The 57,671-nt window shown below is 60.1% G+C and carries 45 protein-coding genes and 2 pseudogenes (1 of these 47 running past the window's edge); 15 read left to right on the forward strand and 32 right to left on the reverse strand.

Annotated features, from left to right (window positions below):
- Window positions 1-355: integrase core domain-containing protein (locus ISS99_RS23735; RefSeq protein ID WP_204630095.1), on the forward strand; the 355-nt coding region annotated here is incomplete at its 5' end.
- Between the two features lie 114 nt (window positions 356-469).
- Here ISS99_RS23735 and ISS99_RS02965 read toward each other — a convergent pair.
- The 5 genes from ISS99_RS02965 to ISS99_RS02985 form a co-directional block, all read right to left on the reverse strand.
- On the reverse strand, window positions 470-946 hold the full coding sequence (locus tag ISS99_RS02965) for a DUF6491 family protein (RefSeq protein ID WP_204630096.1): 477 nt from the start codon (window positions 944-946) through the stop codon (window positions 470-472).
- A gap of 74 nt (window positions 947-1,020) precedes the next feature.
- The gene (locus ISS99_RS02970) at window positions 1,021-1,215 is read right to left on the reverse strand and encodes a hypothetical protein (protein WP_204630097.1); all 195 of its coding nucleotides are present in this window, start codon (window positions 1,213-1,215) and stop codon (window positions 1,021-1,023) included.
- Between the two features lie 350 nt (window positions 1,216-1,565).
- The gene (locus ISS99_RS02975) at window positions 1,566-2,051 is read right to left on the reverse strand and encodes a DUF6491 family protein (protein WP_204630098.1); all 486 of its coding nucleotides are present in this window, start codon (window positions 2,049-2,051) and stop codon (window positions 1,566-1,568) included.
- 65 nt (window positions 2,052-2,116) lie between these two features.
- The gene (locus ISS99_RS02980; protein ID WP_204630099.1) at window positions 2,117-2,851 is read right to left on the reverse strand and encodes a hypothetical protein; all 735 of its coding nucleotides are present in this window, start codon (window positions 2,849-2,851) and stop codon (window positions 2,117-2,119) included.
- An 86-nt stretch (window positions 2,852-2,937) separates the two neighbouring features.
- Entirely contained in the window at window positions 2,938-3,810 is an 873-nt protein-coding gene (locus tag ISS99_RS02985; protein ID WP_204630100.1) for a LytTR family DNA-binding domain-containing protein, read from the reverse strand.
- Between the two features lie 96 nt (window positions 3,811-3,906).
- Between ISS99_RS02985 and ISS99_RS02990 the strand changes: the two genes are divergently transcribed.
- From ISS99_RS02990 to ISS99_RS03000, 3 genes are all read left to right on the forward strand, one after another.
- Window positions 3,907-5,178, forward strand: coding sequence for an MFS transporter (locus tag ISS99_RS02990; protein ID WP_204630101.1), 1,272 nt, complete (start codon window positions 3,907-3,909; stop codon window positions 5,176-5,178).
- Between the two features lie 18 nt (window positions 5,179-5,196).
- Window positions 5,197-5,871 carry a glutathione S-transferase family protein gene (locus ISS99_RS02995; protein ID WP_204630102.1) on the forward strand — a complete coding sequence of 225 codons (675 nt, stop codon included), beginning with the start codon at window positions 5,197-5,199 and terminating at the stop codon, window positions 5,869-5,871.
- Between the two features lie 86 nt (window positions 5,872-5,957).
- Complete coding sequence (locus ISS99_RS03000; protein WP_204630103.1) at window positions 5,958-6,275, forward strand: hypothetical protein; 318 nt, start codon at window positions 5,958-5,960, stop codon at window positions 6,273-6,275.
- A 59-nt stretch (window positions 6,276-6,334) separates the two neighbouring features.
- Here the strand turns inward: ISS99_RS03000 and ISS99_RS03005 are convergent, their stop codons facing one another.
- Together ISS99_RS03005 and ISS99_RS03010 are read right to left on the reverse strand one after the other, a co-directional pair.
- Window positions 6,335-9,184, reverse strand: coding sequence for a dermonecrotic toxin domain-containing protein (locus ISS99_RS03005; RefSeq protein WP_204630104.1), 2,850 nt, complete (start codon window positions 9,182-9,184; stop codon window positions 6,335-6,337).
- A gap of 138 nt (window positions 9,185-9,322) precedes the next feature.
- A pseudogene (locus ISS99_RS03010) lies at window positions 9,323-9,520 on the reverse strand (hypothetical protein); the annotation flags it as partial.
- A gap of 284 nt (window positions 9,521-9,804) precedes the next feature.
- On the opposite strand from ISS99_RS03010, the gene ISS99_RS03015 reads away from it, so the two are divergent.
- Entirely contained in the window at window positions 9,805-11,106 is a 1,302-nt protein-coding gene (locus ISS99_RS03015) for a hypothetical protein (RefSeq protein ID WP_204630106.1), read from the forward strand.
- Between the two features lie 200 nt (window positions 11,107-11,306).
- Here ISS99_RS03015 and aceE read toward each other — a convergent pair whose 3' ends face one another.
- From aceE to ISS99_RS03105, 17 genes and pseudogenes are all read right to left on the reverse strand, one after another.
- A complete protein-coding gene (aceE, locus tag ISS99_RS03020) occupies window positions 11,307-14,000 on the reverse strand; it encodes a pyruvate dehydrogenase (acetyl-transferring), homodimeric type (protein WP_204630107.1) in 2,694 nt (897 codons plus the stop codon).
- 364 nt (window positions 14,001-14,364) lie between these two features.
- Window positions 14,365-14,802: a hypothetical protein gene (locus ISS99_RS03025; protein ID WP_204630108.1), complete on the reverse strand. Its 438-nt coding sequence runs from the start codon at window positions 14,800-14,802 to the stop codon at window positions 14,365-14,367.
- A 4-nt stretch (window positions 14,803-14,806) separates the two neighbouring features.
- Window positions 14,807-16,117, reverse strand: coding sequence for a FliI/YscN family ATPase (locus tag ISS99_RS03030; protein ID WP_204630109.1), 1,311 nt, complete (start codon window positions 16,115-16,117; stop codon window positions 14,807-14,809).
- Window positions 16,114-18,246 (reverse strand): annotated as a pseudogene (locus ISS99_RS03035) (FHIPEP family type III secretion protein). Before ISS99_RS03035 ends, ISS99_RS03030 begins: the two are co-directional and overlap by 4 nt.
- Window positions 18,243-18,977 (reverse strand): EscU/YscU/HrcU family type III secretion system export apparatus switch protein, encoded by a 735-nt coding sequence (locus ISS99_RS03045; RefSeq protein ID WP_204630112.1) that lies wholly within the window; start codon window positions 18,975-18,977, stop codon window positions 18,243-18,245. The pseudogene ISS99_RS03035 and the gene ISS99_RS03045 overlap by 4 nt, the downstream one beginning before the upstream one ends.
- The gene (locus ISS99_RS03050; protein ID WP_204630113.1) at window positions 18,974-19,735 is read right to left on the reverse strand and encodes an EscT/YscT/HrcT family type III secretion system export apparatus protein; all 762 of its coding nucleotides are present in this window, start codon (window positions 19,733-19,735) and stop codon (window positions 18,974-18,976) included. Before ISS99_RS03050 ends, ISS99_RS03045 begins: the two co-directional genes overlap by 4 nt.
- Window positions 19,732-20,013: a flagellar biosynthetic protein FliQ gene (locus ISS99_RS03055; protein ID WP_204630114.1), complete on the reverse strand. Its 282-nt coding sequence runs from the start codon at window positions 20,011-20,013 to the stop codon at window positions 19,732-19,734. Before ISS99_RS03055 ends, ISS99_RS03050 begins: the two co-directional genes overlap by 4 nt.
- A gap of 6 nt (window positions 20,014-20,019) precedes the next feature.
- The gene (locus tag ISS99_RS03060) at window positions 20,020-20,670 is read right to left on the reverse strand and encodes an EscR/YscR/HrcR family type III secretion system export apparatus protein (protein WP_204630115.1); all 651 of its coding nucleotides are present in this window, start codon (window positions 20,668-20,670) and stop codon (window positions 20,020-20,022) included.
- The gene (locus ISS99_RS03065) at window positions 20,667-21,518 is read right to left on the reverse strand and encodes a FliM/FliN family flagellar motor switch protein (RefSeq protein ID WP_338081568.1); all 852 of its coding nucleotides are present in this window, start codon (window positions 21,516-21,518) and stop codon (window positions 20,667-20,669) included. Before ISS99_RS03065 ends, ISS99_RS03060 begins: the two co-directional genes overlap by 4 nt.
- Window positions 21,519-21,655: 137 nt before the next feature.
- Window positions 21,656-22,273: a FliH/SctL family protein gene (locus ISS99_RS03070; RefSeq protein WP_204630117.1), complete on the reverse strand. Its 618-nt coding sequence runs from the start codon at window positions 22,271-22,273 to the stop codon at window positions 21,656-21,658.
- A complete protein-coding gene (locus ISS99_RS03075; protein WP_204630118.1) occupies window positions 22,270-22,860 on the reverse strand; it encodes a hypothetical protein in 591 nt (196 codons plus the stop codon). Before ISS99_RS03075 ends, ISS99_RS03070 begins: the two co-directional genes overlap by 4 nt.
- Window positions 22,860-23,714 (reverse strand): type III secretion system inner membrane ring lipoprotein SctJ, encoded by an 855-nt coding sequence (gene sctJ / locus ISS99_RS03080; protein ID WP_204630119.1) that lies wholly within the window; start codon window positions 23,712-23,714, stop codon window positions 22,860-22,862. Before sctJ ends, ISS99_RS03075 begins: the two co-directional genes overlap by 1 nt.
- Complete coding sequence (locus ISS99_RS03085) at window positions 23,711-24,031, reverse strand: hypothetical protein (protein ID WP_204630120.1); 321 nt, start codon at window positions 24,029-24,031, stop codon at window positions 23,711-23,713. The genes sctJ and ISS99_RS03085 overlap by 4 nt, the downstream gene beginning before the upstream one ends.
- 166 nt (window positions 24,032-24,197) lie before the next feature.
- Window positions 24,198-24,590, reverse strand: coding sequence for a hypothetical protein (locus ISS99_RS03090; protein WP_204630121.1), 393 nt, complete (start codon window positions 24,588-24,590; stop codon window positions 24,198-24,200).
- 138 nt (window positions 24,591-24,728) lie between these two features.
- Entirely contained in the window at window positions 24,729-25,925 is a 1,197-nt protein-coding gene (locus ISS99_RS03095) for an FHA domain-containing protein (RefSeq protein WP_204630122.1), read from the reverse strand.
- A 90-nt stretch (window positions 25,926-26,015) separates the two neighbouring features.
- Window positions 26,016-27,920 (reverse strand): type III secretion system outer membrane ring subunit SctC, encoded by a 1,905-nt coding sequence (gene sctC, locus ISS99_RS03100; protein WP_204630123.1) that lies wholly within the window; start codon window positions 27,918-27,920, stop codon window positions 26,016-26,018.
- Between the two features lie 12 nt (window positions 27,921-27,932).
- Window positions 27,933-28,301: a ribbon-helix-helix domain-containing protein gene (locus ISS99_RS03105; protein WP_204630124.1), complete on the reverse strand. Its 369-nt coding sequence runs from the start codon at window positions 28,299-28,301 to the stop codon at window positions 27,933-27,935.
- A 493-nt stretch (window positions 28,302-28,794) separates the two neighbouring features.
- Here ISS99_RS03105 and ISS99_RS03110 point away from each other — a divergent pair, with 493 nt between their 5' ends.
- Both ISS99_RS03110 and ISS99_RS03115 read left to right on the forward strand, forming a co-directional pair.
- Window positions 28,795-29,124, forward strand: a complete 330-nt coding sequence (locus ISS99_RS03110; RefSeq protein ID WP_204630125.1) for a hypothetical protein — start codon at window positions 28,795-28,797, stop codon at window positions 29,122-29,124.
- Window positions 29,125-29,235: 111 nt separating this feature from the next.
- Window positions 29,236-29,655, forward strand: coding sequence for a hypothetical protein (locus ISS99_RS03115; protein ID WP_204630126.1), 420 nt, complete (start codon window positions 29,236-29,238; stop codon window positions 29,653-29,655).
- A 316-nt stretch (window positions 29,656-29,971) separates the two neighbouring features.
- Here the strand turns inward: ISS99_RS03115 and ISS99_RS03120 are convergent, their stop codons facing one another.
- Window positions 29,972-30,229 (reverse strand): XAC0095 family protein, encoded by a 258-nt coding sequence (locus tag ISS99_RS03120; protein ID WP_204630127.1) that lies wholly within the window; start codon window positions 30,227-30,229, stop codon window positions 29,972-29,974.
- A 112-nt stretch (window positions 30,230-30,341) separates the two neighbouring features.
- Window positions 30,342-30,674: a hypothetical protein gene (locus ISS99_RS03125; protein ID WP_204630128.1), complete on the reverse strand. Its 333-nt coding sequence runs from the start codon at window positions 30,672-30,674 to the stop codon at window positions 30,342-30,344.
- Window positions 30,675-31,341: 667 nt separating this feature from the next.
- On the opposite strand from ISS99_RS03125, the gene ISS99_RS03130 reads away from it, so the two are divergent.
- On the forward strand, window positions 31,342-32,934 hold the full coding sequence (locus tag ISS99_RS03130; protein ID WP_204630129.1) for a hypothetical protein: 1,593 nt from the start codon (window positions 31,342-31,344) through the stop codon (window positions 32,932-32,934).
- A gap of 492 nt (window positions 32,935-33,426) precedes the next feature.
- On the opposite strand, the gene ISS99_RS03135 is transcribed toward ISS99_RS03130, so the two are convergent.
- From ISS99_RS03135 to rsgA, 3 genes are all read right to left on the reverse strand, one after another.
- Entirely contained in the window at window positions 33,427-35,712 is a 2,286-nt protein-coding gene (locus ISS99_RS03135; RefSeq protein WP_204630130.1) for an NADP-dependent malic enzyme, read from the reverse strand.
- Between the two features lie 443 nt (window positions 35,713-36,155).
- Complete coding sequence (locus ISS99_RS03140) at window positions 36,156-37,433, reverse strand: peptidase MATCAP family protein (RefSeq protein WP_204630131.1); 1,278 nt, start codon at window positions 37,431-37,433, stop codon at window positions 36,156-36,158.
- Between the two features lie 10 nt (window positions 37,434-37,443).
- On the reverse strand, window positions 37,444-38,499 hold the full coding sequence (gene rsgA, locus ISS99_RS03145; protein WP_204630132.1) for a ribosome small subunit-dependent GTPase A: 1,056 nt from the start codon (window positions 38,497-38,499) through the stop codon (window positions 37,444-37,446).
- Window positions 38,500-39,247: 748 nt separating this feature from the next.
- Between rsgA and ISS99_RS03150 the strand changes: the two genes are divergently transcribed.
- From ISS99_RS03150 to ISS99_RS03175, 6 genes are all read left to right on the forward strand, one after another.
- A complete protein-coding gene (locus ISS99_RS03150) occupies window positions 39,248-40,492 on the forward strand; it encodes an aminotransferase class I/II-fold pyridoxal phosphate-dependent enzyme (RefSeq protein ID WP_204630133.1) in 1,245 nt (414 codons plus the stop codon).
- Complete coding sequence (locus ISS99_RS03155) at window positions 40,492-41,094, forward strand: SGNH/GDSL hydrolase family protein (RefSeq protein ID WP_204630134.1); 603 nt, start codon at window positions 40,492-40,494, stop codon at window positions 41,092-41,094. Before ISS99_RS03150 ends, ISS99_RS03155 begins: the two co-directional genes overlap by 1 nt.
- Before the next feature lie 104 nt (window positions 41,095-41,198).
- On the forward strand, window positions 41,199-42,056 hold the full coding sequence (locus ISS99_RS03160) for a UDP-2,3-diacylglucosamine diphosphatase (RefSeq protein WP_204630135.1): 858 nt from the start codon (window positions 41,199-41,201) through the stop codon (window positions 42,054-42,056).
- Window positions 42,057-42,306: 250 nt separating this feature from the next.
- Entirely contained in the window at window positions 42,307-43,230 is a 924-nt protein-coding gene (gene grxD, locus ISS99_RS03165) for a Grx4 family monothiol glutaredoxin (protein WP_204630136.1), read from the forward strand.
- Window positions 43,231-43,817: 587 nt separating this feature from the next.
- Entirely contained in the window at window positions 43,818-46,865 is a 3,048-nt protein-coding gene (locus ISS99_RS03170; protein ID WP_204630137.1) for a TonB-dependent receptor, read from the forward strand.
- A 606-nt stretch (window positions 46,866-47,471) separates the two neighbouring features.
- Window positions 47,472-50,657 carry a TonB-dependent receptor gene (locus ISS99_RS03175; protein ID WP_204630138.1) on the forward strand — a complete coding sequence of 1,062 codons (3,186 nt, stop codon included), beginning with the start codon at window positions 47,472-47,474 and terminating at the stop codon, window positions 50,655-50,657.
- A gap of 175 nt (window positions 50,658-50,832) precedes the next feature.
- Here the strand turns inward: ISS99_RS03175 and ISS99_RS03180 are convergent, their stop codons facing one another.
- The gene (locus ISS99_RS03180; protein WP_204630139.1) at window positions 50,833-51,504 is read right to left on the reverse strand and encodes a Fe2+-dependent dioxygenase; all 672 of its coding nucleotides are present in this window, start codon (window positions 51,502-51,504) and stop codon (window positions 50,833-50,835) included.
- A 148-nt stretch (window positions 51,505-51,652) separates the two neighbouring features.
- Here ISS99_RS03180 and ISS99_RS03185 point away from each other — a divergent pair, with 148 nt between their 5' ends.
- Complete coding sequence (locus ISS99_RS03185) at window positions 51,653-53,215, forward strand: tetratricopeptide repeat-containing sulfotransferase family protein (RefSeq protein ID WP_204630140.1); 1,563 nt, start codon at window positions 51,653-51,655, stop codon at window positions 53,213-53,215.
- 98 nt (window positions 53,216-53,313) lie between these two features.
- Here the strand turns inward: ISS99_RS03185 and ISS99_RS03190 are convergent, their stop codons facing one another.
- Complete coding sequence (locus ISS99_RS03190; protein WP_204630141.1) at window positions 53,314-56,580, reverse strand: TonB-dependent receptor; 3,267 nt, start codon at window positions 56,578-56,580, stop codon at window positions 53,314-53,316.
- 378 nt (window positions 56,581-56,958) lie between these two features.
- Window positions 56,959-57,671 carry the 3' portion of an AMP nucleosidase gene (locus tag ISS99_RS03195; protein ID WP_204630142.1) on the reverse strand. 76 nt of this gene lie beyond the right edge of the window, so only the last 713 of its 789 coding nucleotides appear in the window; its start codon lies off the right edge, out of view; the stop codon is at window positions 56,959-56,961.

The following is a 57,671-nucleotide window of genomic DNA, read 5'->3' on the forward strand; positions in this document are numbered from 1 at the left end:
AGCTCGCCACTACGCCAGCCTGGCTGCCTGCCAGCGCGCCATGGACAGCTGGCGCCATCTCTATAACTGCCGGCGACCACACGAGGCGCTGGGATTGCGTCCCCCTATCTCGCGTTATCGACCCAGTCCGCGCGCTTATCCTGCCCGTCTGTCACCGATCCTCTACGACCAAGGCGTGCACGTGTTGAAGGTTCGGCGCAACGGCCAGATCGTGTATCGCGGCCGCACGATCTTTGTGAGCGAAGGGTTGGTGGGGCTGCCGGTGGCGATCAGGCCATCGCCTACCGATGGCCTGATGGATGTGCTGTTCATGCATCGCACCGTTCAACACATCGACTTGCGTTTACCGCGCTAAACTCGCCTTTACATGTGTTACCCATGTCTCCGAACAGGCGTTACCCATGTCCCCACTCCGTACACTGCGCTAACCCAACCTACGACGGGCTTCGGGCAAGCACCCAACTAATAGTTACGGGTGGCTGCTGTTGCCTGCCGGCGGTGCGGCGCCATTGGCGTTGTCGCGCGGCTGCATATCCACTTCACGCTGGGCGGCCTGGGCAATCTTCAACTTCGACAGGTCGACCGGACGGATCTGGGTGATGACACAGGGCGCGTAGGGACGGCCGGTCAGCACCTTGTCGAAATTCACCGATACCTCGCGGAAGGTGGAGGTCAGCCCGATCGCCTGGGCCCACATCAAGTTCGGGCAGCTCCAGGTATTGAGCAAATACGCCTTGTTGGGCGTGGTGTAGATCGCCAGCTGCGTATCGGACAGCGGCTCCCACGACCAGATGCGACTCAAGAACTGAAAACTGCGTACGGGCGTGCCGGCAGCACCGTTATAGGCATCCAGCCGCTGCTGCGTGCGTTGCGCATAGGGCACGCTGGAACAGGCGGCAAGCAAGACCGCCGCACAGGCGGCCAATGCGATTTGGGTCCTCGACATGACACTCTCTCCGGTTTCTCTGTCGGCCTAAACGCGCCAGCGCCGTGGAAGTGCACAGCGCGCACCCTGCCCCTTCAGCCGGAAGATGGGTACTCCACTTCACGCTCGCGCTCACGATCCTGCGTGCTGGATTCGGGCCAGTGGTACCAGTGCTCATGCAGCGAAAACTGCTTGCACGAAAGACAGGCGGTGATTTCCCAGCGATAACCGCAGCCGGGACAAACACCGCCCGTCCAGAACGTATTCCACAGCGTGCCGCAACCGCCCATTTTCTGCGAACAAATCCAGCGGCTGGTGCATAGGGCCTGTTAGCACTATTTTCGTAGCCCGCGTTGTCGTTGAGTGGTCGTCAGGTGGTAGTGCGTGGCACTGACTTGGCTGGCTGCCAAGCCTGGGCCGCGCGCTGCCGCATGGCGGCCACTCAACGGCAACCCTTCGGGCCGGGTCTGTTTGCCCGCCATCCGGCGTCATCGCTCAGTCGTGTACGGACGTACACTCGTTCACTCTTCCTTGGCTGGCGAGCAAACAGCTCCCGGCGCGGGCCACGAAAATAGTGCTAACAGGCCCTATCGGACGCCAGGCACACTGCGGGCAGAAAATCTCCGGCTCGGCCATGGGCTCAGTGGGTCTCGGTAGCACCTGCCGACGAAGACGCGGATGCGGGTTGGCTACTGTCGCGCGGCAAGCTGTCCACGTGACGTTGCGCTTCCTTTTCCACCTTCAACTGCGCCAGGTCCACGGGTCGAATCTGCTTGATGCGGCAGGGCACATAACCGCGACCGGTGAATATCTGGTCAAACCCCACCTGCACCTGGTTGGCGAACGACGTCAGGCCGATACCGCTGGCAAAAGTGAGATTAGTGCACGGCCAGACGTCCAACAGATAGGCACGCGTGGGCTGCGTGTAGATCACCAACTGCGTGTCGCTGAGCGGCTCCCAGGAATAGAAACCGCTCAAGATCAGGCGGAAACTCTGCACCGGCGCACCGGCAGAGGCGTTATAGGCTTGCTGGCGCTGCTGCTGGCGTTGCGCATAGGGCACGCTGGCACAGGCCACCAGCGAGGCGGCGATGAGTGCGGTCAACAAAACTCGAATTTTCGACATGAGCGACTTCCTCCATGATGGGATGTGTCGTCAACGGCACCAAGACAACCTGTCACGCGCCCCGCTTATTTCTTGCCGAGATCGGTCCACTTCGAAGGGTCGTAACCGCCCGTTTCGAATACCAGCGTCTGCTTGCCGCCGTCCTGCATTTCCACGTCCATGGTGATGCGCTTGGTTTTCTCCATCGCTTCGATAAAGGGCTTGTCGTCGCGGATGAAGATCGCCGGCTCGCCGGTCGTGGGCAGGAAGGCGCGCAAGGGATGCGGCTTGCCGTCAAACTGTGCCTGGATGACGCAGTTACCTTTGCACACGAAGCCGTGCCCCGGACCAAACATAAATACACTCTGACCCCACTTGGTGTGGCGCCGCAGTATCAGGCGCACCGCGTGATCCCCTGATGGCCGTTCGCTGAAAAGGCTGGCCGTGGACTGCGTACCGCCCTCCATCGGGCCGACCTGGTAAGTCCACAGCGCAGCCAGGCGGCGCTTCTCCGTTGCGGCCTTCGCGCGCTGCTCCACCTCCGGCAAGGTTTGCTGCACTTCCTTGGCCGCATCGGTATTGGGGAAATGCTGCACGATATCCTGGCCCAGCTCCGCGGCCATTTCGTCGTTCTTCGCCTGCAACAGCTGGCGGTAATTCTGCAGCTGGGTGTTGGCCTCGTTGGCCTCCACCTGGGCCTGGGCTTTGGCCGCATCGGCCTGCGACGGCGCATTCTGCCCTTGCTGCGAACAGGCGGCCACGGCCAGCAAGCCGCAAGAGGCAGCCACAATGAGGGAGCGATGAAGAAGCGAACGGGTCATGGACGAAGCACCGGCGTTGGACAGGCCGTTAGCTTGGAACGAGCCACCGCCGGGCGCAACCGGCACGGCCCGATGTCCACCTGCCATCAGGCGACGGCGGACTGGCCGAAGCGATCGCGCAAAGCGGTGCGATAACGCCGACTGCAAGGAATTTTCACGCCATCGCGCATCAGCAGGCGCGCGTCGCCGGTATCCAGCGGCTCGATCTCGACCAGAAACTCCAGATTGACGGCATAGCTGCGTTGCACCCGCACGAACTGTTGCGCATCCAGCCGGGCTTCGATCGCGGCCATGGTGGTGCGCAAGGGATAATCGCGTCCGCGCACGTGCAGGTTCACGTAATTGCCGGACGCCTGCAGCCATTCGATCTCACGCGCCGCCAGCAGAAATTCCTTGCCGAGCTTGCGCACCAGAAAGCGCTCGGGCTGTTCGATGGATTCCACCGGCGGCCCTACGTCCGGCTCGTCCAGCAGGCGCGCCTCGCCCTGGAAACGCACCACCCACAGCCGATACAAGCCAATGCCGACCAGGAGCCAGAAATAGCTGCGGATGTCTTTCAGGTATTCGTAACCGAAGTCCTTCCACCCCTCGCCGAAAACGTAATGAGATCCGGCCAACGCATAGGCAAGCTTGCGCAAGGCCACCATGCCGACGACGTGGATCAAGCTAAACGCAAGACTGAAAGCCAGATGCAGCGGCAAGTTGCGTTGCCAGGTCTCCAAGCGCAACGGCCAGCGCCGCGATACATAGACCAGGGCGGGTATCAAGGCCAGCATTGTCACCGCACTGCTGGACTCCCATACCCAGGGTTCCCAGGTCGACGAGTCTGGATGGTCCATCACCGAAACCATACCGTTCAATACCGTGTTGACGCCGAAGTACACCGGCCAGAACGCCAGCTCGAACCCGCGGCGCCAGCGCTGGAAGCTTTCGAAAGTGAAGCCGCTGTGCTTTGTCATAAAGGCCATTCTATCGAGCCTGGATGACCGCCTCGCGTGCCGCTTTGTATACGGCCTTCCGCACCCGATAATGCACGCTCCAGGCAAGGACCCTTCATGTCGCAGTCCCCCACGTCAGGCTCCGCCGACTCGCTGTTTCAACACCGTGCTTATGTCGCCTTCTGGTGCGCACGCACCGCATCCAGCTTTGGTTTCCAGATGCTGTCGGTGGCGGTGGGGTGGCAAATCTATTCCATCACCGGACGGGCGTTCGACCTGGGCCTGATCGGCCTGGTGCAGTTTTTTCCCTCCGTGTTGCTGGCCTTGCCCGCTGGTCACCTGGCCGATCAATTCGACCGGCGGCGGATCGTGCTGATCGGCCAGATCGTGGAGTGGATCGCGATCGTGCTGCTGGCCACGCTTACCTTGCTGCATGCCATCGATGAAGCGGGCATCCTGGCTTTGATCTTTATCATCGCCGTGGCCAAGGCGTTCGAATCGCCGTCGATGCAATCGATGGTGCCCGCCCTGGTGCCGCCCACCCTGCTGCCGCGCGCCATGGCCGTCAACGGCTCGGCCATGCAGGCGGCGTCGATTGTCGGACCGGCGCTGGGCGGCTTGCTGTATGTGGCCGGGCCCGGCGTGGTGTACAGCGCGTCCGCCGTGCTGTACCTGATTGCCGCCACCATGGTGTCGCAATTGCGCTATGAGCAGGCACCGCCGAAACGCGAACCCGCCACGCTGAAAACATTGTTCGCCGGCGTGCATTTCATTCGCGAGCGCAAGGACGTGCTTGGCGTGATTTCGCTGGATCTGTTTGCCGTGCTGCTGGGCGGCGCCACCGCACTGCTGCCGATTTTCGCCAAGGATATTTTGCATACCGGCCCGTGGGGGCTGGGCCTGCTGCGTGCGGCGCCCGCCGTGGGTGCACTGCTGATGTCGTTCTGGTTGGCACGCCACAACATGGAACGGCGCGTGGGCAAGATCATGTTCGCCTCCGTCGCCGGCTTCGGCGTCGCCACACTGGTTTTTGCACTGTCGAACGTGTTGTGGCTGTCGCTCATCGCACTGTTCGCCTTGGGCGCCTTCGACATGGTCAGCATGGTGATCCGCGGTTCGCTGGTGCAGCTCGATACCCCAGATGCAATGCGCGGTCGGGTGAGCGCGGTCAATGCGATCTTCATCAATACCTCCAACCAACTGGGCGAATTCGAATCGGGCATGGCCGCAGCATGGCTGGGCGCGGTGGGCTCGGCCGTGGTCGGCGGCATCGGCACGCTGGTGGTCGTGGGCCTGTGGATGTGGATGTTCCCCAGCCTGCGCCGTCGCCAACGCCTGCATCTGGAACAACCGATACAAGATCAACAAACCTCCACACCAACGATCTGACGCCAACGGAAACCCGCCATGATCACCGTTCACCATCTCAACGATTCGCGCTCGCAACGCATCCTATGGTTGCTGGAAGAACTGGGCGTGCCGTACGAGATAAAGCATTACCAGCGCGATCCAAAAACCCTGCTCGCACCACCGGAACTGCGCGCCGTGCACCCGCTGGGCAAGGCCCCGGTAGTAACCGACGACGAACTCACCCTGGCCGAATCGGGCGCCATCATCGAATACCTGGGCGACCGCTACGGCGCCGGCAAGCTCATTCCCACGCACGGCACACCGGAGCGCCTGCGCTGCAATTACTGGCTGCATTACGCCGAAGGCTCGGCCATGCCGCCACTGCTGCTGAAGCTGGTGTTCCGGCGCGTCGAAACCGCACCGGTGCCATTTTTCGTGCGCCCGGTGGCGAAAGGGATCGCCGGCAAGGTGCAGGCCGCCTTCGTGGATCCGCAGATCGCCCTGCACCTTGCCTATCTGGAAGGCGAGCTGGCCAAGGCCGACTGGTTCGGCGGCGCGGATTTCAGCGTTGCCGACATCGTGATGAGCTTTCCGCTGGAAGCGGCGGCCGCGCGCGCCGGGCTCGACGGTCGCTATCCGCGCCTGCAAGCCTTCCTGCAACGCATCCATGCGCGCCCGGCCTACAGAAAAGCGCTGGACCGCGGCGGCCAATACAATCTGTTAAGCGGCTGAATGGCTGAACGCGCGTATGATCGATTAACGCCGCGCTCACGCCAGCGCTGGCAACTTCAACCTTCCGGGCAGTGTGGAGCATCCCCATGAGCAAGCAAGCCGATATCGAACGTCGCCTCGACGACCTCAGCACCCGCGTTCGTCATTACACCGATGGCGTCTCCGACACGGCCGACAACCTGATGACGCGCGGTCGCCGCGCAGTCAGCCGCCTGCAAGGTGCCGACACCGGCAAACGCATCGCCCGCGCCGCCGAGGATTTCGCCGACGAGGCCAACTACCAGTACCGCCGCCTGCGCCGGCACGTGAATCGCCATCCGGTGGCTACAGCGGCTATTGTCGCCGGCACGATTGGCGCGTTTCTGTTGTTGCGTCGGGCGTTCAGTGGTGACGATGAGGATTAAGTCGTTTCTTTCTGACCAGCAAAGCCCGCCAATAGGCGGGCTTTTTTTAACCCAGATAGCTAGCGGGTATGTCGCCAACTATGGTCGCTACCGATGACGACCGGGAAAATATTCTCATCCGAGGAGAGCTGCACGTAATATCTGATCCCGGAGTGAATTCGCTGAACGTCACGCTCTAAATCAACCGCATTCTCGTAAATCCCCAAATCCCTCAGCTTGAATAGATCCAAGTTTTCGATACCAGGTCTGTATTTTTTTAGCACCCGGTTTAAAAGACCCGGCCCAGTGATATTGAACACGTCGTCCATGTAGCGATTGAATTTCTCATCCCCATCCGAACCTGCTCGAGGGCGATTCTTAAATTTCGACTTATTTTCCTCGAACGCCTTGATCATTTCGCGGGTAGTCTCTTTCAGCAATGGATTGTTCGGATGCGTGGCGAAGGCACTGGAGTTGAATCCCTGATGCAAGTCGCCATGCGGCATGCTGACTTGATCCGACAACAGCATATCGCCAGGCTTCACCATCAGCGGGCCGAATATCCCTCCTTCCTTCAGATAGTCGTCCGAGTCCAGATAGACGCCACCATACTCGTCCATCAGAGAGTAGCGGAGGACGTCCGAGGCTGCCGAATAATTGACATCAGCCCCTGGGGTACTGAATAACTTGTAGGCGGGATAGGCTTCGGATGCCTGAAATTTTTTAAAGAAAGGTTCATCCCTGAGATTTTTTACCTCTATGGCTGGATAACCTTCGAAACTTTTCTTTATCTTTGCAAAGGAAGCATCATCCACATCCACGTGCACCACGTGACGATAGCCGCTCGCCTTCGCCGCGTTATTCTTGATATTGGCGATGCGATCTTCGGGCAGGTCGCCTCCTATCCAAACGTAGTGCACATCCCTCGGAATTTCCTTCAGTTCCGATTGCGCAGGAATCTCTGGAATTGCCGGAACATTAATCACGCTGGAGTAGTTGGATTGAAGCTTGTCTTTGGCAGCTTTGAATTCCTGCTCAGTTCCACCAACCCACTCGCGATCCGACGACTGCCTCCACCAGAAGCGGCCATCGTTGCTCTTCCATGCACCCACTTGAGGGTCGTAGCGTACGTCGTGATAGACCAACTGATTGCTGCTCGCATCCTTCGACGCAATTCTAGGTCTAGCAGGAAAATTCTCGACGCCGTCGGTGGGCACCACAATCCGCCTCGGCTCGCTTGCAGGGATCGGGTTTGCAGGCGCGGGCCCACCTGCGCCCCCCAGCAGCTTGGGCGTCTTATCCGGCGCCCATTGATTATTGACATCGCGTTTGAAGATTTCTCCGGTTTCTTCCTGTGTCGCCGGATCGATGACGGTGGCCCGATCAGGCTGCAAGGCATTCACGCGAACCTGATACACCCTGCCGTCGTAGGGAACGTATTGCTTACCATCCAGGTGATAGACCCCGTACCCTTCTTTCTTGGCTCTCGTAGCAAGCTCTGATGGAGTCATAGACGTCGCGTAGCGTTCGACATCTGACAACGGGGTCGACGCACCGGAAATCCCAGCCGGTCCCGAATGAGGTACTACTTCCTTTTTTTCGGTGGGGGTCGAGGAGCCCCATTGGTTCAGGTCAGCAATCTCTTCCCGACTTAGCGCTTCTCCCTTGTTGGCCTTGGCAATGACCCTGGCCAGAAACTCTTCTGCTCCATAGGGGGTCAAAGCCCCAATAGCCAGGCCGGCCTGATCGAGCAACTCATCTGCATGTTGCTGGTCCATGCCAAGAGCGCGCCCGAAGGCATTGCCGGTGAGATCGTTGACTTGGTGCAATAGCGCACCCACCGGGTTGCCAGCGAACTGCTCCATAAAACGGCTGGTACCTTCGTTGAGCCCCAGTTGCGTCAGCGCATCGCCCAGACCATAGGCGGGATTTTGTAGATGATTCAGCAACTCATCCATGAACCCGTGCAGATCATTGGCGCCGACGTTATCAGAAGCCATGCTGGCCACTCGCTTATCGAAGGCACTCTGATTGTCGAACACTTCCATGCTGGCAGAAGGCACTCTCAAGCCATTTTCCTGGACAAAGAAATGCCCTCGATCACCGGCACCAAGCAGATTGCCGTAGGCATCGTATTGATAGTTAACCGTCTCACCTTCAGCCGTTTTGCCGCGAAAGGTATCGATGCCTTTGGTGTTGCCGGCGAACTGGATGTCGCTCAGTTTGCCATTGCCCGGCGGGTAGGATCCCGCGTGACCGACACGCTTAGACACATCGCCACGTATTTCCGCATAAGCGCCTACGACGACATCGTTTTGGTAGGACACTTCCGGACTATTGGACGCGCCATTGAGCATATCTAACGAGTTCCCCACCGACGGTTGCGCGACCTCGGAAAAGTGGCTCAAGAACCTCGCGCGCCCAGTGGGGTCTTGTCCCATACGTGCGACCCAGGCGCGCAGTTCGTCCATGGAGCCAAACTCATGATAGGCATGCCCTTCACCATGGTCCGGCATATACAGCACGATGCGATTTTTTTGCGGATCGCCATTGCCGAAGCCCTGGATAATGAAGGAATCATTCGATTCCACACCATTGACGGCGAAACTGAAGGCGCGCGCATACGGCGGGGACGATAAATTGGTGTTGGGAGAGAGGAAGCGATGGGCCAACAGCTCCCCATCTGAAGTCAGGTAACCCCCTGCTTGCACGTCCTTTTGCAGGTTCTGCAGCATGGATTGCGGTTGGAGTGGTGATGCTGGCAACCCGGATAGTTGCTCATCAGGCCTTTTCATACGCGACTTAGCAAACGGGGCGCCAGGCACCGGCTTGATTTCAGGCAGGACTGAAATCCCCGAACCGCCATTGGGCAAATCATCGTTATAGGTGTAGCTTCTGTTGGTGATGAATATGCTCGGAGTAGTAGACAAGTGACACCCATCGTCGGCTCGAATGCTTTGCCACAGTATCTTCGCTGCGACAGGCACCATGACGATGGATATTTACGAAAATTGCGTGGTCCGCATTGAAATAAAAAGCCCGCCTTTCGGAGGGTTCTTTTTCCTGCATCACACCGTCTGCAGATTCGGCTTGCCCGGATCGAGCTTGCATTCGCGAATGGCACGCGCAACACCCTTCGCGCTGACCTTACCTTCCTTCGCCAGTGCTGCCAACGCAGCGTGCGCGATCAAGTAACGATTCACTTCGAAGAAATCACTCAGATCCGAACGCCCAAAGCCGTTGATACCGAGCACGGCACAGTGCATGCCATCGCATATAGCGGTGCTTTTCTGTTGCTGCGCCGCGCATTCAGTGGTGATGACAAGCATTAAGAAAAATATCCACCTGCAGCACTTCTTCCAGTCAAAGAGCCCGCTTTTTGCGGACTCTTTTTTATTGGAGCGCCGTTTCTCATACAACCTCGAAAATACACATATACCGCAGTCGGCGTAGCGTTGCGTGCAAGACTCCTTACACGCTAGGCAAGAACATGTTCTCCCTAGCCAAACCAAAGACATGATCATCCATGAATCCAGGCCAGGAATTTCTCATGAGAACGGAAACTGCAGGCTCTTCGTCCAGCTACGGCGATTACCAGCCCCCTCAGAACAAAAATACCGACGCTTCAAATCAGGGTACCGGTAACCCCCTGATCACACCGGGCGGCAATGGATTTGGCCCACAAAGACACCAACACCAGCAACCGTCACCATCCGCGCCGCCTCAAAACGGAGCACCGCCGAACCCAGATGATAATTCGGCCTTCGGCTCTTTGGGGACCAAGCACTATCCACCGCCGTGGAACTCTGACGACTTTGTAGAAAAGGGCGCCAGAGTTGAGTTCAAAGGGAACTATTACGAAGCCAAGGAGGACATTTCTCCGGCGACATCGATGGGGCCTCAAACCAATCCCGGGTTCAGACCTATCTATCGAGTCCCCCAGGATTATCTGGACCAAAAAGGCATAGGAAGCTTTCAGCAGCAGCTGGAGAATGGAGATGGGCCGATTTTTGTATCGTCGGGCGCCCCCTCTTTAAATGCTAAACCATACGATGCTGCTTCGTCTTATCAGAAAGGCGCCATCGTCAAGTACGGTGAATTCGAGTACATCGCAAAGCAACCGGTACCACCAGACCCAAATATGCCGGTGGATCCCGATAAAGATCCTCGCTACATGAAGCTCGACAATACCGAGCCGCCAGGCAATACATTGAGCACCGAGATGGTCAACGGAAAGGAGATAAAAGTACCGATATCGGAGCGCGTGCAGTCGGCCGTCGTCTCAGCCAAACAAACGCTCGATAACGCCATCAAGACCATCGACAAAACTCCCTGGGACGCCGGGACGACAAAGCAGATGGACGCTCTTTTCCCCGGTATTAGCCAATGGCCAGAGGGCAGGGCTGCGCTCAAAACCAATTGGACCATGCAGCGAGACAAGCTGGATAACATCATCAAAGGCGGCTTCGAGGCACTCAAGTATTTCCATTCTTATGAGTACGACAACGCAGGCGGGAAGACCGCTGCGGTCGCCATTAAGGACAAGCAGCAAATGGCATTCAACGTCAACAAATTACAGAGCGAGTTTTCTGACCCCGCCAAATTGGAATGGACCGTCTTGCACGAATCATCCCATCTCGTTGACAGCAAGGACTACCAATATATCAATCCGGATGGAACGGGCCGGGTAAAAGGCTGGCCAGGATTCGAGAAAGCCCAAGCGGAGAGGAGGGCGGGGCAACCTAACTGGCAATGGGGTAATGCGGATTCACTTGCTCTAGGCGCACGCATCATGTCGGGGCAATACACCGCGCCACAACCCGTGATCACCATATCGGAAAATGGCAACTAGCAGGCGATTGGAGCTCAGCTTGCCCGGGATGTTTTTGTCATGTGTGGCGCGTCCAACCCCTCACGTGGCATTCCCTTGTGCCATCGAAATAGTTTCAGCGGCCAAAGTAACCGAAATGGGTTTTCCGTAACGTTGAAAAGCGCACGACCTGCGTCAAAATCTCAAAAAGAACCCGCCTTTCGGCGGGTTCTTTTTTTGCATCACACCGTCTGCGGATTCGGCTTGTCCGGATCAAGCTTGTACTCGCGAATCGCACGCGCCACATCCTTCGCGTTGACCTTGCCTTCCTTCGCCAAGGCAGCCAGCGCAGCGTGCGCAATCCAGTAGCGATCCACCTCGAAGAAACCACGCAGATGCTCGCGCGTATCCGAGCGACCGAAGCCATCGGTACCGAGCACCGTGTAACGCATGCCATCAGGCATGAAGGCGCGGATCTGGTCGGCGTATTCGCGCACGTAGTCAGTGGCGGCAATCGCCGGACCCTGGTGGGCCTGCAACAGACCGGTGACGTACGGCACGCGCTGCTCCGCTTCCGGATGCAGACGATTCCAGCGTTCGGCATCGAAACCGTCGCGACGCAGCTCGATGAAGCTGGGCACCGACCAGATATCGGCGCTGACGCCGAAATCCTTCTCCAGCAACTCGGCAGCAGCGATCACTTCGCGCAGGATCGTGCCCGAGCCCAGCAACTGCACGCGCGGCTCGCTCTTCTTGGCCTTGCCGGCGTCCTTGAACAGGTACATGCCCTTGACGATGCCCTCTTCCACGCCTTGCGGCAGGTCGGGGTGGGCGTAGTTCTCGTTCATCACGGTGAGGTAGTAGTAGACGTCTTCCTGGTCGTCCAGCATGCGACGCGTGCCGTCCTGCAGAATCACGGCCACTTCATAAGAGAAGGTCGGATCGTAGGAGCGGACATTCGGAATGGAGCCGGCCATCAGGTGCGAGTGGCCGTCTTCGTGCTGCAAGCCTTCGCCATTGAGCGTGGTGCGACCGGCGGTGCCGCCGATCAGGAAGCCGCGCGAACGCATGTCGCCCGCCGCCCAAGCCAGGTCGCCGATACGCTGGAAGCCGAACATCGAGTAGTAGATGAAGAACGGCAGCATCGGCTGGTTGCTGATGCTGTAGCTGGTGGCCGCGGCCATCCACGCCGCCATGCCGCCGGCTTCGGAAATGCCTTCCTGCAGCACCTGGCCCTTCTGGTCTTCGCGGTAATACAGGAGCTGGTCGGCGTCCTGCGGACGGTATTTCTGACCGAACGGCGCATAGATGCCGATCTGGCGGAACATGCCTTCCATGCCGAAGGTGCGCGCTTCGTCGGCGACGATCGGTACCACGCGCGGGCCGATGGCCTTGTCGCGCAACAGCAGGTTCATACCGCGCACCAGCGCCATGGTGGTGGATATCTCGCGATCGCCGGTGCCCTTGGTGATCTGCTCGAACGCGGAAAGATCCGGCGCCTTGAGCTTGATGTCGGTATGGCGGCGACGCTGCGGCAGGAAGCCGCCGAGCTGCTTGCGGCGCTCCATCATGTACTGCACTTCCGGCGAATCCTTGCCGGGGTGGTAGTACGGCACGTCCTTGAGCTTGTCGTCGGAGACCGGGATATTGAAGCGGTCGCGGAAGTGGCGCACGGCCTCGTCGTCCAGCTTCTTTTGCTGGTGCGTGGGGTTCTGCGATTCGCCGGCCGCGCCCATGCCGTAGCCCTTCACCGTCTTGGCGAGGATCACGGTGGGCATGCCCTTGGTGTTCACCGCAGCGTGATAGGCCGCATAAACCTTGTGCGGATCGTGGCCGCCGCGGTTCAAGCGCCAGATGTCGTCGTCGCTCAGGTTGGCGACCATCTCGCGCGTCTCCGGATACTTGCCGAAGAAGTGCTCACGCGTGTAAGCGCCGCCGAAGGCCTTGCACGCCTGGTATTCGCCGTCGATGGTTTCCATCATCAGCTTGCGCAACACGCCGTTCTTGTCGCGCGCCAGAAGCGGATCCCAGTAGCTGCCCCACACCACCTTGAGCGCATTCCAGCCGGCGCCGCGGAACACGCCTTCCAGTTCCTGGATGATCTTGCCGTTGCCGCGCACCGGGCCATCGAGGCGCTGCAGGTTGCAGTTGATCACGAAGATCAGGTTGTCCAGGCCTTCGCGGCCGGCCAGGGCGATCGCGCCCAGCGATTCGGGCTCGTCGGTCTCGCCGTCGCCCATGAAGCACCAGATCTTGCGGTCGGACTTGGGAATCAGGCCGCGGTGCTCCAGGTACTTCCAGAACTGTGCCTGGTAGATCGCCTGGATCGGACCCAGACCCATCGACACCGTCGGCACCTGCCAGTAATCGGGCATCAGCCAGGGGTGCGGGTAGGAGGAAAGGCCGCGGCCGTGACCGGCCACTTCCATACGGAACAGGTCGAGCTGATCTTCGCCGATGCGGCCTTCGAGGAAGGAACGTGCATAGACACCCGGGCTGGAGTGGCCCTGATGGAACACCAGGTCGCCCGGATGATCGGCGCTCGGCGCGCGCCAGAAATGGTTGAAACCTACGTCATAAAGTGTGGCGGACGACGCAAAGCTGGCGATGTGGCCACCCAGCTCACCCGGCTTGCGGTTGGCCCGCACCACCATGGCCATGGCGTTCCAGCGGATCAGGGTGCGGATGCGCCATTCCATCGCGCCATCGCCCGGCATCTTGGCTTCCAGGTGCGGCGGGATGGTATTGACGTACTCAGTGGTGGGGTCGAACGGCATGTAGCCGCCCGAACGGCGTGCGGAGTCGACGAGGCGCTCCAGCAGGAAATGCGCTCGCTCGGTACCTTCGCGGTCGATGACGGCACTGAGCGACTCAACCCATTCCTGGGTTTCGGTGGGGTCGGGGTCCTGATGGAGGATATCGTCGAGCTGATCCATTGAAACGTCTCCGCGGCGCCGGGCGCCGCCTTGCGGTGGATGCGCGTCGCTGGGGAAGCGACGAAACCGGGGGCATCGATCCGGCGGCTTAAGGCCGGCACGGAATAAGGACCGCGTGGCGTGTTCGCCGCAGGACGAGCTGAGTCTTCCGATTCTAGCCTCCACGCGACGATCCCGCCAATTGGCGGGGCCTCAGCCATACGGGGGCGCATTGACATGCTTAACCCATCCGCTCGCGCCCTCCCCCGCCATGATCAAAAAGCCGGGCGCCCGCCTTAGCTCAATGCGGACTCAATAGTGGTGTCCGGGTGTGTTCTGCACCAAACCACACCAGCGTCTTACGCGGCCAATCCGTCACACGGCGTCAGTCGTCTTCTTCCTGCCGTTCGATGTTTGCGAGCACGGCCTCCGTAAGCGCACCACGATGCAGCTTCAAGCGCTCGTCCTCAATCGTCAGCTCGCGGGCGGCCTGGTGGAGCTGCTGTTGCAACTCCACCAGGCGACGACGGTCTTCTACCGACCTGAACATTTCCATGGCGCGCTGATGCACCAGCACCTCGATGCCCCGAGCAAGCATGTCCAACCCCGTTCCGGATTCCAATGTGCGCAGCACGTAGTCCTGGCGAAAGGTCGCGATGTCGGTCGCCATGGCGCTGACCTTGCTGCGTCTGGCTGCGTAGGTTTCCTCGCAGGTGCGGCATGCCGAAGCTGCGCGCTGCAAGGCTATTTCCTTGCGGTAGCGGCGTAGCCCGGTGACAGCAACCAGGCGGCGCAATGAGTGCGTATCGAGAGACCCGGACATGCTTTCAAATACCGGCAGGAGGGGTCGCCAACTGCGCCAGAGCTGCTGCGGTTTCAACACTGGCCGCCGCCTCCCGCAAGGGCTGCTGCAAGAACGCGCGAATATCGGGGTGCTTGGCTACCGCCTCATCGAGTTCCGCATCCGCACCAGGCCGGTATTCACCCAGCCTGATGAGCAATTCGGACTTCTGATACGCAGCCATCCATTGGCGAACCTTGCCGGCGTAGACAAGCTGCTGCCGTTCGCAGACGTTATCCATCACGCGGCTGCGGCTGGCCAGCACGTCAATCGCCGGGAAATGTCCAGCAGCGGCGAGGTCGCGCGAAAGCGCAATGTGGCCATCCAGCAATGAAATGGCCTCTTCACTGACTGGATCGCCCATTTCCTGGCCCTCGGCCAACACCGTATAGAAGCCGGTGATGGCGCCGTGATTGCTACGGCCGGCACGTTCGATCAGGCGCGGGAGCTCGGCAAATACGCTGGGTGGAAAGCCGCGGCGCGCGGGCGGTTCGCCGGCGGCCAACCCGATTTCGCGCAAGGCTCGTGCGAAGCGGGTAAGTGAATCCAACACCAAAAGCACGTGCGCACCTTCGTCGCGCAGCGACTCGGCAATCGCGCAGGCGACGTGCGCCGACTTGATACGCTCCGCCGCCGGCCTATCGGAGGTCGCCACGACGACCACCGCGCGCTCGCGCATCTGCGGCGCGATACCGTCACGCATGAACTCCTGCACTTCGCGGCCACGCTCACCGATCAAGCCGATCACCACGGCATCGACATTGGCTTGCGCGGCAATAGCGCTCATCAGAGAGGTTTTACCCACACCTGGGCCGGCGAACACACCCACGCGCTGACCCACTCCGATGGTGAGCAACCCATCAATTGCGCGCACGCCTGTTGCAAAAGGCTGGTCAACGATAGGCCGATGGAGCGGCGATGGCACTTTCGCACGCACGTCGTGCACCGCCTCTGGCAAAGGTGGAAGAGCATCCATGGGACGACAGAAGCCATCCACTACACGCCCAAGCAAAGCGCGCCCCGAAGGAATGCGTAGTCCATGGCCGACGCTTTCCACCAACGTGGTGGCTGACAATCCTTCGTTGGATCCAATCGGCATCACGATCAAGGCTTCACCGTCGAGGCCAACTACCTCGCCAAGCAACGCCTCCGGCGCTTCCGGTGAGACAAACCGGCAAAGATCGCCAACACGGGCACGAACGCCGATAACGCGCACGACCGTGCCGGTTACGCCGACGATTTTTCCGCCACGCCTCACCTCCACTGCATTCGGTGGCGACGACGCCGCGGCATTCATGCAGCCACCTCATCGGCCAACGTGACCTTGCCGGCCCCTTGTACGGCAATTTCACCGAACGGAATCTCTTCCATGGCCAACGTCGGCAAATTGGATGACACGCCGCGCAGCAGATCTGCCACGTGTGGCCGCAAGGCCGCCGAGGTCACCACGACGGCGCCTGCGGGCACCATCCCTGCCACGGGCCGAAAAGTGGCATCGGCACGCTTGAGCTGACGAGGGTCAAGTGCCAACTGCGGCTGACCGGAGGCTGACACCTGCAAAGCGCCCTGCAGGAATTGCGTGCACGCTTCGTCCAGCAATACCATCTTCATCGCATCGCTTTCCGAGTCGATTACGCTGCGCGCAATCTGCCGGCCCAGTGCAATACGTACCTTGCGCAGCATCAGCCAGTCCATTCGCTCCTCAGGACGCATACGCGCAATTGCCTCGCAAATCGCGCGCAAGTTGCGAATGGAGACGCCTTCCCTCAGCAGTTCGCGCAGCAATTCCGCCAATGTGCTTGGTGGCACTGATGCAGCGATCGACTCCACCACATCGGGAAACAACATACCCAAACGATCGAGCAGGTATTTGGTCTCCTGAGTGCCGATGAAGGCGCTTGCACGTTGAACACAGACATGATGCAAATGAAAGGCGAGCACCTGATTGGCATCGCAGTCCCAGCATCCCTGCTCACGCAAGGGCGAGGCCTGCTCGGCATCGATCCAATAACCGCGGCCGATACCTGGCACTTCGGCCGGTACGTCGCGAGCCTCTTCCGGCAACAGTGCCTCTGCACCGATCACGAATACTCGCCCGCCATGCAGATGGCCTTCGGCCACCGTTTCTGCGTCGACTTCAATGCGATAGAGCGTTGGGGTGTAGTCGCCCTCGCCTTTCATCGCCAGGCCCGGAAACGGCAAGCCAAGTTCCTGGGTGAGGCGCTCGCGCATACTACCCAACTCTTCATCAAAGGTCCCAGGATTAAGCGAACGAAACGCTTCCTCGCCGATCCGGATGCGCAGCGGATTCATGGTGCCCATCTCGATCGAATCGAGGATGTTCATCACGTAATGCGCGCCGTCCTTGGTCATGTTGCGCATCGGCGCGTCACGCGATTTCGCAAGATTCACCTCGCGCCGCCGCGTCGCCAGACCGATCAAAAACAGGACAGCGGCGATGGCCAGAAAGGCCAGGTGGGGAAAGCCCGGCACGAGGGCCAACACACAAGCACCCGCGCCGGCCATGATTACCGGACGCGGTCGATTCGCCAATTGAGCGAAAATGCGACTGCCAAGATTGTCGTCCGGGGCTTGCCCATCTTCCGATTCTTCGACTTCGCCACGGGTAATCAGCAGGCCGGCGGAAATAGCCACGATGAGCGAAGGGATCTGTGAAACCAGGCCATCGCCCACTGTAAGGATCACGTAGGTCGTCATGGCTTCCGACAGTGGCATGCCGCGCATCACCGAGCCAATCACGATGCCGCCGATGATATTCACCAACGCGACAATCAAGCCCACGATCGCATCACCCTTGACGAACTTCATGGCACCGTCGAGCGCGCCATGCATCTGAATTTCCTTCTGCAAGGTGTCGCGCCGCTGCTTGGCCTGCTCGCCGGTCAGCGTGCCTGCGCGCAATTCGGCGTCGATGCTCATCTGCTTGCCGGGAATGGCGTCCAGCGTAAAGCGCGCCGACACCTCGGCGATGCGGTCACTGCCTTTGGCGACCACGATGAACTGCACCGCGCACAATACGGCAAAAATCACCAACCCTACGACGACGTTGCCGCCCACCACCAACTAGCCAAACGTCTGGATGATGTCGCCGGCATAGGCGTGCAACAGAATCATCTTGGTGGTGGCCACTGCCAGGCCAAGACGGAACAACGTCGTCAGCAACAGCAGGGATGGAAAGGTCGCCAGGTCCAGCGGCGACCGCACGTAGACTGCCGCCGCCAGAAGCAGCATGGCGAAACAGAAATTCAGCGCAATCGCCGCATCTAGCAGGATGATCGGCACCGGCATCACCAGCAGGGTCAGCACCGAAAGCAGTACCAGCCCCATGCCGATGTCGGCATGACGTGCAATGAAACCGGTGATGTCGCGCGACTTCAGCAGCCTGTTTTTCACACTTGCGTTCATTGTCCTGCAATCTCCTTGTGAGCCGTGCGTCGCGCGCCGCGAATAATCGGGTCGCCTTCCTGCTCCTTGTGCTCGCGCTTGATCTCATCTTTTTTCATACGGTTGCGGCGAATCCACAACTGCCGCTGCACCATCAAATCGACGCCGCCCAGCAGCAGGCAGAACAACGACGAAAAGCCCAATATCTTCAAGGCGCTGCGATCTACCAGCAGGTAGGGCGAGTACCAGGGCCGGTCGCCAAGCCGCGCCACCAAGCCAAGCAATTCCTGCATCAGGAACCACGCGAGCGTGGCGATGATCGCCAGGCGCAGCAGCGCCATCAGCAGCTCCACGAAGCGTTGCAGCCCAAACAGCTTTTTCAGGCCGGCGGCCGGATTGAGGCGCTTGAAATCAATAAACTCCTTCTTGCTGGCGATTTCTCCGCGCGTCTGGAGCCATTCCGGCACCATCACATTCACCAGACCTAGCAATGCCACGACGCCAACCCCCACCAGCAGATGCAGCATTTCCCAGCCGAGCTGCAAACCGCGCTTTTCCTGGACCAGCACGCTCAGCAGCACTGTCACGTAACGCCGCAACAGCGCGAACGCGTAGGGGCCGCCTGCCAGCAACACGGCCGTCCAGGCGAGCATGCTGAAGGCGATGGTGAAATCCTTGCTGTGGGGGCGGTCGCCTTTTTTTCTGGCCTCGCGAAGCTTGTGTTCGGTGGGCTGCTCGGTACCCTCGCTCATGACACGGCCGTCAAGGTCTTGATCACGCGCAACCATTGCGGCGCCTGGGAACGCAACGTGACGCCGATAATCACCGCCACCACGAATGCCTTGAGCGCGAGGGAAATCGAAAACGGATTCATCTGCTGCGCGTAGCGCCCGGCAATGGCCGTGCAGATGTCCGCCAGCAGCAGCATCGCCGCCATCGGCGCCACGATGCGCATGGCCATTTCCAGCAGCAGCTGGGTTTGGTTGGACACCACGTGTGTGACAAAGTCCTGCAACGACCGATCGCCAGGAGGCAGCCACTGCGCTACCGGCCAGATGTCGTAAGTTGCCGCCAGCGCTTTGGCCGCGGCAAATCCACCATGACCATCCACCAGCATCAGGGTCAGCAGCGCGGTGAAGATCGTCTCGATCGGACCGGCGGTCGTACCGAATGTAGGATTGAACGTCGAACCGACGGTATAGCCAGCCTGCTGATCGAGAACGGCACCCGCACCGCCCACCACAAAAAACACGCGCGAGAGCATGAAACCTAGCGCCGCACCAAGAAAGCCTTCCTTGATGGCGAGCAACCCCACCGAGAGCGGTTGCGCGACCTCCACCACCGGTGCGGGAACACACAACGCGACCGCGAGCGCCATCGGCATGGTGAAATGCTTGCCGGCCGAGCTTTTTTTTCCAAGCGGCAGAATGGACAAGGCAACCCCCACCCGCACCATCGAGAGTGCCGTGGGAATCAGCGCATCAAGGCCGGACGGCACGGCAACCATCATGGCAGCCACACCAGGGCGACGTATCCGGCGGCAGGCACGGCACCCAGGATCAGATCGAACAAGCCGGAAATCTGGCGCATGATCCAATGCGCAGAAGCCAGCAGGGTGACGCACACTGCGGCCAGTTTCAGCACATAGCTAACGGTTTGATCCTGCACCTGCACCACTGACTGTACCAGGCCAACCAGGATGCCCACGACCATCGCCACCAGCAGCACCGGTGCGGTGGCCAGCATGATGATCTTGAACGAGGCAAGCACGATCTGTGAGCTATCCATGGCGGCCTACACGTTGTAGCTGTCGATCAGGCCGTGCAGGGTGCGCGAGAAGCCCGCCGTGGTGACGAACACCAGCAGCTTGAGCGGAATCGACACCGTGGTTGGCGGGAACATGGTCATGCCCATGGCCATCAGCAGATTGGCCGTAATCAAATCGACCACCGCAAAACCGATCGCCAGGAACATGCCGATCTTGAAGGCTGCCGTTACTTCCGAAATGACGAACGCCGGCACCAGCACCGACAAACCCGATGGCGCCTCGACATCGTCAGGCATGCGCTTGGCTACCGTCTTGGCCAGCGACTCCAGTTCCTGCGGATCAACCTGCTTGGTCATGAAATCCACGATAGGCGGCTTCACTGCGTCGACCAGTTCGGCCAGCGACGGGCGCGACTGGCCCGTCAGGATGCCCTCAAGGTCCACGCCCGCGTTGATCTGATGCATCACTGGCGCCATAACCAGCATCGTTACCGCCGATGCAATGCCGGCCAGCGCCAGGTTCGACGGCGCCTGCTGTACACCCAGCGAGTTGCGCAACAAGGCCAGCACGATGGATATTTTCGTGAACGAAGTCATCATCACCGCACCCAGCGGCAACATGCCGATGGAGAAGGTGGCGATGATGTACAGCCAAGGATCGAGCCCCTGGTAACTCATCGTCGGGTGCCCCAGCTTTCAGTGATCAGCACCGCGAGCCGCTCATCCACCTTCGCCAGCGTGCCACGCGCAAACACGCGCCCGTCGCAAGCCAGGGTGACGTGACGGCCTTCGACCGGCCGTTCCAGATCCAGGATCGCACCGGGGCAAAGCGCCGAAGCTTCATCCAGTGAGAGCGAACGGGTCGCGAGCACCACATCGATGTCGAAGCTGAGCTCCTCCAGTTCAAACAGCTGCTCGGTGGCGGGCGTAGCGGCAGGAGCATCGTGAGCTTGGCCGCGCACCACGGCGCCGCCGGTTTCGTCATTCCATTGGGCCGTCATCAGACGTCTCCTTCGTAGGTGGCCGAGATAAAAAAGCGGCGACGGGCACTCCAAAAGCACCATGGCGCCTGATTGCAAAGCGCGCAGTTCCCGTGCAGAAACCGCTGCGACCCGTAATACCGCCGTCAGCGGCACGCGCATCCAGGACCACGGCGCTGGATGTGCACGGCGAATCGCAGCGGCCAGCCACGACATCGCGCTACCGGCAATTGCGAGCTGCACCTGGCCACCGCGTTCGGCACACAAGCGCAATGTCACACTCTCGGGTGGCATGACCCGGCCAAGCGTGACCGCGCTGATGCGCAAGGCACCACCGAGCCGGGCCTCCAGCCAATCCAACCACGGCATCAAGATCCACTCGATCAGCTCGATCCGCACCGCTTCGGTTTCACATGCCGCACGCACCAGCTCCGCGGAATATTCGGGATAGAGCGCGGCACATTCGATCCCCACCGACAACGCTCCCACCGCGCCTTCCAGCTCGACACACAGCGGGTAGCATGGCAACGATTCGGCCAATTCCACCTTCAACCAATCATCGTGGACGCGTATACGTCGTGGCGGAAGCTCGTCATCAGCCCACAACGCCAGTGCGTGGCGAAGTTGTACGTGGTCCTGCGTAAATGCAGGCGCATCCCGCCATGGCAGATCGCACGCCACGGTCACGGCTGCGCTCCTTCCGACCGCAGCAATGTACTGACCCGTTCGCAAAACACGGCCAGCTCGCGGTCCACCTGCCCCTCGACCATGCCATGAGCGGTCTCCAATAGGCAGGCGCCATCGGGGAGGTATTCGGTGAGCACAAGCTCGCACGCGGGCATGTTCGCTTCTCCGATCCACGCCTGCATCATGACCTGCACCGACTTGTACATGGCCGCATTCACGTGTACGCGCAGTGCTGCAGCGCCTCGCACTTCGGCGAAGCATTTGCGCAGCTGCATTTCCATCAGCAGCGTTTTTGGCAATGCCAGCGTTGCATCCCGCAACACGGTAGCCAATGCCTGCTCGATTCTTTCGCTCACGGCACGCCATTGCCGGACATCGTCGGCAAAAGCAGTTGCGATGTCGTACATACCCTCCAGCCGGCCTTGCCGATGGCCAACCCGCCAGGCAAGAGCACGCGCACGACGAAGGCGCTCCGCCAGACACTGACGCGCTTGAACGTGGCTACGGCGCAAGCTCGCATCCAGCAAGCGCAGTTGCTCCATGGCCTGCACCTTTTCGGGGGGCAATATACGCTCGCCACCCATCTGGAACGTATCCAATTCCAAGGCGCTCATGCCGCCACCTCGGGCCGGGCGTGCAGCACACGCTGCGCGACACGAATAAGCCAATCCTTATCGTCAACGTGCGGGGCTTTGCGCCAGGCATCGCTTTCCTCAGGCGGAAATCTCAACAACAATCGATCGGCCAACAAGGGCATGCATTGACGGCCATACGCATACATCAGCGCGCCACCGGCGGCCAGCACGTCGTCAATGTCTTGCAGCGCGGGTAATGATCCAAGGTAAGGATCATCGCTGCGCAGCGCCTCCAGTAGCGGTGGCGCACCTAGCGTACGCGTGAGTGCCGCCATCAACGGGCCGCCGGCCCGCAGGCGCAGCTTGCCTCCGAACACCCAGGCGCCAGCCAGATACAAACCCCAGCGCAGGGAGGCTAGATCCTGGCGCAGCCAACTCAGCAGATCCGCATTGTCTCCACTCCGCAGTGCATGTAAATCGTGCATAGGTTTGAGAAAACTCCGACTGGCCACGCGTAACGCGCGTGCACAATCTTGTCCGCGGCGATCCGGCAAATGAGAGGCATCGGCCTGTCCAGCCGGCAGCATCAGCCATCGCAACAACGCAGGGTCGGCGTAACCACTCATCAGCCTACATCCCCACTACGCGGCCCCGGAGGGCGAGAACCACTGCCGAACGCGTCGCGCGGCCTACCACGCTTCCATTGCCTGTTGATCTGCTTGATCACGCGCTGATGCCAGCCAGCCGGCAAACCGCCGCGCAACCGCACCACGGCAACAGCGAGCGCCGCCACGATCAGCCAAGGCAGTACAAACCAAACCGTGACCCACAGTGAATCGGCCGCCACATAGCGCACACCGAACCAGCCGCTTACGACTCGTGCACTCTGACTACGCGGCGGCGGATATACGGGCAAGGTAAAGACCGAGACGTCATCCGCCGTAACGCCAGTAATACCGCGCGCAATCAAAGTACGAATCTGCGACTTCATCAGATCCACGCGCTGATCGCTGCGATAGCGCACAAATGCCGAAGCCGTCGCCTTGGGTGGATCAACCTGCTTGGGATCCTTGGGCGGCAACGCTACCTGCACGTTGGCCGACAGCACGCCATCAATGCGTTCGATCGTGGAAGCCAGCTCTTGGCCTAGCGCGTACTGATATCGCGCATGTTCTTCCAGATCGCTCGGCAGCAGGCCGGTGCCAGGGAAAATATCCGTCAGGCTCTGATGCTGCTGACGAGGCATATCGTACAGATGCAGGATCTGCTCGGCATTGGACTGTTCACCGTCCTTCAGCACCACCGACCAGGTACCGTCATTCGCGCGCTGCTTGGTTGCGGCCACACCTTCCTGCTGTAGCAACGCCACGATGTCTTCAGCCTGCGTCTCTTGCAGGTTGTCGCGCAGCGAAGTGCTGCAGCCGGCGAGCAGCCACACCATACTTAACGCCAACAACGGTGTGGCGCGCACCCTGGTCATGACTGCTGCAACTTGTCGAAGGAATCCTTGATCGATTTCGAAAGATTCGTGATCTCCTGCGTACAAATGGTCAATTTCGTAAACTCGAACTGGGCAACCATGAACTGCCCTGGACTCATGTCACCCTTGGAGAGTCGCTCAAGCAGGCTGTTGAAACCCTGCTCTCTACCCACCGTCATGGCTTCATCGATGGCCGCTAACGGCTTCGAAAAGGTCGTTGCCCGTTCCATCGAAGCCCACTGCGCCGAGGAAAATTGTGTTTGAATTGCCGCCGACGCATCAGGCATCAAGGCCGGCATGACATTGCCTAAATCCATGGGATATCGCCTCAGAAAGAGACGGCTATTGCGTGCCGTCCAACACTCAGGTCTTTACGACCAAACAAAATGACCACATGGCTGCTGCCAGAGGCGATGGGCCACTCACGTGGCCCATCGCCTTCCAAGCCCTTATTTCTGCTCCACCTACGGAGCAGAAATCTGCTTACTGGGCGCCTTCCTGCTGTTTCTTTTCCTGAGCAGCGGACTCGGCCGTCTTCTGAGCCGCCTGGATATCGCCCATGGCCAACTGAACTTCGGTCGTAGCCTTCATCGTTTCGGAAGGCTTGCTGCCACCACCGCCACCACCAGTGCTATCACCACCGCCACTGCTCTCGCCCTGCTCAAGCTGCTGAATGGAAATCTGCGCATCCTGCAACCGCTTGTCGGCGAGCTCGCCCATGGCAGCGATGAGCGACTCATAGGTCGCCTGACCGCCACCCAAAGCCGCCTTGGCCTGGTTGAGCTTCTCCTTGCTTTGACCATTGGCCAGCGAATCGCTGTACATCTGGTTGAAGTTGGTGTTGTTGCTCTGATTGACGTTCGTCGAAATGCTCACGTTGTTAACTCCTGTAATGTTTCAATTCGCAATCCTTTGATTGCGCATCAACCATAGCCAACTTGCACAAGCCACAAGCGGTATATAGATATGGGCTTTGTTTGTGCGGCGCACATTCGTTCCAACCCTATGAGCTACCTAGGGTGTTGTGGATACACTCGCCTCCGCACCATGGCTGTGCGCGATCTCGTATGCACAGGACAGCGTTTTGTCAGCAGAAAACTGAAACAGTGCCGAACCCGACGCCAACGCCACGCCGCAAGGCCCAACGCGCGCAAGCTTCCCTTCTTTCACCGAGGCACCTGGAAACAATCGCTCGCCATTGGGACTGATCGCGAAGTAGGCATCATCCCGTGTCGGAAGCACGCTGTAATCCAGAACCGAGTACGGCACGTCCACCTGGTTGGCACGTGCCTTCGCCATCGCAATGTTTACATCGCGCAACTCCGGAAGCTCGTGCCGCACCAATGCACTGATGGCGGAAAAATCCCAGCCTCCCAACCCTTTCACTGCGCTATCGGCACTCAAAGCGACGTGTACCGCACCCGGCCCGGTAACGCTGACCAACGGATCGCGATAGTACTCATCCAGCAACAAGGAAGCATTCATCGCCAGGCTCTCCATCGGCACCACGTGGATCACCGATTGGCCCTGGTCCGCAGCCATGGCCAAAGTGCGTAGATAATCCAGATCGCGCTGCCCTGTAACATAGCCCGCGTAGGTCGTAGCACCGGTAGACTTTTCGTAAGCCACATTGATGTCCGGAAAAGTGCGCCGAATGTAATCGTGCGCCTCGCGAGCGGGTTCCTTGTCGGCGTTGTAATGGTCGATCTGATACTTGGTGCCACCCACTACCGCCAGCAGTACCAACACGACCAGCGGCAGGTAGCGCAGTTGACGGCCTGCCCGCATCACCGCGAAGGCATAAGCCTTGCGGTCGAGTTGCCACAACACGGCTCGATGTGCAGAGGCCAGTCGCCGAGCCGACGTAGCCAGAATCATGGCCGGGCGATCCGGCATCATGGCCTCTTGCAACTGCACCAGCGCCATATCCACACCCTGTACCGACAGGCTCGTTCCTGCACGTACGTGCACGGCGCCTTCGGACGGAAGCGCCAGCCCAAAGACAGTGACACCTTCTGCGCAGCTTTCCAGCTGCCAGCTTTCTTCCTCCGGATCGAATACGAATCGGCATTGCAGTTCAGCCAGGCCATCATCGGCAAGCAGGATGTCTGCATCCTCGCCGGCACCGAGCATCCACCCCGGCTTGCCACCCAGGTCGATCAACGCCCCGGCATGCAAGCCGCTCAGCACGTGCAAGCCTAGCCGTTCCATGTTGTTCTCCACTCATCCATGATGATGTATCCCGTGTTCTCGCTCTCAACTCCACGCCTCGCGTGCGCAGCCAAGACATTTGCAAATGGGTTACCTGGCTTTGTTGTTGGCTTTCCCGCTGTTGGCGGCCTTCGTCTTCGGCGCGAGCATTTCCACTAGCGGCTTTTCGTCCTTGTCGGTGCCTGTCTGCGGTTCACCAACCACCGGCGTCTCAGGCGCCAACGCGGTCGCCACCGCCGCCAAAGTCTGCTTTGCTGCCTGGAGATCCCCGCTATCCCAGATCACACGCGGGGTGATCAGGAACAAGCGTTCGGTACGGTCGTGCTTTTTGCTGGTGTTCCGAAATAGCGCACCCAGGACCGGCACACGGCTGAGCCCTGGCACGCCCGACAATTGCTGGGTTTCGCTTTCATAACGGTAGCCGCCGATCAACAGCGTCTGTCCGTCGCCCACCTGGGCCTGCGTAGCGATAAAGTTTTGCTTGGACACCGGCAACTCATCCACGCGGTCGGTCTGATCCAGATAGCCATCGGTGATGTTCAAGAACAATCGGATATCGTCCGGAAGTCGAAAGTCACCCTGCTGCGCCTGGCTCGCGATCACCTGGGGGGTCACTTTCACCTGCAAGCCGGCGGTGATCGGATAGAGATTGGTGCTGTAAGCGCCGGCAACGCGCGCGTAAGCGGTGCTTTGGTTGCCGATCAGTGCTTCGATGTTGTCCAGCGTGACGATTTTCGGCTGTGACAGGATCTTGGCCTTGCCGCGCTTTTCCAACGCGTTCAAGCGGGTGGTGAGGTGTGTGATCGAGCTGCCGATCACCCCCTGAAAACTGGCACCGCCAAGATCAACTAGCGAGCCGTTGGTATTGCCACTCAATCGCGAACTGGTCAGCGCCAGATCCACACCAAGATCGCGCAGTGCGCTGCTGGAGATATCGATGATCGACATGTCCAGCTGCACCAACCGCTGTGGCTGATCGAGCTTCTCGATCGCGCGCTCGTAGTAGGCCATGGCCTCCGGACGATCATAAATAAGAATGGCGTTGGTACGTACATCCGCTTCGATGCGGATCTTGCTGCCGTCCTGCCGCACGATATAGCTGGGAACCTCCTCGTCGGCGTCCGCCTCGGCGCGCATGTCGAGCACACCGCGCAGTCCCTTCAACGGATCGGCCGAGACACTCGGCAACGCCTGGTTCTTTTTGGCACCCGGCACCAGCACGGGGCTCGTGCCGCTGAGCAAATCATTCAGGATCGTGGCCACGCCCGGCACGGTGTAATCTTCGTCGCCGATCGTACGGGTGACATCCTGTGCTTGTGCGTACTTCAACGGAAATACGCGAATCTCCATCTTTCCGGCCGGCGCCGACGTGCTATAGACACTGGCCCGCGCATTGGCCGCATGTTCGCGCTCTGCCGCAATCGCCTTCGAAACCAGCTCGACGTAACGATTGGGACCGCTGACCAGCAGACTGCCGCCCGACACCTTGATCGGGAAACGCGCATCGACCAACCCCAGGCGCGACAATGTCTGCATGGCCTGCCCTGGCGACATGGGAGCGATCGGAATCACCTCCGAGCGCGAATCGCTGCTGGCACTGATGTACAACACAGAACCATCGAAATACCAGATAAAGCCGTAAGCCGACTCCAGGCTCTGGAACACTTGCTGCGCTGACTCATCAAACTCACCATGCACGTCGCCGCGTACATCGCCGTTCACCACCACGGAGAAGGGCTGTGTGGCGAGGATGTCCTTGAGCACCTGACGTAAGGGTTTTCCCTTCGAAGAATAAGTGATGGGTGCTGCCTTCCACGGAATGGGCGCGGCATAAACCGGCGCGCAGATCAGAAGGCACAACGCGAGCCGAAAACCTGCTCTCTTCCAGATGCCTGGCAGGCACGGCGTAACGCTGACGCCCGCGCAAATTTCTCGCTCGGCGCCCGATGCGACGCTGCGCAGTCGCCGACTCCAACATTCATTACGCGTATACATGATGTTTTCCGTTCACCGTGACAACAAGCCCGGGCAGGCTTTAATCACCTGCGCGACAGAAACCACTCTTACGAGGGAGCTGAAGTTCTTTACTTGACCGAAGCGCATTTGCACTTCGCGATCGAGGTCAGCCAATAGAACGCTTTCCGACCGCCCTGTATGCAGGGCGACGTAGCGAAGCAGCTGCCAGTAAATGTGTTCGAGGCGAAGGCAGGTCGGCTTTCCATTCAAACGCATGGACCGTGCATACGGCCGGGCCAAAGCCATATCAAAATCGTCCAACGTAGTGAAATTTTCGCCCACGCCGAGGCCCAATACTTCGTTCTTAACCAGGTCCATGGCATCCATAATCACTCCATCCCAAACGGCATCGTCAGACATGCTTCCCACCCGATGAATCAACGGGAAGACATGCCAAAGAACTGGACAGCGGCACCGAAAAACGACCTACATTCGTTGCTGACCAGAGATACCGGCCATCCATCAACGAAGTGCACCTGCCTTTCGGTAAATAATGATGATGAGATGACTTAAAAACTATCGAACAAGAACTAATTAATGGATGATTTTCTATATATAAAACATAGATAAATTCAATGAAACTTCGAACACGCCGCCCACCAGTACGCATAGATATTTGCCAAATTTCCCGCCAAACACCACCAGACGATTTCGATAAGTCCACGCGAAAGCGACAGGGAACGCTTCATCCACACCCCAAGTAGAACCATCCCTAAAGAGACTCGGAAAAAATCATCGCATTCAATATTTATTTATGACCATCTAGTCGCAGAAACTTGATACGTTCCACATCGAATGCGTAAAACATCCAACGCAAAGATGTTTTGTACAAATCGACCAGAAGGTTCGCGCCATGAACGGCATCCAGAACAACAGCGTTTCACATTCATCCATGAGCGACGGCATCGACACGGGTTCCGCGGCAAAAGCCAATCTGGCGGCGGATCAGCAATCGATGGTGAAGACCAACCCGTCCGCGAACTTCGCACAGAACACAGAGAGCACTGGCAACGGCGAGCAAAGTGCCGCTCCCATGGATTTCTTCCAACAGTTGCTCGACCTCGGCAAGCAGGCCATGGGCATGGCGGGCTCCTTCACGAGCTCAATGATCTCGATGAGCCCGATGGGCTCCTCCATGGGAATACTGCAGAAGCTCGGTAGCCTGGTGGGCCTAGGCAAGTAGTCGAAAGGCTTTCATTCAAGGCGGAATATTTTCCGCGAAGCTGACTTCTAACTGCATAAATCTCTGCTCAATACGCACTATTCGTATTTATCAATCAAAAGGATTCAAGCCATGAATGGCATCAACAGCGGCGTTTCTTCCTCCTCTTACTCCAACCAGGCCAGCGCGCTGTCGGGCAAAAACGCGCGCCCCGCTTACAGCCAGAACGCGATTGCCAAGTCCAACCACAACGATAGTTTTGCTTTAGCCACCGGCAAGGGTTCGACGGGCAACCCCCTCGTGGACTTCTTCCAGAACATTGCCGATTTCTTTAAAAACCTATTCGGTCTCGGCGGCGAAGCGCAGCAAAGCGACGGCAACCTGGACGCAGGTGCGGGGACCGTGAACGAGGATGCAAACACCGTCGACGACAGCCAGCTCGTCGATCGCGATATCACGCGCCATGCCGTGAGGGACCCCAGCATGATGGCCAACCCCTCTCAGTACGTTGACCCAAACAAGCACGACGCCAGCGCAACCAACCGCGCGTAATCCCGGGAGCCACGGAGAGGGCGGAAAGTCAGGCTCCCTCTCCCCGAAAGGGAGAGGGAGTACGCCGCCTGGATCGCATTGCTTCGTGCGTCTTTCTGCCGCTTGACGAATGCAGGCCCCGGAGCAGGGCTTGCGTATCCGTCGGTTCGAAACATGCGTACTGAGCAGTAGTGCACGAAAGCGTGAAAAAGACTCAAGCAAGACGACGCACGACGGGCGACGTGCTCCCACCTAAATACATTCTGCATCGGCAGATGCCTTGCATCTACCGATGTCGCCGCCCTTTTTCGATGCTTTCGGCCGGCGAACAGCTCAACTATCGAGCAACCTCAGAAGGCGCCAAGCAAGCCTCAAGCACATCCTCCAACTCCCACTCCAGCCGAGCGAAATACTGCGACAACATCGTAGATGACAGTTGCAAAATTTCTTCCCTGTCGCAGCAATGACGCTCGGAGACCTGGACCAGCATGCCCAGCTCGTTACGGACCCTGCCGAGTAGCTCGTGCGCGGACTCGGGCAACTGGTAACACAGCTCACCGGATAGCGGCACCGGCTTTTTCGCTTTCTTTGCCATGATGGCATCTCCTTTGCGTAGGCTTTATGCGCAGCACGCCGGATGATCGCCCAGGTACGGCACACCGCCTCCAGGGGTGTGCCGCGGTAACGATCATACGGACCCTGGCGCGTTACCTATGTCGCACGTGCCGAAGCACGTCCGAGCATTGGTCGAGGAAGTGGATTGCCACCAGCAAGCCGGCGTACGTCGACGCCGGCAGCGGCCACAACTTGGGGAACACAAACTTCCCGCTCTCAAGCATCTCGCGAAAAGCATCACTGTCACCGAGAAGATGCGTGATCACACGCTTCACCTCCTCGATGCCGGCGACCGCGACGTGGATTTCCTCAAAGGCCGCCTCGTCATCGTCCACCGTGTCCGGCGGAATGACCGGAAGATGGTCGAATAGATGGTCGGGGAGACCCGACAGGCGTGCGAGTACCGTATGATCTGGCTCAGCCATATCAACTATTACTCCTAGTTGGTTGGTGAGCGGAGCGTGGGAGCTAGTGACTCTCACGTTCCGCGCTTCTCACAGCATTGCTGCCATGGCCATCGGTGTCGCCCCGAAAGACTGCACCGATGGCGCGTTCAAAGTACCAACTCCGCAGTCGTTCGTGTATAGGCGGCTGCTATTTCGTAATCGCCTGAAAGGGAGTGCCGTGGCGGCGGCATCGCCGAGACTTGGTCTCAACGGTTTTTTTGTCTGCCTGGCCTCGGCGAAGGTTTTATTCGCAAGCACTCGCGATACCGTTCACTGCAAGGCAGTGCGATAAAAAGGGGCGGCTTTTATGCCTCGTCCCTCTGGGCGCAAACCTGCACGGAATTTTTTCGTCGTCCAAGTAATCGGATCTATGCCAAGCCGTTAATCATCCTGCATGACTAACGCTCAATAACTTGAGTGTTCGGCGCAGAAGACAGCGCGGTGTTGCACCTTTACCAAACGGTATCGCCACCCTCAACTGAACAAAAACCCTTCACGTAATTCCGGGCATACATATGTACCACCATGCCACGTGCGGCCTGTGCGAGGCTTGCCGTCATGCTTGGCCATTACATAAGCGCCGTTTTCCATCGCGGTAACCAGGAAAAAGCATGATCGATCATTCCCCTATTGCCAGGAGCCACACGTGAGAACGGATGCAGCAGGATCTTCGCCGAACTACAACGACGATACACAGTCGCTTCAGAACGAGAACAAGCAGAATCAGGGAAATGCAGGGCCGCAGATCAAGCCTAACGGCAATGCGTTTGCCGCCAACAAGAACAATCCCTGGTCGCGTCCGGCACAACCCACGCCGCCACCGGCCAATACGCCAACCAGCCCATCCTTGCCGGGCCAATTCCCCAGCCTATCGTCGGCGTTGCAGGATAGCCAGCCCTCTGGCGTGCCGCAAACGCAGCCTGTCCCTGGCGTAACGGGTTCCAACAACAACGGCGTAAAAATTCTCAGCTCGATACCCATCAATCCGGGTGCGCTGCCATCTAATGCACCAAGTAATGGAGATGGAGCCAATCATCTTCTCTACAACGATTGGTCAATAGATACGGGATCGAAAGCGTTGGACAACCTGCATTTTCCAATGAAAATCGACGATTCAGCAAAAACCCTCCTTGAAGGGGATCACGCGCCGAATGGTGGCAACGCGGATGGACGTATCGGTGGAAATTTCTTTTTCCAACAATTCAGCATAAAAAACAGCGACGGAAGTGAGCCCAACTATGGCAATGACAACCTTGGAGGTCGTAACGCTGCGTATATCGGAATACAGCCCTCAGCAACCCCAGGAAAAGCCATATTCAGATTTGCCGGATTTGGCGAAGGGATAACTACTAGTACGGGCTTAGGCGGTGCTGACGGAGGACCCGGCGCACAAAACAACAGGATGCTTGATTTTCAGTACAGTCACAAATATGACCTTAGTGTCGAGGCCGACAAAAGTGATCCGCACGTGCTTAACGGCTATGTACAGGATGTAACAGACCCGCAAAACCCCGGGCCCAAGCAGTTTATTGGAAATTTACGCTACTCAAACCCCGTCAAACTGAGCACTGATGGTGGTTCTGTAGTCGAACAAGGCGGTTCCCGAACCACTGGTAGTAATCAAATTCATTACGTCAAGGGAACCTATTACAACCCTTATTCGCTCAATGAAGCCGGCAATCAAGAGAATGGATCCTATCGTGGGCATTGGTACACCGATACCGGTCAGGGCCCTTACAAGGACAGCATCACGGGCACCAGCGAGCAGATCATGGATACGGATCCCAAGTCAGGCAAAGCCTCGTTTGGCTTGAGCTTCGAGGTAGCTGGCGCAGGCTGGAAGCCCGGCACGCCGATTCCGGCACTCAACACTTCAGATGATGCGAGGCCTTGGGATCCCAACGAGACTATTTATGAAGGTCAGAATATCGAATATAACGGCTTCGTCTACAGGGCTAAAGAAAGCTTCGGACCGAGCTCAGGCCCGGGAGCCGACTCACGGTTCTTGCCAGCTTTCGAAGACGAAGGATATGGAAGCATCGAGGACCAAATCAAGCACATTAAAGAGAGTAAGGATGGCTCCAGTCGCATCATCTATGCGCCTCCTGGATCAACCGCTGCAGCCATGGATTTCGATCCAACCAAGACATACAAGCCAGGCGACTTTGTGCGCCAGGGGGGGGAATGTCTATGTAGTTGCCGATACCATCGCTCCGTCCACGCCCCCAATCACACCTGATAAGGATTCGAAATTCATTAAGGCTGGCCCTGTCTGGACGCCACCTCCTGCAGCTGCGCAACCGACCGGCCCGGCTCCGGCTCCGGCTCCGGCTCCGACTCCGACTCCGACTCCAGCTCCAGCTGCTGCGCTGTCAGCTCCGGCTTATGACCCGTACAGAACGTACAAACCTGGCGATCACGTCTCGTGGAACGGTGGCATTTGGGAGAAAACAGGTGACGGATCTTCCGTGCCTGATCCGAGCTGGAATCAGTTGGATGGGTTTAAATATATCGGCCCATCGCTCACTTAGCCGTTGCCTTGAGTCAGCCCCCTTTGAGGCACTACAAGCTCGCAACGCTTGAACAGCGGGGAGCGGGCTTTGACGAAATCATAAAGCGCGCACTTCAACAACGTGTGCCGACGTCGCGTAAAGTTCAATTACCGAAGTACATTGACGGATTCGCCGGCTTACACGCCGGCGAATCCGTTAATGTCATCGGTACAGTGCTTTTAATCTTTACTCATCTGATCGCGAATCTGCGCATCCACCGCGGCAATGGCCGTCATGTTGACCACGCGGCGCACGGTGGAAGACGGCGTGAGGATATGTGCAGGCTTGTCGACGCCCATCAGGATCGGGCCGATGGCGACGCCGTCGGTCATCACGCGCACCATGTTGTAGGCGATGTTGGCGGCATCGAGGTTCGGCATCACGTACAGATTGGCACGGCCACTCAGCGTGGTATTCGGGAAAATGCGCTGGCGCAGCGTTTCATCCCACGCGGTGTCGGCCTGCATTTCGCCGTCCACTTCGAGCTTGGGCGCACGCGCCTTGAGGATCTTGAATACCTCGCGCATCTTGGCCGCACTGGCGTTGTCGTGGCTGCCGTAGTTGGAATGCGAGAGCAGCGCCACTTTGGGCTCGATGCCGAACAGCTTGAGGCGATACGTGGCCTGCAAGGTTGCTTCGGCGATCTGCTCAGCGCTGGGATCGCACTGCACGTGGGTGTCGAGGAAGAACCAGGTGCCTTTGTCGTTGATGACGCCGCTCATGGCGGAGGTGCACGACACACCCGGGTCGAGGCCGAACACGCTGCGAATGTAGCCAAGCTTCTTGTGATAGCGACCCACCAGGCCACTGATCATGGCGTCGGCTTCGCCGCGCTCCACCATGATGGCGGCGATCAGTGTGGGACGCGAGCGAAGCAGGTTCTTGGCGGCAGCCGGTGACACGCCGCGGCGCTCGGTCAGCGAGTGGTAGTGCTGCCAGTATTCGTTGAAACGCGGGTCGTCGTTGATATTGGTCAGCTCGAAATCGACGCCCTGACGCATGCGCAGGCCCATGCGCTGAATGCGTGTTTCGATGACATCCGGGCGGCCGATGAGAACCGGATAGGCGATTTTTTCATCGATCACGGTTTGCACGGCGCGCAATACGGTTTCTTCTTCGCCTTCGGCGTACACCACGCGCTTGCGATCCGCGCGCGCACGCTCGTAGATCGGCTTCATGATGTAGCCGGTGCGATAGATGAACTGCGTGAGCTTTTCGAGATACGCCTCCATGTCGGTAATGGGACGGGTGGCTACACCCGATTCCATCGCCGCCTTGGCCACGGCCGGCGCGAGCATCACCAGCAGGCGCGGATCGAACGGACGCGGGATCAGATACTCCGCTCCGAAGGTGGGCGATTCACCGGCGTAGGCACCGGCCAGATCGTCCGATTCCATTTGCGCCAGCGATGCAATCGCGTGGACGCAGGCCAGCTTCATCGCTTCGTTGATGCCGGTGGCGCCCACGTCCAGTGCGCCACGGAAAATGTACGGGAAGCACAGCGCGTTGTTGACCTGGTTCGGGTAGTCCGAACGGCCGGTAGCGATGATGCAATCCGGGCGCACTTTCTTGGCGTCTTCCGGCAGGATCTCCGGATTGGGATTGGCCAGCGCCAGGATAATCGGCTTGTCGGCCATGGTCGCGACCATTTCCGGCTTCAGCACACCACCGGCGGACAAGCCCAGGAAGATATCAGCGCCGTCGACGATCTCGGCCAGCGTGCGCTTGTTGGTATCACGCGCATAACGCTGCTTGTCCGGATCCATGTGATCGCGGCCGGTGTAAAGCACGCCTTCGCGGTCGAAGGCGAGGATGTGTTCCGGCTTCAGGCCGAGCGCCACCAACATGTCCAGGCAGGCGATGCCCGCCGCACCGGCGCCGGCCGTGGCCAGCTTCACGTCTTCGATTTTCTTGCCGACCACTTGCAGCGCATTGACCACCGCGGCGCCGACGATGATCGCGGTGCCATGCTGATCGTCGTGGAAAACCGGAATCTTCATGCGTTCGCGCAGCTTGCGCTCGACGATGAAGCATTCCGGCGCCTTGATGTCTTCGAGGTTGATGCCGCCGAAGGTCGGTTCCATCGAGGCAATGATGTCGACGAGCTTGTCGGGATCGCGCTCGTTGAGCTCAATGTCGAATACGTCGACGCCAGCGAATTTCTGGAACAGCACGCCCTTGCCTTCCATTACCGGTTTGCCGGCGAGCGGACCGATGTCGCCAAGACCAAGCACCGCCGTGCCGTTGGTGATCACCGCCACCAGGTTGGAGCGCGCGGTGTATTCACTGGCCAGGTGCGGATCTTCGACGATCGCTTCGCAGGCATAGGCGACGCCGGGCGAATACGCCAGCGACAGATCGCGCTGGGTGATCAGCGAGGTGGTCGGCGAGACCTTGATCTTGCCGGGGCGCGGAAGGCGGTGGTACTCGAGTGCGGCTTTGCGGAAGTCGTCGGAATGGGCCATTGGATGCAGTGCAGCAAAAAAGGGAGGAAGCGGGGCCGCGTCGCGGACATTGCCGGGCATGGTATCACCCGGGTGTTGGTGGATCGCCGCTGGTTTTGTGTAGGTGTTCGCTTTGTATGGCGATGATTTAAGAGCGGGGCTTTTTCGCGATTTGCTCCTCCCCCTGCTTCGGCCTGTCTCTTGATCACATCTTTCGGTGTGGCTTTCAGCGAAATCGAGGTGGTTCCAGTAAGCAAAAAACCTTTCATATCGTCATCCCGGCGAAGGCCGGGATCCAGTGTCTTCGCCGCGTAAAGTCACTGGATCCCGGCCTTCGCCGGGATGACGGCGGGAAGATAGAAGGGTTTGGAGCACTTGAGCCGCCTCGATTTCGCTGACGTGGCAGAGCGAAAGATGTGATCCAGAGACAGGGATTCGGCAGGGGGAGCGAGAAGGCAGAGCGGCTACACGCCGATGGAAAGCGACTCGGCCTCGACCTTCGACATGCGGATGCGGTTGATAAACAAGGAGAAGGCCAGTTTGCCGGCCAGTCCGTGCACGTGTTGCATCCACGGCGGCAGCCAGTGCGGTGCGGCCAAGGCACCGGAGAGGAAGTACGGCTCCAGGCTCATGACGTCGTGCAAGGTCAGCTTGCCGGCGAACAGATAGCGCAGCAGGTCCAGGCGCCGTTCTTTCAGAGCCCAGCGGAAGAAGGTGTGCACATCGAGCAGGCCGGACAGATAGACGTTGTCTTTGGCAAAGGCCGCACCACCGGTCAATGGCACGCCGCGAAACACACGCTGGGCGGAATGGAAGCTGTCGCCCACGCTTTGCCCGCAGCGGTTGAAGAAGCGGTAGACCTCGATGAAATCCGCGCCGTTGAGGGCCATGTCGATGGCCAGGATGCGCAGGCTGATGCGCTTGAGCCGGGCGATGTCGATGGCGCCGGACATCAGCTCGGCGAATACGGCCAGACCTTCTTGCGTGGCGGTGACGCGCGGCGAGGTGCGCGCCAGCGAGGACAGCAAAGGTTGCTCGCGCCCGTTCAAGGCGGTCAGCGAATGCACGAAGGCTTCGTGGTTGAGCAACTGGTGCCGGTCGTATTGGCTGAAACGCGTGCCGCCGCGCAGGCGGATACGGGTGGCGCCGGCCGCGGCCTTGGCGGTGAGGTCGTTGTCGATTTCCACGGCGATCTTGCCGTTGCCGAAAAATTCGTCGAGGACTTTGGACAAGTCGGCACGCAACACTTCGGAGGAGATATTGGCCTCGATGTTGTCGTCGTGCAGGTCGGCGCCCAGTTCGTCGGACAGCTCCACGAAATAGCGTGCCGCATCCAGGTTGCTGCGGTCGCAACCGGGGATCGCGTCGCCGGGTTTTCCATAAAGCTGGATCGACGGCGCAGTGACGCCCGCGGTGCCTACGGCCTCCAGCATCTCGGCGGCGATGCGCCAGGATTCGGCGGTGCGCCGCAGGTAATCGCCAAGCGGGTTGTCGGTGCCGGCCTCGTTTTCGATCGCGGCCAGTTCCTTGCGTGCCTCGGAGAGATCGGGCACGCGGTAGTGCACTTCCGGCAAGGCGTATTGACCCTTGCCGTACTCCTCGATCATGCGGTCTTCCAGCGATGCCGGCCAACCCACGGTGGCGAGGATATTGATGCCCTTGACCGCCGCCAGCAGGCGCTTGTCGAGTGCGGCGTAGGGTTCGAGCCCAGCGGGGATGACGGCTTCGGCCGGCGTGCTCATGGTTTCCTCACTACTCTTTTTCCCTCTGGCCGCGCGGGCCGTGCAGCTTGCCCGTGGGACGGCCTCCACGCTGCCGGCGCAGGCGCGATTCCAGCATGGTGGCTTGTTCTTCGCGCTCGTCGCGCAGCTTCAGGTAATTACGCCAGCGCTCGGCGGAAAGTTCGCCGTCGTGCAAGGCCTGTTGCACGGCGCAGCCGGGTTCGCTGCCGTGGCCGCAATCGGCAAAGCGGCAATCTTCGGCAATGGCTTCGATGTCGGCGAAGAGATCCAGGTGTTCCTCGCCGGTGAGCTTCAGCTCGCGCATGCCGGGGGTGTCGATCAGGCAGCCGCCGCTGGGCAACTGCAGCAAGGCGCGGTAGGTAGTGGTGTGGCGGCCGCGGCTGTCGTGGTCGCGCACCGCGCCGGTGGCCATGCGCTCGATGCCCATCAGGGTGTTGGTGAGGGTGGATTTGCCGGCGCCGGACGACCCTACCAGCACGGCGCTGTCGCCCGGCTTGAGGTAGGCCAGCAAGGGCGCGGTGGTGGCCGGGTCCTTGCCGTTGATGGGGTGGATCGGCGTGCCGGCCGGCAGGCGGGCACGCAGCTCGGCGATGCTGGCTTCGGCGTCGCTGCGCTGGTCGAGCTTGCTGAGGATCACCACCGGCTGCGCCCCGGAGCCCTCGGTGAGGGACAGGTAGCGCTCGATGCGGGCCGGGTTGAAATCGCCGTCCAGGCCGGTGAGCACCAGCACGTAGTCGATATTGGTGGCGATCACCTGGCGCTCGTAGCGCTCGCCCGCGGCGGCCCGCGACAGCACGGTGCGGCGCGGCAGCACGGTGAGGATGTGCGGGGGCTTGCCCGGCTCGATCTCCACGAAATCGCCGACCGCCGGGCGCTCGGCCGGGTCCAGGCCGCGCTTCAGGAAGTGGCCCGCCGGCTGGGCGCCGAAGGTCTGGCTGCCGTCGTGCAGTTCGTAGCCAGCCCGGTGCTGTGCCACGACCCGCGCCAATTGCCGTCCATCACCTGGCAAGACGTCGCCCCGCCAACCGATGCGGCGGAGCTGTTCGATGGTTTGGGCATCGCTCATGAGGCCGGATTATGCCTGTGTGCCGGGAAAGTCGGGAATGGGGAAAAGGTCTATCAAAAGATCATTTGCGTTCGCGCGCCACGCTAAACACTCTTGAATAGGGTGCCGGACCTTGGGGTGGCCCACGTTTTTTGCTCGAGCATTCCCACAAAATCGCCGTGATTTCCAGCGTGATCCAGACCTTGCACAGCATCTTGCAGTCATCCCGGCGAAGGCCCACTGCTGTCCGGCGCGCCTTTTGCGAACCGACGAACATGCAAAGCGCGTCATGGGCTTGCGTTCGTCAAGTGGCAGGAGGACTCGCAAAGTAACCCGATTTACGCGGCGTACTCCCTCTCCCCTCCGGGGAGAGGGCTGGGGTGAGGGGACAATCTTGCGACGATGCTTGGTTCGAGCAGAAAGCTTTTTAAAAGCACTCCCGCGCACAAAGGCAGCGTTTGGCAAGCCGTGGCCCCTCACCCCAACCCTCTCCCCGGAGGGGAGAGGGAGTGTACTTTTCTGTCCTTCCAGCGTGCGCAAAGATCATGCCGGACAGTAGTGGGCGAAGGCCGGGATCCAGCGACTTCGGCCCGACAAAGACACTGGATCCCGGCCTTCGCCGGGATGACGCGGTGAGAACGGGTGGATACCTCAGCGCCCGATCCCTTTTTTCGCCCGATTTTGCCTCCCACAGCCCCCTTTTCCGCTGTTAGCATCAGCTGGAACCTGGCAGCAAGCCGGTTTTCCCCGAAGAACAAGGATTAAGCCGTTGGCCCCGATCAAACCCAGCGCGCATCTGAACGAGGTGCGTTACGAAATCCGTGGTGCGCTGACCCGCCGCGCGCGCGAACTCGAAGCGGCCGGACTGCCGATCATCAAGCTCAATATCGGCAACCCCGCCCGTTATGGCTTTACCGTGCCGGATCACTTGCGCGAGGCCATCGCCGCACACCTGCACGAAAGTGAAGCCTATGGCCACGAGCAGGGGCTGGAGCTGGCGCGCGAAGCCATTGCCGCGCAACAGCGCGCACGCGGTGCGCGCCACGTGGAAGTGGAGAGGGTGTTTATCGGCAACGGCGTGAGCGAGCTGATCGACCTGAGCCTGCGCGCCCTGCTGCAACCGGGCGACGAAGTGCTGCTGCCCAGCCCCGACTACCCGTTGTGGAGCGCGGCGACCATTCTCAACGGCGGCGTGCCTCGCTATTACCGCTGCCTGGCCGAAAACCGGCACCTGCCCGATCCGGAAGAAATCGAAGCGCTGATCACGCCGCGCACGCGCGCCCTGGTGCTGATCAATCCGAACAACCCCACCGGTGCGGTGTATCCGCGCGCACTGCTGGAACAGATCGCCGCGATCGCCGCGCGCCATCACTTGCTGCTGCTGTGCGACGAGATCTACGACGAGATCCTCTACGACGACACGCCGTTTCAGCCGATGGCCGAAGTGGCCGGCCATACGCCGTGTATCAGCTTCGGTGGCTTGAGCAAGGTGCATCGCGCCTGTGGCTACCGCGTGGGCTGGCTGAGTTTGTCCGGCGATCCGGCGCGCACGCACGATTATCGCGATGCACTGCAATTGCTGGCAGCACTTCGCCTGTGCGCGAATGTCACCGCGCAGTGGGCGGTGATTCCCGCTTTGCACGACGCGCCGACCATCAACGCCCTCACCTCGCCCGGCGGCCGTCTGCACGAAGCGCGCAAGGCGGTGCTCGATGGCGTGGCCGCCAGCCAATATCTGGACTTGGTCACGCCAGGCGGTGCGCTGTACGCCTTCCCGCGCGTGCGCAGCGATCGCATCGCCGATTTCAACGATGACGCATTTGCCTTGCGCCTGCTGGAAGAAGAATCCGTGCTGGTGGTACCCGGTTCCAGCTTCAACGTGCCCAACAGCCATCACCTGCGGCTCACCTTGCTGCCGCAGCCGGCGCAATTGCGCGAAGTGTTCGGCCGCATGGAACGTGTGCTGGACCGCATGGCCAACACCCAGATGCCGCGCGCCGCGGCGATCGCCTGATGGCGTTGCGTTATCTCGCCCTGGGCGATTCCTACACGATCGGCGAGGACGTTCCCGCCGATCAGCGCTGGCCGATGCAACTGGCGCAGAAGCTGCGCGGCCACGGAGTGGCGATCGACGATCCGCAGATTGTCGCCGTCACCGGCTGGACCACGGACGAGCTTTCCACCGGCATGGACCAGGCAGAATTTGCGGCCGGCTATGACTTCGTGAGTTTGCTGATCGGGGTCAACAACCAATATCGCGGCCGTTCGGCCACTGAATATCGCGAACAGTTCCACGCCCTGCTGCTGCGGGCCATCACCCTGGCGGGCAAGCGGCCGGAACGCGTGGTGGTGGTGTCCATTCCTGACTGGGGCGTGACCCCGTTTGGGCAGAAAAGCGGCCGCGACCTGCGCCAGATCGCCAGCGAGCTGGATGCGTTCAACGAGATCGCGCGCGAAGAAAGCACCGACTCCGGCGTGCGTTTCGTGAACATCACCGGGATCTCGCGCGACCACGCCAGCCTGGTGGCTTCCGACGGCCTGCACCCTTCCGGCGCCCAATACGCGTGGTGGACCCAGGCGATCGAGCCGAGCGCACTGGCCGCGGTGGCCGCGTAAGCGAAAAAAAGCGCGGCGGCAACCTCCCTGCAACCATTTCGCCATCGCCCGGTGACGTTTTGGCCCGAGACTGGGGACCCGGCAACCACCCGGGGACCGACGCCATGGCCATCCTTCGCTGCCGAAGCGCATTCATTTCCGATGTTCACCTGGGCACGCCTGACTGCAAGGCGGCCTACCTGCTGGATTTCCTGCGTCAGCTGCAATGCCAGAAGCTGTATCTGGTCGGCGACATCATCGACCTGGAAGCCCTGAGCCGCCGCCGCTGGTGGCATCCGGACCACGGCACCGTGATCGCCGAGGTGCTGGACATGGCCCGGCGCGGGGTCGAGGTCACCTATATCCCCGGCAACCACGACGCGGCGCTGCGCGGACTGGTGGGGCAATCGATCTGCGGCGTGCGCATCGAGCTGGACGCGGTGCACGTGGGTGCGGACGGCCGCCGCTACCGGGTCAGCCACGGCGATGAATACGATCCCGAGCAGATCGGCCGCAGCTGGATGCTGCACATCGGCGAGGCGATGCATCGCTTCATCTGCTGGGGCAATCGCCGCGTGAACGCCTGGCGCCGCCGCATGGCGCTGCCTTATCTGCCGCTGTCGATCATCGTGAAATCGCACATCGGCAAGGCGCTGGCGTATATCCGCGCCTACGAAGAGCGCGTGGCCGCCGACGCGCGCGAACGCGGCATGGACGGCCACATCTGCGGCCACATCCACTACGGCCAGGTGCGCACGGTGGACGGCGTGGTGTACCTGAATGACGGCGACTGGGTGGAGCACTGCACGGCGCTGATCGAGGACGAGATCGGCGCGATGGAGCTGATCCACTGGAGCGAGCAGCCCACCGCCCTGGGCCGCGCCAGCCGCGAGCTGGTGCTGCCCTCGCCCACTTCCGCCCTGGCGTTGGCGCCGCTGGCGCGGCGCAAGCGGGATCTGGACGAGCTGCGGCCGGCGGCTTGAAGCTTTGAAGAGAGCCGTAGGTTGGGTTAGCGCAGCGTAACCCAACAAATCCCGCGAAAACGTTGGGTTACGCTGCGCTAACCCAACCTACGAAACTGCGGCCGGCGGCTTGAGACGCCTCATTTTTCCCTCCCCTGCGACGCGCAGGGGAAGGAGCAAAAAGCAGAGGAGAAAAAAAGCCGCCTTGAACCTGTCTGACCCGGCAGCATATGTAGGGCGATACAATGCCCCTCTTTACCGGAGCCCCTACATGTCCCTCGAAAGCGCCACCCGCGAACGAATCGAAAGCCTGCTCAAAGACCACCGCGTGGTGCTGTTCATGAAGGGCACGCGCCAGCAGCCGATGTGCGGTTTTTCCGCCGCCGCCACCAACACGCTTAATGAACTGCTGCCGGACTACCACACGGTCAACGTGCTGGAAGATTCCGAGATCCGCGAAGGCATCAAGGTGTTCGGCAACTGGCCGACCATTCCGCAGCTGTATGTGGACGGTGAGCTGATCGGCGGCGCCGACATCATTCGCCAGATGTACGGCAGCGGCGAGCTACACCAGCTGTTCGGCGCCACGCCGCCGGATCGCACGCCGCCGGAAATCACCATTACCGACAAGGCCGCCGAATCCATCCGCCAGGGCACGGCCAATGCGCAGGGCATGGCATTGCACTTGGAAATCGGCCCGGATCACAGCGCGGGCTTCCAACTGGCCCCGGGCAGCGAGCACGACATCGTGGTGGTGGCGAACGGCATCGAAGTGCATTTCGATCCGGCCAGCGCGCAGCGCGCCAAGGGCATCGTGATCGACTGGGTGTCCACCATGCAGGGCGAGGGCCTGAGCCTGAAGTTTCCCGGCGCGGTCGAGCTGAAGTCGATGAGCGTGCATGAGCTCAAGCAGCGTCTGGCCAAGGGCGACCTCACCCTGATCGACGTGCGCCCCGCGCAGGGCCGCATGATGGCCGCCCCGCTGGCGCAGGCACGCGTGCTGGAAGACGAAGGCTACGCCGCCCTGGCCGCACTGCCGAAGGACACCACGCTGGCCTTTATCTGCCACCACGGCATTTCCAGCCGCAGCGCCGCCGAACGCTTCATCGCCCATGGCTTCACCAACGTCTACAGCGTGGATGGCGGCATGGATGCGTGGGCGGCCGAGATCGATTCGAGCGTTCCGCGCTACTGAGCCTCGGTCCAACGCGTTTTTCGTGAAAAGCACGGGGCGAAAGCCCCGTGCTTTTTTTGTGCCCGGCGTCCGCGCCTGGTCTCCATCGACCTTTTGCAATAGCAAGAAATAACGAAAAATCGACAGTTCATTTAATCTGTATTCATCAAAAACTTACGAAATGACACGAACCATTCCGTTCGTCGGCGTACTGTCCAACCCATCCCAGTCGCTCGTCTGAAATAATTTATTCAATTATTTTAAATAGATATGAAAAATACTCGCATCTCAGCTGCCCCCTAAGCGCGAAGCGTGCCATTCGTCTCTGTCGAAACTTTTTGCATTTCTCCGTAAGCGTTGCGTAAGGTTTGGTCATTCCGTAAGTTCGTACGTGACTGATCGCGGCGGCACAGCCACCAGGCGATCACCCGGGCGGGATACCCGGTCGAGTCGGGAGTAAGTCATCCACGAAGGAAGCGCAGGACGGGAACGAGGTTCCCTTCCTGGCCTCGCCGTGGGCGTCAGTCCGGTTCGATGAAAGCTCCAGACGCAGCAACTTTTGAAGTCGTTGTTTTAGCCCAATGGGCTCCACGGGGAGATTTTGAATAATGATCAAGCGTGACCAGACCGGCACGGGCCACTACCGTCGCCACACCCTTGCAGCAGCGCTTGCGCTGAGCTTGGGCTTTACTGGGGCGGCCTTCGCCCAGTCCACCACCAGCACGTTCTTCGGCCAGGCGCCGGTGGGCGATTCAGTGACGGTAACCAGCCAGACAGGCCTCAGCCGCGACGTGCCGGTCGACAGCACCGGGCACTATCGCGTGAACAACATGCCGGTCGGCACCTACACGGTGCAGCTGAAGAAAGACGGCACCGTGGTGGACACGCGCGACAACGTGACACTCACCGTGGGCGTGAACACGGAAGTGTCGTTCGCACCCAAGACCTTGACCACGGTAACGGTCAGCGCCAACGCGATTCCGCAGATCGACGTGGCCTCGGTGGATTCGCGCTCGGTCATCACCGCGAAGGATCTGCAGCGCCTGCCGCTGGGTCGCACCGCCGAATCGATCGCATTGCTGGCGCCGGGCGTGGTGCAGGCGAGCGGCTATTTCAACAACGCACTCTCGTTCGGCGGCGGCAGCGCCACCGAGAACGCGTACTACATCAACGGCTTCAGCAGCTCCGATCCGCTGTCCAACCTCGGCGGCGTGGGCCTGCCGTATGGATCGATCGACCAGCAGGAAACCTACATCGGCGGCTACAGCGCGAAGTACGGCCGTTCCGACGGCGGCGTGATCAACCAGATCGGCAAGCGCGGCACGAACGAGTGGCACTTCGGCGGGCAGATGATCTGGGAACCGCGCTTCCTGGAATCCACACCGGTGAACCGCAATTACCCGAACATGGCGCTGCCGGCGCATTACAGCTACGCCGATGCATCGCTGCCCGGTTCGATCTACCAGTACCGCAAGGACGACAAGCAGTGGCGCACCGTTTATGACGCCTACATCGGCGGCCCGCTGATCAAGGACAAGCTGTTCTTCTTCCTGTCGGCGGAAGCGGAAAAGGTGGAAGGACGCAGCACCAACAACGTGGAGGCGGCACAGGAGGCCTACCTCAAGTACACCAACAAGCTGCAGAAGTTTTACGGCAAACTGGATTGGAACATCACCGACAATAACTTGTTGGAACTGACCCACGTCGTCAACAAGCAGCCGGCATCGGCAGGTGCAGGCGATCCGACCCAGCCGACCTCGGGCGAGTATTACGCGTTCAACTACGGCAACCTCAGTTCGGGCGGCCCGCTCGGTTTGTATCCGGTGTACTCGAAGAACTCGACCACGCTGGATATCGTGAAGTACACCGGTTACATCACTGAAGATTTGACCTTGAGCGCGACCTACGGCCGCAACAAGGTGCTGAACTACACCACGCTGCCCGGCCTCAATCCGGACGATCCGTACATCGCCAATCCCAACTTCGAAAATCCTGCGTACACAGGCGGCTCGCCGATCACCAACAGCACCACCACCAACCAGATCGGTTCGCCCAACGCACAGAGCAAGACGCACGGCCTGCGTGTGGACATCGACTACCACCTGGGCAGCCACGATCTGTCCGCCGGTATCGACAACATGTATTTCTCCGGCAAGGACCAGGGCGTTGTGACGGCCGGCCCGGGCTATTACTGGCGTTATTACCAGACGCCGTATCCGAACAACCCGATCGTTCCCGGCGTCGTTCCTGCGCCCGGCCAGGAGTACTACGCACGCAAGCGCATCTACACCACGGCCACCAGCATGTCGGTGTCGCAGAAAGCGTATTACCTGGAAGACAAGTGGCAGGTCACCGATCGCTGGCTGCTCGATGTGGGCATCCGCAACGACAACTTCAACAACTACAACAGCAGCAACCAGCCGTATGTGCGCAGCGGCAACCAGTGGGCGCCGCGCCTGGGCGTCAGCTGGGACGTGTTTGGCGATTCCAGCCTGAAGGCGTACGCCAACCTGGGCCGCTACTATCTCGCGTTGCCGGACAGCGTGGCGATTCGCGGCGCTTCAGCTTCGACGTATACCGACCAGTATTTCACCTACACCGGCATCAATCCGACCACCGCCGAACCGACCGGCACCACGGCGCTCGCACCGCCGCACTCTTCGGATAACGAATACGGCATTACGCCCGATCCCAAGACGTTCGCATCGACCAACCTGCGTTCGGAATACCAGGACGAGTTCATCCTCGGCTTCGACAAGACGCTGGGCGACAGCTGGACCACCGGCGCGAAGTTCACGCTGCGCAAGCTGCAAAGCGCGATCGACGACGTGTGCGACATGGGTGCCCTGGCCAACAAAATGCAGTCGATGGGCCTCGACCCGAGCCTGTACAACACCACCCAGCCGGGCTGCCGCCTGTTCAATCCGGGCAGAAGCAACGACTTCCTGGTATCGCGCGTGGATGGCTCGGGTTATGCCAGCGTGCCCATGACCACCTCCGACTGGGGCTTCACCGAAGGTGCGAAGCGCAAGTATTACGCGGTGAATGCTTACTTGGAGCATCCGTTCAACGGCAAGTGGCAGGCGCGCGTGGATTACACCTTCTCGCGCAGCTACGGCAACACCGAAGGCCAGGTGCGTTCGGATATCGGCCAGACCGACGTCAGCAAGACCGAAGACTGGGATTACGCGTCGGTGATGGTGAACAGCAATGGCGTGCTGTTCAACGATCGCACGCACACCATCAAGGCCTATGGCGCGTACGCCATCACGCCGGAATGGATGGTCTCGGGCCGCATCCTGCTGCAGTCGGGCGCACCCAAGAGCTGCCTGGGTTACTACGGCCCGCAGATGTTGGATCCGTCCACCTACGGCGCGGCCTATCACTACTGCTTCGGCCAGCCGTCGCCTCCGGGAGCGCAGGGACGCATGCCGTGGACCCAGCGCCTGGATCTTGGTGTGACGTATCGCCCGATGTTCGCCGACCAGAAACTTGCGTTCGGCCTGGATGTGTTCAACGTGCTGAACCGGCAGGCTGCCACGCAGTGGAACACCACCAGCGAAAACTCGCCGGGCGTGGTTTCCAACACCTACGGTTTGGGTCTGTACTACAACCAGCCGCGTTACGTGAGGTTGTCGGTGTCTTACGACTACTAAGTTTCCCAAGGGAGCCACCTCCCCCTTTTGGTTCCCTTTTTTTCTTCTCGAACGATTCTTCGAGTTACACCATCCAGCGTAGGCCACCTTCGGGTGGCCTTCTTTTTGCGACCGATACGCACGTCATTTGTTCAGACAGCGGACTACACGACCGGCTCGTCTCGCGGTGTTTATCAGGCCTCTATCAGCGTCAGCCAAACCTTAAGAGCGCCCAGGAATTGGGCTGCATCGTGTAGGAATACATTGACTGATATTTGGTGAATCACCTACACGAGCAAAAACAGCTCCTCGAATAAGCCTTTGTGCCTGCTGCTTTTTGTATTGCGCAGCACACCGCTCCGAAGGTGACGCGACATCGGCCACGCATCGCGGTTGTCGCATGACGCGTGCTGGTCCGTAGCAAATTTTTCGCTTCGGGTAACCGTTGCATAACAACTTGCCCAAGCCCTAGCGTGTGCCCAGCCCGTGCATCGCCAGTTCAAGGCACGCCTGCCCCAGAAGCGCCACGGCAAACCAACACACGAGCGGTCCATGCAGGCCGCCAATTCCGGGGCGCCGCTGCTTCGCGGCAGCGGCTTGCCCATTGCCTGCCCATTGGAGGGAACCATGCAAATTCGTCAACACAACAACACGCCGAACTATCGGCGGATCGCCCTGAGCATCGCGCTCGTGCTCGGCGTGGACAGCGGCGCCGTGCTCGCGCAGAGCACATCGGGTTCCATCTACGGCTCCGCCCGTGCCGGCGCCGAGGTCACCATCACCAACGAAGGCAACGGTTCCAGCCGCAACGTAACCGTGGGCCCGAACGGCGCCTTTCAGTTCAACGCCCTGCTTCCGGGCAAATACGTGGTGAAGCTTGCCGATGGCGGCAGCACGTCCACGCAGGAAGTGACCGTGCTCGCCGGCCAGGGCGCCAACGTCAACCTGGCGGTTACCGCAAGCGCCGTATCGGCCAAGGCAAAAAACCTGGATACGATCAGCGTAACGGCCAATTCACTGGCCAATATCGACGTATCGTCGGCACAGACCAATACGGTGATCACCGCCGAGCAGATGAAGACGTTGCCGATTCCGCGCAACGTGACAGCGATCGCCCTGCTTACGCCGGGTGCGGTGAAAGGCGATTCCTCGTTTGGCAACCTCGCTTCGTTCGGCGGCGCTTCGGTGGCTGAAAACGCCTATTACGTGAACGGCTTCAATGTCACCAACCAGTTCGACTCACTGAGCTTTTCGCAGGTTCCGTTCGAGGCGATCGACCAGGAATCGGTACAGGACGGCGGCTACGGCGCGGAATACGGCAACGCCACCGGCGGCGTGATTTCGGTGCAGACCAAGCGCGGCACCAACGAATGGAAAGGCGGCGTAGATGTCACCTGGAATCCCGTTTCGCTGATGGCAAAGCAGCCCAACATTTATCTGAAGAACGGAAATCCCTGGTACAACGCTTCGCGCAACAACAACTACGCCATCGGCAACAGCGGCTCCACCTATCCCATCGATTTCAGCTCGCGCTGGAATGCCTGGCTGGGCGGCCCGCTGATCAAGGACAAGCTGTTTATTTTCGGCCTGGTGAGCGGCACCAAGACGAACTCGTCAGGTTATGGCTATGTCGACCAGGCCGGCGGTGGCGGCTATACCGCGCTGACTGAGAAAGATCCGTACTGGCTGCTGAAGCTCGACTGGAATATCAACGACAGCAACATCCTCGAATACACCGGCTTCAACGATACCCGCCACGTCAGCACCGACGTTTATTACGACGGATTCGGCGACAATGGACACAGCCCCTATCACTACGATTATCAGGGCGTAGTGAAGCAAAAGCTCGGCGGCCAGACGAACATCCTGAAGTACACGAGCTACATCACCGATGACCTCACCTTGACCATGCAATATGGCAAGAACCAGAACCATCGCATCAATACCGCCATTGCCGCCGATGGCACCGTGGAGAGCTATGACGGCAACATTCTCAACGCCGCCAATGCACCGGGCTGCCCCGCCATTACCGACCTGCGAAATCCGGTTGTCGCCGGCCAGATCGCTCCTTACGCGCATTGCAACTTCATCCCGGGCGGCGTGTTGACTACCGACAACGGCCAGGACAAGCGCTCGTCGTTCCGCATCGACCTGGAGTACAAGCTGGGCGACCACGACATTACCGGCGGCTGGTCGCGCGACCGCACCTCATCCAGCACGGGTCAGGCCTACGAAGGTGGTGCGCAATGGGTCTATGGCCCGCTGAATCCGGAAACCTCCGGTGCTGCTCCCGAAGATAACCAGGTGACCAACTATGTGTTTGCCACCGGTGCGAAGGTAAGCACCACGCAGCGTGCGGCGTATCTGCAGGACAACTGGCATATCACCGACAACTTCCTGCTGCGCTTGGGCCTGCGCAACGACCAGTTCAATAACCAGAACGGGCTTGGCCAGACCTACGCCAAGCAGGATCACAATCTGCAACCGCGTCTGGGCTTTTCGTGGGACGTGCACGGCGACTCGACGCTGAAGATCTACGGCAGCGCGGGCGACTACTCGCTGCCGATCGATGCGGGCGTGGCCATTCGCGGTGCTTCGGCGTCGCTGTATTCCACGCAGAGCTTTACCTACACCGGCGTCGATCCGGTGACCGGCGTGCCGCAGGGACTCACTCCGCTTACGCCGGTGCAATATCTCAATTTCGAGACCGGCTCCACGCCCAATCCGACCTCGTATACAACGGCTAACCTCAAGCCGTTCAAGCAACGCGAATTCATTCTCGGCGCGCAACAGCAGGTCGGCGACTGGACCGTGGGCGCGAAAGCCGCCTATCGCAAAGTGTTGAACGGCATCGACGATATCTGCGATTTCCGTCCGATTGCCGCCTACGCCAATGCGATGTACGGATTCGGCTATCGCACCGACAGCCTGGCGCCGATGATGGCCGATGGAAGCAATGCCAATCCGGGCCTGATCGGCTGCTTCATTGCCAATCCAGGCAACGGCGTGCAGCTGATGCTGCCGCTCGACCCGAACTCGAACCAACTGTATCCGGTGAACCTGAGCGGCGAGCAGATCGGCGAACCCAGGTACAAGCGCAATTACTATGCGTTGTCGCTGACTGCCGAGCGTAACTTCAACAACACGTATTACCTGAATTTCTCGTACACCTACGCACGCTCTTACGGCAATACGGAAGGGCTGGTGGATTCCAACATCGGCCAGGCCGACACCGGCACGTCGGAGCTGTTCGACTATCCGGAAATCATGTACGGCGCGAACGGCAACCAGCCCAACAACCACAAGCACACCTTCAAGGCTTACGGCGCGTACAAGCTGAGCAACGAGTGGACGATCGGCGCGAACCTGCTGGTACAAACAGGCCGGCCGCGGAATTGCTATGGCGACAATCCGGCGGATCTGGGCGTCGTCGGCGGCTATGCCGGCGGCAAGAATCCCGAGCCTGGGCAGCCTTCGGTATCCAGCGGCACGTCGCCGTACATCTATTGCGTCGTCAACGGCGTCGGCGCCGTGCTTCCGCGCGGATCGGCGGGCAACACGCCGACGCTGTGGCAGCTCGATTTGAATGCGGCCTACAAGCCCGAGTGGTTCAAGGGGCTGACCATGCGCGCCACGGTGTTCAACGTTTTCAACCGGCATACGCCCGTGTCGGTCTACGAAAACCAGAATGCCTTCTACACGCCATCAGCCAACGGCGGCACCTGGCAGACCCTCAACGACACCAAGTATCTGGTGCCCACGGGTTATCAGGCTCCGCGTTATGTGCAGCTCAATGCGGAATATGATTTTTGATGGTGGGCGTTTGCTCTCCCCTGCTCGCGCAGGGGAGGGTTGAATTTTGTAGGTTGGGTTAGCGCAGCGTAACCCAACTGTTTTCGGCTCTTCGACTCTCTAGCGCAAAGACGAAGACACGTTGGGTGACGCTGCGCTAACCCAACCTACGTTGCTGCGTTGTACGGGGCGTTCTTCAGACTTCCGCCCACATGCGGATCAGGTTCGCGCGGGACTTGCTGATCAGGTCGAACGAAGAGCTCTTGCCTTCGCGCTTGAAAATTTCGTGCTTGGCGTTTTCCAGATCCCACAGGACTTCCCGCCTGGCGGGATCGCGCACCTGGCTTTGCACCCAGATGATCGCTGCATCGCGCACGCCGCGAGTGACCGGCGTGACGTGATGCAGCGTGTTGGCGGGATAGGCGATCGCACCACCCGCTTCCAGCTTGAACTGGTTGCTGATGCCGTTCATGAACACGGTCAGCTCGCCGCCGTCGTAGCTTTGCGGATCGCACAGGAAGATGGTGATGGCAATGTCGCTGCGGATCGAATTGCTCATGTTGCCCATCACCGGCGTATCCACGTGAGGGCCGTATTCCATCGCTTGCGCATAACGATTGAACAATACCGGCGTCGCCCTTGCAGGCAACAATGCTGCCTGCAATTCGCCGCTGCGCATGAAGGCTTCGCGCACGATGCGCGCGATCTGCTCGTACTCGGGGCCCGACGTCACCTGCAGATTCCGTTTCACTTCGCGTGCGGACCAGCCGGCCGTGCCGGCACCATCGGCAAACGAAGCACTCTCCAATTTGGACCGGATGGCGGCCACCTCATTGGGGTTGAGAACAGCGGGAACGCAGTGAATCAAGGCGGCAGCCCTTCATGAGGTGGCATGACGCCATCCATGGTAATCGCACGCCCTGCGAAGCGGAACATCTGCCTCAGGGCGGACTTTTTTGCGGGAAGAACGTGCAAAACTAGGCATCGATTCTGCAACCGACCACGTCAGGTAGACCATGTCGCCTCCCTCCCTCTCTCCCACGGCGCAGCAGTGGCTGAGCGAAGCCGGCAAAGCGCTGTCCCAGGGACGCCCGGATCTGGCCGAGCAACCGCTGAAACGCGTGCTGGCCGAGGCACCCGGCTTGCTCAACGCGCAGTTCCTGTACGGCATCGCCTGCCTGATGCGCGGCGATAGCCACACCGCGGCCGAGTACATGCGCAAAGCCTCGAAGCAGCGCCCTGACGACCCGAACATTCTGACCAATCTGGGCGGCGCCCTTTACGACTCCGGCGCCACCGAAGAAGCCTTCGCCTGCCTGCGCCGCGCCACCAAGCTGGCCCCGATGCAGGCGTCCACCTGGTACAACCTCGGCAAGGCCCTGAAATTGGATTGGCAACTGGATGAGGCCGCGAATGCTTTGCGGCGCGCCATCGAGCTGGACGAACGACACGTGGCCGCGCGCAACACGTTCGCCGACATTTTCACCATCCGCGGCGACATCCCCGCTGCCGTGGCCCAATACCGCAAGGTGCTGGCCTTGCAGCCGGATCAGGCGCAGGCCTGGCATGCCTTGGCCAATCTGAAGACCGAACCGCTGACACCCGCGGATACGCAGCAGATCCGCCAGCTGTTGCAAAACCAGCAACTGCCCCCTGACTCGCGCGTGTTCCTTGGCTTCAGCCTGTACAAGGCCCTGGAGGACCAGCGCGACTACGTCGGCGCCTTTGCGGCCTTGCGCGAAGCCAATGCCGTCAAGCGCACGCTGGTGTCGTGGAATGCGGCAGCCGAGCATGCCTACGTCGAAGCAATCACCGAGGCCTTTCGTCATCCGTTGCCGGCTCCGCTCGACCCGACGCTCGGGCACGAAGTGATTTTCATCGCGAGCCTTCCTCGTTCCGGATCGACGCTGGTCGAACACATTCTCGCGTCGCATCCGCAGGTGGAAGGCGCCAACGAGATCACCGACCTATCGCAAGTGCTCGAAGAGGAATCCAAACGGCGCGGCAAGGAATTTCCGCTCTGGGTGAGCAACGCCACCGCGGAAGACTGGGCGCGGCTGGGCAAGAACTATCTTGCGCGTACCGCACGCTGGCGCGCCAAGCGTGCGTATTCCACCGATAAAAACCTGCAGAACTGGCAATGGGTCGGCGCCATTCGTGCGATGTTGCCGGGAGCCAAAATTATCGACTGCCATCGCGATGCAGTCGAAACCTGTTTTGCCTGTTACCGCCATTTATTCAACGAAGGCATGCACTTCAGCTACGACCTGAAAGATCTCGCCGGTTACTACAACGGCTACCAGAAACTCCGCGGTTATTGGCAAGCGCATTACCCGCACGAGGTGCTCGATCTTGCCTACGAGAAACTGGTGCAAGAACCCGAAGCGCAGATTCGACACCTGCTCGCCTGGTGCCAGTTGCCCTTCGATGCGGCATGCCTCTCGCCGCATCAGACGCAGCGCGACGTGCACAGCACGGCCAGCGCAGCGCAGGTGCGCCAACCCATACGGGGCGACACTGCACGCAGTCCGCACTATCGAGAGTTTCTGGCTCCGCTGATCCAGCATCTCGATCGCTGAAGGTGCTGAAACGAAGAAGGCCGCCGGTTGCCCGGCGGCCTTCTTCTTTGCTCCGATGGCCGACGCCATCCATGGCATCGGTGCATCGTCTATCGGTATTACCAGTCGAACTTCACGTTGAAGTCCATGTAACGCGGCGTTTCCGTCGACTGTGCGGTGTGGTAGACCGGGTTCCAGTAGATGGTGCCCGAGTTGTTGCCGGCAGGGCCACCGCCATTGCCGACGGCGTACTGCGTGTAATACAGCGTCGCAGCCTGCTCGTTGAACACGTTGTGGATTTCCCACTGCAGGGTGAGGTGCTTGTTCGCCCACTCCGGCGTATACGTCAGCGCCAGGTTGAGCTGGTGCGTCCACGGGGTGTGGCCGCTGTCGCCCGGAGGTGACGCCTCGCCGCCGAAGCCCACGAGGGTCGGCGAATTGCCTGCAGGCGTACCACCGCAGAAGTGCTGGTAAGGACCGGCATAGATATCAGCAAGGATCTCCGGACCGTAACCGCTCAAGCAGACGTTCGGTGCACCCGACTGAACGATGAACGTACCGCTGACCATCCATTCCGGCGTGATCGCGTAAGAGCCGAACGCCTTCAGGGTGTGGCGATGGCTGTTGGCCTGCTCACCGTTGGCCCACGCCATGATATCCGGGAAGTCCCACTGTGCCGTGGTCGAACCGGAAGCCCTGCCGTTGGTCTGGTTGGTGATCTGGCCGATCGGCGTATCGGTCGGGCCTTCCGTGGTGCCGTACGACTTGGAGAACAAGTAGTCGACCTTGGCGTACCACTTGCCGTCCCAGCTGTGCTCCAGGTAGTTGTCCAAGGCGTAGTACTTACGCGACGGAACCGGGAATGCGCAGTTGTTCGAGGAAACCGGGGCCCCATTGGAAACGATGTTGCAGTCGATATTCTCGCCCGTGTTCGGATTCCACTCGACGACCGTGTTGCCGGGTTGCGGGATGTAGTTGGCCTTGCCCGGATTGACCAGGCCCGGAATGGCGGAGCCCTGCGAACCGGGAACCAGGATGACGTTGGTGTCGTCGACGAGGTTGCCTGCCTTCTCCCAGGTGGCCTGCTCGCCCCACACCAGACCGGTGTCGCCGAGCTGCTTCTGGAAGCCCAACACGTATTCGTCCTGATACTGCGGACGGAGGTTGGTCGAGGCGTAATCCTTGATGTTGCCGGTGGCGCCACCGTACTCGCCGTCGGACGAGTAGAAGCCCTGCACCGGACCACCCGGGGTCGGCGCGATCGGAACCAGCTGCAAGCCGACCGGCTGGCCATTCGCAGCAATGCTCTGGTAGGTATAGGTGGCGCTGCCGTTGATGGAACCGAACTGCGGGTTGCGGCCAGCCAGACCTGCCGGCAGCGCGAGGTAGTAGCGACCCGCGTTACCGAACACCTTGAAGGTGCTGTCGTTGAACACGTCCCAGCTGAAGCCCAGGCGCGGCGCCCACTGCGGGTTGTTTTCCTTCACGTAGGCCACGCCACCGGGACCGGTGTTTTCGAACTGGTCGTTACGCAGACCAAGATCGAGCAGCAGGTTGGGCATCACCTGCCACTTGTCTTCCACGTACTGCGCCTTTTCGCGCGACGCAATGCTGACGTCCGTCGCCACTACGTTGTACTGGACGTAGCTGCCCGGAACGTTGCCCGCGCCATTGAGGAACGGCGCACCAGGGGTTACCGATGCCGGAGTGCCGATGTAGTAGTTATAGGTACCGCCGCCGATGTTCTGGCCACCGTCGTTATCGTCACGGTACTGAACGTTGTCGATACCGAACTTCAGATCGTGGTTGTCGGTGACCTTCCAATCCAAGTCGATGCGCAGGTTCTCGGTCTTGGTCGTGTGCTTGGGATTGGACAGGGTCGTATCAACCGCAGCCGGCACGGTGACACCCGGGGGCGTCGTCGGATAACCCTGGCCGAAGCTGACCGGCGGCAAGTTACCGCCCGCGTAGCTGCTGAAGTAATCCGCACCCATCAAGCCGTACATCACTTCGAGCGTGAGGTTGTCGGTGATGTAGGAGGTGTACTTCAGAATACCGATGTTGTAGGTGTTCTTGAACAGCGTACCCGGCGCGTAGAAGTTGCCGACTTGCTGATCGGTGTAGTTGTACTGGTAGAAGTTGCTGGAGGTTTCGTTCTGCTGGCTTCTGGCGCCCGTCAATTCCAGCACGTTGCTGTCGTTGATGTTCCAGTCCAACTTGCCGTACAGCTTGGGACTGCTGGTGGCCGTCGTTTGATAGAAGCCCTGCGGCGAGGTGATACCGTAGTTCGCCAGGCCACCGTCGTTGCTGTCTTTCTGCCATTCGGCAGTGATGAAGAAGAACAGCTTGTCCTTGATCAGCGGGCCGCTGAGATAGGCGTCATACACGTTCTCCCAGTCGCTGTCCTGCTTTCTGCCGTTTTCGATCTGGCCATAGCCGGGCAGATAGTTGGTGGTGCCCTGGTTCTGAGCCATGTAGGGGCCCGGAACAATGGCACCGGTACTGGTCTGCGAATAACCAATCGTGCCGACCGGGGTGAGCGGATTGGCGTACTTGATGTTGTCGTAACCGCTTTCGGCGAACGACGGACGCGTAGCGACGTATACGCCGGCATGCCACTGGTTGCTACCGCGCTGACCGATCTGGCTGATCACGCCGCCGGTCGAACGACCGTATTCCGGACCGTAACCGCTGGTGATGGTCTGCTGTTCGGAAATCGCGAAGTACGGCAACGACACGCCGCCCGCGCCACCGATGGGATCGGTGGTGTTGAAACCGTTCAAGTAATAGGCGTTTTCCACCACGCTGTTACCGCCCATCGACACCAGCGGCGCACCGGTCGGACCGTTGCCGAGGCTGGAACCGCCCATGTTCACGCCGGGGGCGAGCAGTGCAATGGCTTCGGCGCTGTGCGCGATCGGCAGCGTCTTCAGCTGCTGCGCGGTCATCACCTGGGTCTGGCGGGTGGAGGACACGTCGATCGCCGGCACCGAGTTGGCCGTGACCGTCACGGTGGACAGGTTCTTCGCATTCTGCGATCCGGCAGCAGCGGCAAACGGCACCGGCGTACCGCCGGACACGGTTACCTGCACGTGGTCCTGCGAAGCCACCACGTTGCCGCCCTGCATCAGCGACACGGTGTAGTCGCCGGTGGGCAACTGGTTGGCGCTGTAGCGACCGGCGCTATCGACCGCTACTTCGCGGGTCAGGCCGGTCTGATTGTTGACGACGCGAACCGTCTCACCGGCCGACACCGGCGCGGTACCGAATACGGAACCCGTGGTGGCCTGGCCATACGCGTACCCCGTAAAGCCCATGCTCACCGCCAACGCGGCAGTAAGGGCGTTACGGCGATAATTTTGAATTCGCTTCAAACGGTTATTCATTGAAATTTCCCCAGCGGCAAGAATTCTTCAAACAAACACAAGAGTCATCGAAGGCTTCCCCTGCCGAGGTATTTCGATATTCGAAACGCCCCGGAAGCGATGTCTTGGTTGTCCCCATCCCCTCTCAGGTTGCCTCGCAGCGCTATTCTGTTTTAACCACTGCTTAGCAATCCGATACTGCGAAAATAATTTTTCGGATAACAAAAAGTCAACGGCAATAATTTACGATCTAATAGCAAGATATTACGATTCATTAAAATGACACAATTACAAAGACTTATCCCGGGAAGCCGAGCGATACCGGCGGTATCGTGCGGCCTCCTCGCGTGAAATAACGCCCCCTGTTTGCGCGGGCGCCCTCCAGGGCCACCGCGGCCGTCACTCCACTGGGTCTTCCTCGAAGCGCAGGTGCTTGACGCTGCGCCCGTTGCGGCGGACCAGCTTCAAGGCCTCGATGCCGATCTTGATGTGCGCTTCAACGAACTGGGCAGTCACGCTGCGATCGCTTAGCTCGGTCTTCACGCCTTCGGGGATCATCGGCTGATCCGATACCAGCAACAGCGCCCCGCAAGGAATGTGATTGGCGAAGCCCGCGGCAAAGATGGTGGCCGTTTCCATATCGACGGCCATACAGCGTGTGCGGCGCAGGTATTCCTTGAAGGTTTCGTCGTGCTCCCACACGCGCCGGTTGGTGGTGTAGACGGTGCCGGTCCAATAGTCGTGGCCCAGGTCGCGGATCATCGTCGACACGCCGCGCTGCAGTTGGAACGCAGGTAACGCCGGCACCTCCGGCGGCAGATAGTCGTTACTCGTGCCTTCGCCGCGAATGGCGGCAATCGGCAGCACCAGATCGCCAAGCTTGTTTTTCTTTTTCACGCCGCCGCATTTGCCCAGGAACAATGCGGCGCTGGGCTGGATCGCGCCGAGCAGGTCCATCATGGTGGCGGCATTGGGGCTGCCCATGCCGAAGTTGATCATGGTGATGCCGTCGGCGGTGGCGCTCGGCATGGGGCGGTCGCGCCCTTGCACTTCCACACCGTGCCATTCGGCAAACAGGTCCACGTAGTGGCCGAAATTGGTGAGCAGGATGT

It is taken from the genome of Dyella mobilis (assembly GCF_016904945.1).
Lineage (GTDB): Bacteria > Pseudomonadota > Gammaproteobacteria > Xanthomonadales > Rhodanobacteraceae > Dyella_B > Dyella_B mobilis.

What these genes read in the sequence shown, in the direction of transcription:
- ISS99_RS03120 (WP_204630127.1), bottom strand. Translation starts at nt 30,229, where the DNA reads ATGGCAAAGAAAGCGAAAAAGCCGGTGCCGCTATCCGGTGAGCTGTGT.
- ISS99_RS03155 (WP_204630134.1), top strand. Translation starts at nt 40,492, where the DNA reads ATGGCGTTGCGTTATCTCGCCCTGGGCGATTCCTACACGATCGGCGAG.
- grxD (WP_204630136.1), top strand. Translation starts at nt 42,307, where the DNA reads ATGTCCCTCGAAAGCGCCACCCGCGAACGAATCGAAAGCCTGCTCAAA.
- ISS99_RS03000 (WP_204630103.1), top strand. Translation starts at nt 5,958, where the DNA reads ATGAGCAAGCAAGCCGATATCGAACGTCGCCTCGACGACCTCAGCACC.
- ISS99_RS02965 (WP_204630096.1), bottom strand. Translation starts at nt 946, where the DNA reads ATGTCGAGGACCCAAATCGCATTGGCCGCCTGTGCGGCGGTCTTGCTT.
- ISS99_RS03115 (WP_204630126.1), top strand. Translation starts at nt 29,236, where the DNA reads ATGAATGGCATCAACAGCGGCGTTTCTTCCTCCTCTTACTCCAACCAG.
- ISS99_RS03085 (WP_204630120.1), bottom strand. Translation starts at nt 24,031, where the DNA reads ATGGATTTAGGCAATGTCATGCCGGCCTTGATGCCTGATGCGTCGGCG.
- ISS99_RS03175 (WP_204630138.1), top strand. Translation starts at nt 47,472, where the DNA reads ATGCAAATTCGTCAACACAACAACACGCCGAACTATCGGCGGATCGCC.
- ISS99_RS03135 (WP_204630130.1), bottom strand. Translation starts at nt 35,712, where the DNA reads ATGGCCCATTCCGACGACTTCCGCAAAGCCGCACTCGAGTACCACCGC.
- ISS99_RS03015 (WP_204630106.1), top strand. Translation starts at nt 9,805, where the DNA reads ATGAGAACGGAAACTGCAGGCTCTTCGTCCAGCTACGGCGATTACCAG.
- ISS99_RS03185 (WP_204630140.1), top strand. Translation starts at nt 51,653, where the DNA reads ATGTCGCCTCCCTCCCTCTCTCCCACGGCGCAGCAGTGGCTGAGCGAA.
- ISS99_RS02970 (WP_204630097.1), bottom strand. Translation starts at nt 1,215, where the DNA reads ATGGGCGGTTGCGGCACGCTGTGGAATACGTTCTGGACGGGCGGTGTT.
- ISS99_RS03075 (WP_204630118.1), bottom strand. Translation starts at nt 22,860, where the DNA reads ATGAGTGGTTACGCCGACCCTGCGTTGTTGCGATGGCTGATGCTGCCG.
- sctJ (WP_204630119.1), bottom strand. Translation starts at nt 23,714, where the DNA reads ATGACCAGGGTGCGCGCCACACCGTTGTTGGCGTTAAGTATGGTGTGG.
- ISS99_RS03160 (WP_204630135.1), top strand. Translation starts at nt 41,199, where the DNA reads ATGGCCATCCTTCGCTGCCGAAGCGCATTCATTTCCGATGTTCACCTG.
- ISS99_RS02975 (WP_204630098.1), bottom strand. Translation starts at nt 2,051, where the DNA reads ATGTCGAAAATTCGAGTTTTGTTGACCGCACTCATCGCCGCCTCGCTG.
- ISS99_RS03050 (WP_204630113.1), bottom strand. Translation starts at nt 19,735, where the DNA reads ATGATGGTTGCCGTGCCGTCCGGCCTTGATGCGCTGATTCCCACGGCA.
- ISS99_RS03030 (WP_204630109.1), bottom strand. Translation starts at nt 16,117, where the DNA reads ATGAATGCCGCGGCGTCGTCGCCACCGAATGCAGTGGAGGTGAGGCGT.
- ISS99_RS03110 (WP_204630125.1), top strand. Translation starts at nt 28,795, where the DNA reads ATGAACGGCATCCAGAACAACAGCGTTTCACATTCATCCATGAGCGAC.
- ISS99_RS02990 (WP_204630101.1), top strand. Translation starts at nt 3,907, where the DNA reads ATGTCGCAGTCCCCCACGTCAGGCTCCGCCGACTCGCTGTTTCAACAC.
- ISS99_RS03045 (WP_204630112.1), bottom strand. Translation starts at nt 18,977, where the DNA reads ATGAGCGAGGGTACCGAGCAGCCCACCGAACACAAGCTTCGCGAGGCC.
- sctC (WP_204630123.1), bottom strand. Translation starts at nt 27,920, where the DNA reads ATGTATACGCGTAATGAATGTTGGAGTCGGCGACTGCGCAGCGTCGCA.
- ISS99_RS02980 (WP_204630099.1), bottom strand. Translation starts at nt 2,851, where the DNA reads ATGACCCGTTCGCTTCTTCATCGCTCCCTCATTGTGGCTGCCTCTTGC.
- ISS99_RS02985 (WP_204630100.1), bottom strand. Translation starts at nt 3,810, where the DNA reads ATGACAAAGCACAGCGGCTTCACTTTCGAAAGCTTCCAGCGCTGGCGC.
- ISS99_RS03055 (WP_204630114.1), bottom strand. Translation starts at nt 20,013, where the DNA reads ATGGATAGCTCACAGATCGTGCTTGCCTCGTTCAAGATCATCATGCTG.
- ISS99_RS03060 (WP_204630115.1), bottom strand. Translation starts at nt 20,670, where the DNA reads ATGAGTTACCAGGGGCTCGATCCTTGGCTGTACATCATCGCCACCTTC.
- ISS99_RS03105 (WP_204630124.1), bottom strand. Translation starts at nt 28,301, where the DNA reads ATGTCTGACGATGCCGTTTGGGATGGAGTGATTATGGATGCCATGGAC.
- ISS99_RS03190 (WP_204630141.1), bottom strand. Translation starts at nt 56,580, where the DNA reads ATGAATAACCGTTTGAAGCGAATTCAAAATTATCGCCGTAACGCCCTT.
- aceE (WP_204630107.1), bottom strand. Translation starts at nt 14,000, where the DNA reads ATGGATCAGCTCGACGATATCCTCCATCAGGACCCCGACCCCACCGAA.
- ISS99_RS02995 (WP_204630102.1), top strand. Translation starts at nt 5,197, where the DNA reads ATGATCACCGTTCACCATCTCAACGATTCGCGCTCGCAACGCATCCTA.
- ISS99_RS03125 (WP_204630128.1), bottom strand. Translation starts at nt 30,674, where the DNA reads ATGGCTGAGCCAGATCATACGGTACTCGCACGCCTGTCGGGTCTCCCC.
- ISS99_RS03070 (WP_204630117.1), bottom strand. Translation starts at nt 22,273, where the DNA reads ATGAGCGCCTTGGAATTGGATACGTTCCAGATGGGTGGCGAGCGTATA.
- ISS99_RS03140 (WP_204630131.1), bottom strand. Translation starts at nt 37,433, where the DNA reads ATGAGCACGCCGGCCGAAGCCGTCATCCCCGCTGGGCTCGAACCCTAC.
- ISS99_RS03025 (WP_204630108.1), bottom strand. Translation starts at nt 14,802, where the DNA reads ATGTCCGGGTCTCTCGATACGCACTCATTGCGCCGCCTGGTTGCTGTC.
- ISS99_RS03170 (WP_204630137.1), top strand. Translation starts at nt 43,818, where the DNA reads ATGATCAAGCGTGACCAGACCGGCACGGGCCACTACCGTCGCCACACC.
- rsgA (WP_204630132.1), bottom strand. Translation starts at nt 38,499, where the DNA reads ATGAGCGATGCCCAAACCATCGAACAGCTCCGCCGCATCGGTTGGCGG.
- ISS99_RS03095 (WP_204630122.1), bottom strand. Translation starts at nt 25,925, where the DNA reads ATGGAACGGCTAGGCTTGCACGTGCTGAGCGGCTTGCATGCCGGGGCG.